The organism is Halomonas sp. AOP30-A1-24, from assembly GCF_052378165.1.
Taxonomy (GTDB): domain Bacteria; phylum Pseudomonadota; class Gammaproteobacteria; order Pseudomonadales; family Halomonadaceae; genus Vreelandella; species Vreelandella citrativorans.
The window spans coordinates 1-55524 of the sequence record NZ_JBQSXL010000021.1; the positions used below are offsets into that span (position 1 = coordinate 1).

Genomic DNA, 55524 nt, shown 5'->3' on the forward strand with positions numbered 1-55524 from the left:
ATAGTAAGTTTGTTGATAAAGTGCGATACATTTTAACAGCGATTAATCTTTATGGTAATAAACCAAAGTTGCAAGCGATAAGCGATGCGGTAAGACGAACGATGAGTGCCATACTCTGTTTGCCATTATTGCCCGTCGGTGCTGCCTATGCATCGAATTCGGGCTGTCTTGATCGGGCTACTCCGTTGAGGCACAGCGTTCCTGCTCGGCGTATTACATGCTAATGTTAGCGGCGCTAGGCGGGGCACTGTGCACGACCTGGCCCGCTGGCGTTTATTATTCTTTCAGCGCGACAAAAAAATCAGGCCGTTGAGGTCGCTGGATACCAGGAATTGACACATGCTCCCCTTTATACGCTCTGCTTTATGCACGCCCTTACTCGTAGCCACCACGCTTTCACTTAGCCTGGCTGCCCAAGCGGAAACCCGCGTTACCTATAAGTCGGCAACGGCGGGAACGGCTTATTATCAGATGGGCGTCGAGTTATCAGAAGCCATTCGCCAAGGCACGGATGACGCTATTATTCTTACCCTGGAGGAGAGCCAAGGCTCGGTGCAAAACGTGATGGAAGTCATGGCGCGCCAGGGTAACTATGTTTTTACCACGCCGCCTGCATTGGTTGACCAGGCCATGGCGGGTGAAGGGCCTTTTGCTGAACGTCAGAACCCACGTTTTCAGGAGATCCGCGGCCTGTTTCCCATTCCAGCGATTACCATGCACTTCATCCTAAGTGAGGATAAAGGTGTCGTGGGTATTGAGGAACTTGAAGATAAGCATATCCTGATTGGCCGGGGCACGTTCGGCGCACGTGAAGCCGCGCGTTACCTGGCGCTGTTTGGATTGGAAGAGAGTGTACAGGTCGCCGATGCTGCCTTGGGTAGCGGCCCCGACGCGTTGAAAAATGGGCAGATTGACGGCTTTGTAACCGCCAGCTCTTACCCAACGCCCAATATTATCGAAGTGGCTGCGGGCATGCCGATTTCGATGGTGAGTCTCACTGACGAGCAGATCGACATGACCGGCGCACCGCGTCAGATAATTCCTGGCGGCACCTACCCAGGTATTGATGAGGACGTACAAACCACGTCGCTGCCGGTCATGGCGTATACCACGTCACAAATGGATGACGAAACCGCGTATACGTTGACCAAAACCTTCTGGGAACGCCGTGACGCCATGGCTGAAGAGACCGCGTGGTGGGGCGGTATTACTCCGGACCAGCTCGACAATATGGCAGGTATGCTGCACCCCGGTGCTCTGCGCTATTACGAGGAAGCCGGCATCGACGTTCCCGAATCGCTGCGTTAATTCTCTCCCAGGCAGTGCCGACGCCACGAGGTCCGCTTCGTGGCGTCGCTATTTGTTGTTGACTCGTTTCTGATAGGCATAGGGCATGACACTTTTTTCAACTTCGACGCTAGACGACGAGGCGCCCGCTGCGCGTGGCTGGGTAGCGCTAGGCACCTTAAGCGTGGTTTTCCACATGGGACTTATCTTTTACGGGTTAACGCCTGCGTTAATTAGTCGACCGCTGCATATGGCATTACTGCTGCCCTGGGTGCTGATATTTATGGCCAAAACGCCTTGGCAGCAGGCGAGCGGCTGGGTGCTGACACTACTGGGTGTGGCGGCCTGTGGCTATATCGCCCTTAACGAAGCATCACTGGCCAACCAGTACGGTTTTATCGATAGCCATCTGCAGATGGGAATTGGGCTTTTTTTGATCGCTCTGGCGCTTGAGGCGGCGCGCCGTGCTATTGGCTGGCCCTTACCGTTGGTTGCGTTGCTCGCTTTGCTGTATGGCGCTTTTGGACAGTATGTTCCTGGCACGTTTGGTCACCCAGGTATTCCCCTGCCAAGCATGGTGGGCTCGCTGACCATTGCCGAAGGCGGGCTGTGGGGATCGCTTACCGGTGTCAGTGTGGGCGTCGTCGCGATTTTCGTTATTTTTGGCGCGGTGCTTAACGCGGGCGAGGCAGGCCAAGGGTTTATGAATCTGGCAAGTGCTGTGGCGGGCCGATTAACCGGTGGCGCGGCGAAAGTCTCGGTGATCTCTTCGGCGCTGATGGGGTCCATTTCCGGGTCGGCCTCCGCCAATGTGGCGTCTACCGGGGCCATTACCATTCCTTCCATGGTGCGTTTGCGTTATCCGAAATCCCTGGCAGGGGCGGTGGAAGCCGTGGCCTCCTCGGGTGGGCAAATCATGCCGCCCTTGATGGGAGCGGGGGCTTTCGTCATGGTGGAGCTCACTGGAACCCCCTACACACAGATTATGGCGGCGGCTGTTTTACCGGCGTTTCTTTACTTTCTAACGGTCTGGATGGGGATTAATGCTTACGCGACTCGGCATGATTTGCAGCCTTTGGATAAAAGCGATCAGCCCAGCCGTAAAGAGGTGCTGATTACCTCGCTATTTTTTGCGGTCCCGTTTGTGTTGCTGCTGGCGTGTATTTTTATCAGCGGATACACCCCTCAGTATGCGGCGAGCATTGCCATTTTCGCCAGTTTGGCCCTGCTGTTTTTTAACGTCACACTGCGTTTTTCTCTTTCCGGTTTTATAACCCGATTTATGCTTGCCATGGTGACCGCTGGGCGGCAGATTGCGATGATTGGCGCGATTATTATTTGCGCCTCGCTGGTGATAGGCGTGCTGTCGCTGACTGGGCTTGGGGTAAAAATTACCTCCGGTATCCTGTCGCTTTCCAACGATATGCTGTGGCCGGCGCTGTTGTTGACGGCACTGGCGTGTTTGATTCTGGGCATGGAAGTCCCCACCACGGCCGCCTATGTCATTTGTGTCTCGGTGGCGGGGCCTGCATTGACATCGCTGGGGCTTGAGCCGTTACTCGCGCACTTGTTTGTCTTCTGGTATGCGCTACTGTCGACGATTACACCGCCGGTGTGTGGTGGTGTCTTTATCGCGGCGGGCATGGTGGGAGAGAACTGGCTTAAGGTAGCGTTGAAGGCCATGGCGCTGGGCATTGGGCTTTATATCATTCCGTTAGCAATGGTCGCTAATCCTGACATGATTCGGCTTGCCTTTGACCCCGCTGGTGCGCTGTTCGATACCGCCAAGGTGGCCATAGGCTTGGGGGCGATCTCCTTTGGCATCATTGCCCATAAAGCGCTCTGGCTGCGCCTGGCGCTTGTGGTGGTGGGCGCGCTGATTATCTTCGCACTCTAGCTTGCCGGGTTCGCCGCTGCCAATACACGCTATAAATGCAGCGGCGAATCCTCATTCAGCGCTTCGGTGGCGTAGATAACCCAGCTATCAATGGCCGGTCCTAGCGAGCGTACCAAGGTTAGCGTATCAGGTGCCTGGGCCAGTGCTTCTTCTGCACAAATACCGGCCTGATAACGACCTTCAATCAATCCATTGGCAACGTCGACGGTTGTCGGTGCCTCAATGATCGTCTTGAACGCGCTTAAATCAGTGTAGTAACGCGTGGCAGGCTGAAGCGCGATATGTTCTGGTTCGGAAGCATCACGACGGGCGAGCAGCGCCAGCGGCTTACTGCCCGCAATAAACGTATCGACTGGAAAGGCGCGATGCATATAGCGACCTACGCAGTCGGCATGGCTGAAGTGGGCCGTACATTGCAGTACATGGGTTAGTTCTCCGGCCAGCAGTGCCTCGAAAGCCGCCTCAAACGTGTCGAAGAAAATGCATTGGCCGCCTTGCGGTGCCCGACGCTTGAGATAGTGCCCAGCAATCAACGCATGATTGTTGCCTTCAGGCCCCAGAGTACCAAGGATCATTGTGCTTCCTTATGCCTTTAATGCCGTTATAGTCGAGCGCAAGCCGTTGTCGTAAAAAGCCTAACTAATCACCGTAAAACTGGCCGCTAAATACGCTATATATCCTACCAGGAGCAATAACCCCTCACCACGTGATAAACGTAGGCCGGTATAGAGGAAAGCAATCAGCAGCGCAGAGGCGCCCAGCATTACCCACTGGTCAAAGGATGCCATGCGCTCAACAAGCGGTAGCGGCTGAAGAGAGGCGGAGATGCCCAGTATGCCGAGTAAATTAAAGATATTGCTGCCCAGAATGTTGCCCACTGCCACATCAGCATGACGCCGCAGCGCCGCGATCACTGATACCGCGAGTTCAGGTAGTGAGGTGCCGATAGCCACGATGGTAAGCCCGATAACCGCTTCTGAAATCCCCAGCGCCTGAGCAATGCCGACGGCGCCATAAAGCAGCAATTGGGAGCCGCCGATCAGTAGAGCCAACCCGCCGATTAAAGCCACCACGATAAACATCGTGCTGCTGGGCAGTTGGGTCACTTCTTCTGCCTCGGCCGTGTGTAGCTCGGCAGAAGGGGAGTGCTGGCCGCTTTCGCTGCGGTAGGCCCATACCAGATAAGCCGCCAGGCTTGCGAGTAGCACCGCTGCATCGAAACGCCCCAGGCTGCCGTTAAACGCTAAAAGAATAAACAGCCCAGTGGCGAGCATCATTACCAACCCATCGCGCTTAAGCGCTTGGGGCTGGGTGGTCAGCGGGCAGATAAGTGCACAAAGGCCCAGAATCAACAGGATATTGCCGATATTGCTGCCGACCACATTGCCAATCGCAATGTCGGGCTGCTGGTTCATGGCGGCATGGATCGAGACCACCAGTTCAGGCGATGAGGTACCAAAGCCGACAATCACCAATCCGGTAAACAGCGGTGATACGCCCAGCCGTTTGGCCCCGGCGACGGCGCCGCGAATCAATCCTTCGCCACCTAGCGTTAAAAGCACAATACCGGCTAATAAACTCAGTCCATAAAGCAGCATAAAGGGCCTCCACCATGTAGCCTAAGCGCTTATTGTTAGTGACTATAAGCGTAAACTCGGTACGTGGCGAGACACATTATTTTTCAGCCATAGGGGGTTAAAATATTCGCTAAGGGTCAGCTAGTGAAGGGGCGTATCGGACGTTACTTGCTTGAGCCAACGCTGCTTTGCATGGTTTCTAAGGTTCTGAATTTTATCCGTTTCATCCACAATATCCTGACCCAAGATCGTTTCGATAACGTCTTCAAGGGTAATAATGCCAAGCCATGTCCCATGTTCATCATGGATCACACGCATATGGTGACGGCTGGTTAGCATGTCGGTAAATACCTGCTCAACGCTTGCGCTATCGGCGATGGTCCCCATTGGGTGCATCAACGTTTGCATGGTTTGGCCTGGCTCGGCGTGATAAACATCAAGCTTGTGTACATAGCCTAACGCCTGCTCGTTTGCATCCATCACAGGGTAGCGCGTAAAAGAGAGCTTGCCGAAGCGATCATCGAAAGCGCTCACCGTCATTTCTGGGGTGACCGTTTCACTGACGGCGCGTGGTGTCATCGCCTTGGTCACCGGAATCTCATGCAGATTAAGGATATTAGTGATCGTGCGTGTTTCATCATTATCCATCACTTTTTCCTCCAGGCCTGCGCGCGCTAATACTTTTATTTCACTGCGCACATCAATGCCTTCATCTGCCTCACCCAGCCGTTGAGTAATCATTTTTGATAGCCAGATAAAGGGCATTAACACCACCATTAAGGTATTCAAAATAGGAGGCAGAAAAGGAGCCAAACGGCGCCAGTAGTTGGCACCTAACGTTTTAGGGATAATTTCTGAAAATACCAGAATGAGAATGGTCATAACTGCCGAGGCGACAGCGACATACACATCCCCAAATACAGCGGCTACCTGAGCGCCTATCCCCGTCGCGCCCGCCGTATTAGCGATAGTGTTAAGCGTTAAAATGGCCGCAAGCGGGCGGTCGATGTTGGCTTTTAATGTATCAAGTGCTTTATGTAATTTAGGACGCTCTTCTTTAAGCTGAGCAATATAGCTTGGTGTAATCGACAGCAATGAGGCTTCAAGTATCGAACAAAGGAAAGAAGCGGAAATAGTTAAAATAACAATGATTGTTAAGAGCACCATATATAATGTCTCGCCAAATAAAGAGAGCGTTAAGCTCTTTATAGTTAAGCTGTTTTGACTGTCAATGAAATGGCGCCGACTTCTAATTTATGTTGTTTTAATAAAAGCTATATAACGCATAACTTCTTCGAAAATGATTTCTACTTCGACCAAGTTTGGCGACTGGTTGACTAGTGATAATTGCTCCGTTGTGCTTGCTGGACCTGGCATGGCCGGTACGATGATGGTCGACCCGCTTGCCGCCAAGAAGCGTTAGGTGCTTTAACGTTTCAGGCCAACATGCTTTGTTTGATTTATGTTATGTTATAGTGTATCTTTTGTGCTGATTTAAGAACCATTCATTCTCTGAAAAAGGAAGTCTGAAAAATGCCATTACTTTCATCAAAAGCACTCAGCGCCTTAGCCATCAGCTTGCTGGCATTGGCGGGTATTCAGCCGGTGGTTGCAGATGACAAGCATGAACACCACGACCATGATCATGGCCACTCTCATGATCATTCGCACGATCACTCTCATGACCACGACCACAACAGCGATATCTACTCCGGACATTTCAGTGATGACCAAGTGGCGGACCGCCCGCTATCCGACTGGGAAGGCGATTGGCAGTCCGTCTATCCCTATTTAGAAGATGGTACGCTGGATGAGGTATTTGCTCATAAAGCCGAGCATGGCGATAAAACGGCTGAAGAGTACAAGGAGTACTACGACACCGGTTACCAAACAGCGGTTGACCGTATCATTATTGAAGGCAATAACATTACCTTCTACGAAAACGGCGAAGAGAGCACGGGCGAGTATCAATACGACGGCTACGAGATTTTAACCTACGACGCAGGCAACCGTGGCGTGCGGTTTATTTTCGAGTTAGAGGGTGAGAGCGCTGAAAATCTTCCTCAGTACATTCAATTCAGCGACCACGCTATCTACCCAACCCACGCGCATCACTTTCACCTTTACTGGGGCAATGATCGCGAAGCACTGCTGGAAGAAGTCTCTCACTGGCCGACCTACTACCCGTCCGATTTAGACGGTAATGAAATCGCTGAAGAAATGACCGCTCATTAAGGTCGAGCCACCTTTTTTATAGCTAGTCGACGGGCGCCAGCAGAAATGCTGGCGTTTTGCCGTTATGGGCGCATGAAAAAGAGGCTAACCTGTAAGGCAGGTAGCGTTCTTGTTACCACGTTGGCTTTATCCACCAGAATAGGTAAGACGATGCGACTACTTTCACGATGGGCAGGCATGGGGATTTTGATCTTCAGCGGCTTGGTAAGTGCTAATGAGGAGTGTGTTAGCCCTGAAACCCAAGCGGAAATGACGCAGTGTTCAGCTAAAACGTATCAAGCGGCCGATAATGAGCTTAATGAGGCTTATCAGGTATTGATTGGAAGGCTTGATAGTAATGCTTTATCGCTTGAGAAGCTCAGAGTGGCCCAGCGCAAGTGGATTGATTTTCGTGACGCCGAATGTGCGTTCGAGAGTAGCGCGGTCGAAGGGGGAAGCGCCCAGCCCATGGTACGTAATGGCTGCCTTGAAGCGCTCACCAAAGCACGTACGCAAAGCCTGCAAGAGCATGCCAGCTGCGAAGAGGGCGACCTTAGCTGTGTAAGGTAGCTGATGCAAAGGCTGGCTGTAGAAACAAAAAAAGCACCGCTAGGTGCTTGATTTGTAGGGGTGTCTGGTGGAGGCGGCGTCCCGCTTAAAGTTAATTTAAGCTATTGTTTTTATTTTACATGTTGTTGGGGTGTTTTTAAATGTGCCCCCAATTATGCCCCCTTTTCTGGGGCGCTACCCCTATTAACCCGTGCTTTGAACTCAGGTAGAGGTGTGAGGGTAATTAAATTTGCAGCCTACTATCCAGCAAGTACCGTTTATTAAAACCCTGTTTGGCAATGAAAGGCGCGGTGGTGTTTGCGGCTGGGTGGTGGACGTCTGGCCAATCAGGCAAGGCGCTTATTCTGCATTGTCGTTACCGCTTCGCTGCATGGGGCTTCGCCCCATACCCCCATTGACCAGATGCCTACCTAGGCCCCTTTGCCTAACCCATAGCGTGACAAAATCATCTGAATACGCAGCGCCAGCCCGGCGCGCTCCAAGTCATGCCGCTGGGTTGTCTTGGGTTGTTGTATCGCGTGCCTTTGGGCGGGGTGATGGGGCGCCCGCTTTAACGGTTATCGCGTGGTGGTGAGGCAAAGCCTCATTGGTGTTAAAAGCCTTATAAAACATCTAAATAGCTCATAAGTGGCTTATATCGGCTCAAAAGTAGCGCGGTGGTCACGGTATGCCGGGCATAGGGCTTGGTGGGGTGATAACGAAACAACAACCAACCCCTGAAAATTTGCCGCATATAGGCAAATTCCGGGACTGCTTGCCCCCGTAATGCCGGGGATGGGTGGGGAGTACCTTTTGCTTTTGGGTAGCGAAGGGGCGCCAGCTCAGTGCTTCAAGCCTTGAAGGGGGTGGCCAAATTGACCACCCCCTGACAGGGTGCCAGGGATCCTCGCTTAGTATTCCAGCCGGTCGGGCGCTTCAACCGCGTAAAAGACAGGTAAGCTCAGCTCAATATGCGCACTTTGGTACCCGATGCCTTGGGGTGCGAAGCGGTCTGCGTCATTCCGTGCTGCATTGAGCGCAGATACTCGCTCCTGTAAGTCGGCTGCCTCGATCGCGCTCAAAAGCTCACGTTCGGCTTTTGCCATGGCGGCTTGTGCCACTTCATAGCCCACGCCCTGGTGCAGGTGTTCCAGCTCGGCAAGCTCGGCTTGCAGGTCGGCGCGCATCTTTTCCAGCCCGCGTCGGGCGCTCGCTTGCTTTTCGGCCTGCTCGGCGGCCTTTTCCGACGCCTTGCGGGCCTTAGCCAGCGTGGTGGCTGCTTGGCCCTTGGCTTCGTCGTCTACCTCGCCAAGCAGCGCGTTGGCTTCCAGGCGTTCTACTTCCTCGGCGGCGCGCTGGGCTTGGGCTTCCAGATCGGCGGCGATGCTGTCGCTATCCTTCATCGCTGCGATGGTGCCGTTGATTTTGTCGATGCGCTGACAGTGATTCGTGATCGCTTGGGTAACGGCTTCCAGCGCTTGCGGGGAGGCCTCGGGCCTTGCCTTGGCGGCAGCCGCTAATGACTTCTCGGCGCTGGCCTGTGCTTTAACCTGTTCGGCCAAAACGCCTTGGGCTTCTTCATGGTCAAGCCGTGCTTGCTTGAGGTCGGCTAGTTCACGCTGCACCTCCAAGCGCCGGGGGTCGTCGTGATGTGTAGCGCTTCGAGTGAGTGCAAGCGATAGGTAGTCCGTGACCTGTTGCACCTGCTCAGGCGTTGCAGGGTCGGCAATCACCAGCCCATCGGGGCGCCCCTGTCGAGTCATCAAGGTTAGGCGGCGTTCGGCATTGTCAGCTTGGGTGTGTGCATCTGACGCTTTGGCAGTGGCAGCGCTTGCCGCTTTTTGGGCTTGTTGGTGCTGTTTAAGCCATGTTTGCCAAGTGGTTAAATCGTCGTTCATTGGGATACCTCGCCTTTGGATTGTTTCATTTCAGATAACAGCAGTAGCCAGCCAGCGGCGTTAACGTCGCCAGCGTCGGCCATTTCATTGAGCATTCGCGCCAACTCGGCACGCCGCTGTTGAGATGGATAAATCTGGGAACCACGTTTCTTCATTTTCGTATCGCTTTTATTTGCCGTTAATTGGGCCTTATTGGGCCTTTTCTTTATCCTTTGGGCTATTGCATGGCGTCACCTCCCGGCGGCGCTAAGCGCTTGCCTTTGCTGGTAAGTGACGCGGCGCTGAGGTGTGCATTTCGTAGGGTGCCACCTGTACATGCTTTGCCTGAATAAGTGGGGGTGTTGCACAGGTTGCACAGGTGATGCGCCGCATGGCTACGCGGATGCTGCCCACCTGTGGCGGTACACGCTGGGATTCCGAAAATTTCACGAAATCCGGGGCTGCTTGCCCCCGTGGTTCAGGCGTTTGAGCGCTAGAAGAACCTAGCTTTTTATCGCAGGGAACTGGCGGGCTTATCTTTTTGTCCATACAATAAAACCTATGATCATCGACTATGACCCAAACAAAAGCACCCGGAACGAACAGGAGCGCGGCCTTCCTTTCACGGTGGTAGAGCGCTTTGACTGGGATGGGGCTGTATTTTCGGAAGATACCCGCTTTGACTACCCAGAACGGCGCTTCATTGGTTTGGGGAAGATAGGGGAAAGGGTGCACGTAGTGTGCTTGACGCCTATCACCGATGGCATACGGGTTATCAGTCTCAGGAAAGCCAACGCACGGGAGGTGCGACGCTATGAAAACGCGACTCACAAATAAAGACGGCGAAGTTAGAGAGCTAACAGAAGCGGACGTAAAGCAAATGCGCCCCATGGCCGACGTGCTACCTTCTGCTCTACAGCGCACTATTGGTAAACGTGGGCACCAGCACGCCCCCACTAAGGTTAAAACGTCAATACGCCTTTCTCCCGAAGTGGTAGACCATTTCAAGGCCGAGGGTGAAGGCTGGCAGCGCCGCATTGACCAGGCGCTTAAAACCTATATCCGTGAGCATAAACACGGTTAACCACGTTAGCGCGCTCATTGCTCAAGCTGCCGTTTTAGCCAACGGTTAGCCGCTTGGCGGCCTGCGTTGTTCTTCACGTGGGCGCGCTGTTCCTGCATAGCGGCGTGTTCCCAAGCGACGCTGTACCCTTCGGCTAACCGCATGGCTTCGGCGTGTTGCTGGGTGGCCAGCCTCAAGCGAATAAAGCGACGGTCTTCAGCCAGTAGGCCGCATCGTTTTTCTATCATCGCCAGCCATGGCTCAATGCGGGTGGTCACGGTTGCACGCCGTTGATGCTGTTTGGCTCGGGCACCTGGCTGGCCGTGCGGCCGGGCAGCGCCAGCGGTGGCTTGCATCTGGGCAATGCGGGCAAGTAGGGCTTCACCGTTCATGCAATGGCTCCCGGTGGAATATCAGCGGGCGACAGCTCCCCACGCGCCAGCATGGCTATCAGTAGTTCACGGCCTTCATCAAGGGAGGCCCGCAAGCGCTCGCGTTCTTCATGCTCAAGGCGCTGCTCCACGCACATGGCACGGTAAGCTGCCAGTGGCATAACGTTTTCTTGCCTGATGCGGTCTAGTTGTTCAGGCGCTGGGGTGGGGAACGTGCGCCTAAACCACTCGGTAGCGCTTCTTTCAAATAGAATTGATTTTTCCCAAGGCCATAGCGGGCGCTTAGGCTTTTGTCTGCCCATGTAACGAAAAGCAGTTAATGGCCCTTTTGCTGCCAGTTCCCTTGCCTCTCTCTCATGCTTCATGGCTCTGTGCGTACAGTTAATGACACGAGTCCAAGGCGCTGCGGCTTCGCCTACGCGCTTAAAATCAATCCCGGCGGCTTCACTCTTGCGCTCAAACGTCCAACGGTAGTACCTGGTCAGGTATTCCGTTTCACCTAGCTGACTGCTAACCACTAAGCCCCAAGTGCCCACCATCGGTTCGCCATAGCGCCCAAGCGTGTCGCTCGACCATTCCCCTGTCATCGGGTCGCAGTTCGCTATATCGGTGGTCTGGCGTACTACTCGCCATGGGCGAATGGGGGCAACGTCGCGTGGCTGCATAGGGCCGCCCATCAAATGAAGGTACTTATCCCAGGCGCCAGCATTGGCCGCTTGGCGTAACCCTTCTAAGATCGCGGCGGCTTCCGGCTCTGGCCGGGTGGCCGCTTCCCAATCGGCTAAGCGCTGTTCATCCTTGAGACGGCGCAACTCACGCCATACGGTGACAGACGGCAGCCCAACAAACTGAAACTGGCGAATACCCCAGCAGGCCGCCCACGCTTCAATGCGCGGGGCGCTGGTTTCTAGTGGCTGGCCATAATGGTCTAGGTTGTCACCCTCAACACCTTGGCGGGCGTGCTGCTTACCGTTGATGTTTTTAGCCACGTACTTGGCCACATACCCGGCAGCGCTTCCCTTGCTTCGGTCTATCGTTACTGGCTTGAATCTGATGTTGATGTTTCGCTTAACCTCACCTGGTGAGTCTTCCAGAGAGTAGCGGCGCAATATGCTGGTTACTTTGGGTTCATCTTCCGGACGCATCCATATCAGTAAATGCCAATGAGGCGTTCCGTCATGGTGAGGCTCAGCAACCCGGATGCCGTAAATACCGAGACCGTCGCGCTTTAGCTTGGCGCGGGCTTTGGCCCAGATGCTTTGCAAGTACGCCTGCGCTTCACGCGGGTTGGCGCCAGCATATTTATGGTTGATGCTGCCGTTTTGCCGTACCGGGTGAAAGCGGCTAGGGGTGGTGATGGTGTAGAACATTCCCCGGTGGCCTGCCCGGTCGGCTTCGCGCTCAGTGTCGGCAATGCGCAGCATTAGCTCTGCCCGCCGAAACTCAGGGTTAGCCAGGCCAAGCTCTGCCAGTTCTGCCAGCGTGTATTGGTCGCCGTCTTGGTTGGTGGCCGTGATCGCTTCAAGCAAGCGGGCGTTGCGCGTGGTTTGGTCAATGCGGCGGCGGTAGCCTTCATTGCTCACGTAGATGCCTGCCCGCTTCTGGGTGCGGCCTAACATTCGCTGACGCTGCTCACGGCGGCGGCTGGTTAGGCAGCGAAGCTGCCGACGCCACCATATCGGGCAAGCGAGCCGCCTTAGTTCTGCGGTACAGCTACTCCCCGTGGGCGGGGTTAGATGGTGCTGGGTTGCACGGCGGCGGGCGCGTTGTAAAGCGTAAACAGGATCGTTGAGCTGTGCAGCTTCCAGCTCAATGGCGCGGGCTTGGGCGGTGGCGTGGTCGATCAAGGCTTGGTCGTCGTTGCCACACTTCCACGGGCCACAGTTCAGCAGCGAATCAGCAAGGGCTTGTCGATCAATAAAGGCGGCGTGGCTGGTCATACAGCCACCTTGCCAATTACCGGGCGTGGCTTCTCAGCGCCAGCGCCAACCCCGGCGGGCTGGCCTTGATCGGTAAGGCATAGGCGCGCCCCATACCGTGTGCTATTCTCAGGTTTAGCGTTTGCTTTGGTCAGCGGCGCGGAGAAGGCCCAGCCATTGTGCTGGGCTTTTTCATGGGTGCTAGTCAGCATCGTGGCCCCCTTCCAGCTCTGCGCCAGCAGGGTCAATGCTTTCATCAAGCAAGGCATTGGCCAAGGTGGCGGCACGCTCCCCCATGCAGCGGAACGCCGTTGACCAGGCAAGCGCCTGCTGTTCTGTGACTCCCTCACTTAGATAAGCGACATCACCCAATACAGTTGCAAGCGTGGCGTTGGCTTCGGCAATGTCGCGCAGCTCTACCATTTGTTTTACAGATAGATCGTTTATATGACTCATGCGGCCACCGCCTTTGAAAGCAACGCTTCCAGATCGCGGGCAATGGCTTGAAGTTGTTTAAGGCTGTCATGTGTAGCGCGTTGGCTAGGCGGCAAGTACACGCTGTAAGTTTTGGAAACGGCGGCGGGGTTGTGCAGGTCAGCGCAGCGGCTAACGCTTACATTCAGTTGAAGCAGCACTCCGGAAAAATCGACGCTTACCCAATAGATGCCCTGGGTGCTGGTAGTCAGCGCCAGCGCTTGAATATTGGCGCTAGCGTCCCGGTGGGCTTGAGGTATTTGGTAGTGGCTCATTGCTGTACCTCACTACGCACAAGGCGTAAGGCCAGCTCAATGGTGGGCTTGGTGATGGGGTCGGTACGGTAAGGCGCAAGCAATTCAGTCAGGCGCTTTAATTGGCGGGCGGATAATTTCATTCCATGCCTCCAGCACTGCGCTTGGCAGTCTCTAGGGCTTGGGCTTCAAGTTGCTGTGCTTTTTCAATGTGGTGGTTGTAACGCTTAAGGCGGGTGCGCGTGCTGGAATCGGCAAATAAAGCGGCCTTGGCCATTGCTCTATGCGCGGCTGCACGGCTGGATAAACTGCGGGTAATCAGGTTGGACAGGCGTAGTGATGCCATGGGTGTGACTCCTTTCTGTTTGGAGTCGTCCCCGGATGCGGCCAAGCATCGGATGGGGGCGACTGTACGCGGGTTGGCCGACCGGTCAGAAAGGACACCGGCACGCTCGAAAGCGTCCCACGCACAGCCGCCATAATTGACGGGCATAAAAAAAGCGCCGTCATTTGGGGCGCTGTTGCGCCTTTCTGATTGAGACCGGCCAAGGTCTGTTGCTAGCGATTTTGCGCCAGCAATCGAAGCATAGCGGGTAGGCAGGTGCGCGGTCAACATTAGGCGGCCCCTTCTTGGCGGCTCGCTTCAATGCGCTGTTCGATCCAGGCGTCAACCTCATTTTCTACCCAAGCCACTGAACGTGGGCTCAGGCGTACAGGTTTGGGGAAGTCGCCGCGCTCAACGCCACGGTAGATGGTGCTGGTGCTAAGGGAGGTTTTAGCTTTGACGGCGGGGAGTTTGATTAGGTTTGCCATGTCGTTGTAGCTCCTGATTGCTTTGGACATGGCTGGAAGGATGGCTAGAAACTTTATTGCTGTAATGGGTAAGTTTTTGGAGAAACTTACCCCCTGCTTTTAAACGGTGGTGCAGGGAAGCCGGACTTCCATGCAGCCTTAAGATGCGGATTTGCGTTTTTAACGGCTGTCCTGATTTTATCTTGCGTGCTGTTCAGTGCTTGTTCTGCGGCTAAATATCCATTATCGCTGATTGGGTACTGTTTTGGGTCGTCTTGATGTAGCGCGTAAAAAGCGCTAGCAAGCTCCCCACCTTGTTGCTTTGTGCGAGCTTTCTGCCTTTTTCTGCGGGCCTGCTCGGTCTTCTTCATACCTCCATGCTCGCCAAGATAGGCGTCATCATTTTGCTTTACCCTCATGAAGGCATAGTTGAGTGTATTCATGGCCAGTTGCGGCGGGGGAAAGTGGTTGCAGGCGGCTAAGCTAATTTCATCAAGGCTAAGGCGTAGTGGCTCTGTGCGAGCTAGTTGGTAATTTTCCTGTAACCAACTCAGTTCTTCACGATGCTGATCTAGGTGCTTAGCTGCCGTATCAAAATCGCAGCCAATACGTAGCACGTGGAAAAGTAGAGCCATGCCTGCTCGACCTTTTTCTAAACCCGGATATACGTTTTCCACTTCCGTAATGCCGGGATACAGTTCTTCAAGGCGCTGCTCTATAGCGGTCAATGATTCAACAGCATTACGGAGTAGTTCATCATCCATGATTGGCTACTCCCTTATAGATCGGCACCACATTACTTGCACCATCGCGCAGGGCGTCAAGATAGTCGGCCCAGCTTTGCAGCATTTCCCGGCGCTGTTCCAAGTGGGTGGTGCGGTTATAGGCACGCCCGTTGCTGTCGCGCACCTTGTGGGCTAGCTGCTGTTCGATGTACTGCTCTGGGTAACCAAGACGTTCAGCCAATATGGTGCGGGCCATGGCGCGGAAGCCGTGGGCGGTCATTTCCCCTTTGAAGCCCATGCGGTCAAGCGCGGCCTTGATCGTGGCGTTACTCATGGGGCGTTTACTGCTGCGGGCACCGGGGAACACGTATTCACCCCGGCCCGTTAGGCGGTGAAGCTCGGCCAGCATGGCGACCGCTTGGCGGGGCAGGGGCACTATCAGCGGGTCGGCGTTTTTGCTGGGCTGAAAGGCCCATTCACCACGGTCTAGGTCGAAGTCTGCCCAGCGGGCTTGGCGCAGCTCGCCGGGGCGCACAAATACCAGCGGCGATAGCTTGAGCGCGGTAATGGTGACAGGCATACCGCCATAACCTTCAATGGCACGCAGCAGCGGGGGCAGCGCTGCCGGATCGGTGATCGCTGCATGGTGGTTTGTCTTCGGGGTGCGCAGTGCGCCTTTCAGGTCAGGGGTCAAATCGCGTTCAGCACGGCCCGTGGATATGGCGTAACGGAAGACTTGCCCGCATAGCGTTTTGACCCGGTGGGCCGTTTCCAAGTGGCCGCGCTTCTCAATCCTGCGCAGGCATTCCAGCAGTTCAGGGGGCGTTATATCGTTAATAGGGCGATGGCCCAGCGCTGGAAAGGCGTCACGGGTAAGGCGTGACTTATTACGGGCGTAGTGATCGGGTACCACTTCATGGCGGTGGATATGCTCAAGCCATTCTGTGGCCACCGCCTTAAAAGTGTTTCCCGCCGATGTTTTGCCAAGCTCTTTGGTGACGCGCTTGGTGGTGCTGGGGTCTAGCCCTTGCGCCAGCAGCTTACGGGCCTGGTCGCGGGCTTCTCTGGCATTTGAAAGGCTCACTTCCGGATATACACCAATGGCCAGGCGTTTCTCTTTACCGTGGAAGCGGTACTTCATGCGCCAGTAGGTGCCCCCAGTTGGGGTAACTTCCAAATACATGCCCCCACCATCGGTAAGGCGGTAGGTTTTATCTTGGGGTTTGGCGCTGCGCACGGCGGTAGCCGACAGCTTATTGCTAACGTGGGCCATTTGGGGGCACCTCATCGGTGTAGGCTCTTGGTGCCCCCAGATATGCCCCCTTTAATGGGGGCATGTCAAGGTATTGGGTGAATACTCCTGACAACAAAAAAGCGCCCTGAGGCGCTTGATTGCTGGTTTCGTGAGAAGTTCTGATAACTCCTGAAACCTTAAGGTGGTGGAGGCGGCGGGAATTGAACCCGCGTCCGCCAGCACGCGCCTATTGGCTCTACATGCTTAGATTCCGTCATTTGTTTTAACGCCACTGACTCCGACGATCAGGATTCAGCAACGCGAGCCTTCTAAAGTTTAACGCTTGGCGAGAAGACACCACCAAACGCGGTCCTATCAGCTTTAGCTCGTATCCCCTCAATGATGAATAGGCACATCACCTTGGGGCCAGACAAGAAGCTAACAGTTTAAGCTGCTAGCGCGCCTTGAGCGTAGTTTTCGTCATTTGCGACTATTTTTTCGTGATGTGGGATTTACGAGATACATCACGCTCTCGGCATGCACCGCAAGGGTTGTCACCGGCGTCGAAACCATGTCGCCCCCTTCTTTCAGATGAGCATTCTAACGTGCTCACACCTGATTGACCAGTTAAGCCTTGTTATGTTCCCGCATAATTCGTCCTTTTTGACGGCTCCAGTCACGATCCTTTTCTGTCGCCCGCTTGTCATGCAGCTGCTTACCGGTCACCAGCGCCAATTCACACTTCACCTTATTGCGCTTCCAGTAAAGCTTGAGCGGTACGCAGGTGTGGCCCTTGTCTTGGGTAATCGAAAAGATTTTGGCGATTTCTTTACGATGCAGCAGTAGTTTGCGCGTGCGGGTAGGGTCGGCAATTTCATGGGTGCTTGCTGTATTAAGCGGCATGATGTGGCTGCCAAGCAGGAAGGCCTCGCCGTTACGCACCAGAATGTAGGTGTCGGTAAGCTGAGCTTTACCCGCACGCAGGCTTTTGACTTCCCAGCCGGAGAGTGCCAACCCTGCTTCAAAGGTCTCATCGATATGGTATTCGAATCTTGCCTTCTTGTTCTGGGCAATAACGCTGCTGCCGGGGCCCTTGCTGTTACCTTTCTTAGTGGCCATGAAACCTCATCTATAATCTGTCGGTGGCACCCCCTTCGTTATATGGGGAGGCGTGATACCATTCAAGGTCTGAATAAATGTTTCCCATGATACGCTTTGGGCACTGTGAAGTCAGCGGAGAGGTCAATGCCAACCGTCAATCGTTCCGCCCTGGTGCGGCACACCCCCCAGCAAATGTTCGATCTGGTCAACGATTTCGAACACTACCCCGAGTTTTTACCAGGCTGTCGTCAGGCGCGTCTGGTAGAGCGTGACGCCACCCATTTAATTGGGGAAATGACGCTGGGCCGTGCGGGGATAGAGCAAACGATCACTACACGTAACGACCTGTTTGCTCCCGAGCAAATCGAGATGTCGCTGGTAAAAGGGCCATTTAAGCGCTTGAAAGGCCACTGGCGGTTCACTCCGATGGGAGATGATGCTTGCAAGGTGAGTCTGGAAATGGAGTTTGAGTTTGCCAGCCGCCTGCTCAGCATGGCCTTTGGTCGATTGTTCCAGCAAATCGCCGGTCAATTGGTCGATGCCTTCACTAAGCGTGCTGATGAGCTGTATGGGCGGTGATCGCCTTCAAGTAGAGGTTGCCTTTGCGTTGCCTGCCAAACAGCGCCTGGTGGCGCTGGAAGTGCCTGAGGGCACCACTGCCCGGCAGGCGGTAGCACTTGCCAACCTGCCTCAACTATTTCCGGAGTTGCCCGAAGACACGTTCAGCAAGGCGCCGCTGGGTATTTTTGGCAAAGCGCTACGCAACCCCGAGACGCACACATTGCGCACCGGGGATCGTGTCGAAGTCTATCGCCCGCTTGAGATAGACCCTAAAGCTGCCCGCCTGGAACGTGCCAAGCGCCAAGCAAGCGGCCAGTAACGCTGTTACTCAGCGCGCAATACGGGCTGAGGCGCGGGTGCTGTCTCCGGTGTTTGCGTGCTTACATTCTCCTGGGGAAGCGCATTCAGCGGGTCGGCGCCTTCAACGGCAGGCCCCAGGCTGGTGTCGGTGCTTAGCGGAAGATCGGTGGAAAAATCGCCCTGCTGCTGAACATTGGCTAAGCGGCCCATCGGGTCAAAGGTAAGTGTGACGCGTCGCTGTACAACGCCACCGTACGCTTCGTCCAATCGATAGACGTAATCCCACTGGTTTGAATCAAACGGGGCTTCCAACAAAGGGCGGCCCATAACGTAGGTGACCTGCTCCTGCGTCATGCCCGGCTGAAGCTGGCTAACCATTTCTTCGGTTACCAGGTTGCCTTGAGGGATGTCACGTTTGTAAACACCGACGTAACTACAGCCACTTACAACAGTAAGGGCAACGGAAAGCGTAATGATGCGAGTCAATTTTTGCATTTGGACCTGTTCTTCACTATCGTGGTTTCGGTCGATCATACCCGACCTAACCTGTTACTGCGAAGAGCAACCATGGCCGATCAGAACCATGAACTGCGCAAAGCCGGGCTGAAAGTGACCCTGCCGCGCGTCAAGATCCTTCAGATTCTCGAAAATGCTTCGGGTCAACACCACCTTAGCGCAGAAGAAGTGTATAAAACACTGATTGATGCGGGCGAGGATGTTGGCTTGGCAACCGTTTACCGCGTGCTGACGCAATTTGAATCAGCAGGTTTGGTAATTCGTCATAATTTTGACGGTGGCCACGCAGTCTTTGAGATGACGCAAGAAGACCATCACGACCATATGGTGTGTTTAGAAAGTGGTGAAATCATCGAGTTTCTTGATGACATCATTGAACGGCGCCAGCAAGAAATTGCAGAAGAGCACGGCTACGAGCTTGTCGATCACGCTCTGGTACTTTACGTACGCCCTCGCGGGTCGGACGTAACGCGCCAGGTTAACGTGCCGATCAATAAAAAATAGGGTTTCCCGCAAAACCTGTTTTGGCCGTGATGCAAACCCTCATGCCGCTCCTTGTTACTACAGGGAGCAGCATGGGGGTATTTTGCGTGGTAGCCGTTAATTAAACCGTGATTTGAGAAAGCTCTTAATGAGGCGGGCGCTGGCTGGCATGCAGCATTTCCTGGGCATGAGCCAGTGTTTGGTCAGAGAGCGTGACTCCGCCTAGCATGCGCGCAAGCTCGCTGATGCGGCCTCGCTCGTCCAGCAAGGCCATATAGGTACGCGTAGTATCCCGCTTGGCACGCTTTTCAATATGCAGGTGCTGATGCGCCTGCGCGGCCACCTGGGGCAGGTGCGTCACGGTCATTACCTGGCCGTTCTCACCTAGCTTGCGCAGTAACTGGCCGACAATTTCCGCCGTGGCACCTGAAATACCCACATCCACCTCGTCAAACACCAGGCTTGGAATCGTCGAGTGCGAGGCGGCCACCACCTGAATCGCCAAGCTGATACGTGAAAGCTCACCCCCAGAGGCAACTTTGGCGAGCGGGCGAGCAGGCTGGCCTGGGTTGGCGCTGATCAAAAACTGTACGCTATCCAGCCCTTCAGGCGTAGGCGTTTCACGCGAAGCAACGGCCACTTCAAAGCGGGCCTTACCCATGGCCAAAAAGGCCAGCTGCTGCTGAACTTCTTTACCCAGCCGCAGGGCAGCTTTTTGACGGGTATCGCTGATTTTCTTGGCTTCGCTGCGGTAGCGCTCACGATACTCAGCGACTTGCCCACTCAGCGCTTCAAGGTCCTCATCGCTGGCTTCCAACTGAGCCACTTCACGTTGAAGGGTGCTATGCAGGGCGTAAATTTCTTCAGGGGCGACGTGATGCTTGCGCGCAATGCGGTGTATATCCGTCAAACGCTCTTCCACCCACATCAGGCGCTCTGGGTCGAGCTCGGTGCTGCTGGCAAAGCGCTGCAACTCGCTTGAGGCCTCTTCCACCTGAATGCGCGCATCGCTGAGCATGGCGAGCGTATTGGCAAGTGTGCCCTTATCGCTGCCCGGTAGGGCGCTTAAGTGTGCATAAGCTTGATTAAGAAGCGACAGCGCGCCGCCGTCATCGCTGGCGCAGCAGTCGGCAGCCAACTGGGTTTCACGCAGCGTCTCTTCGGCATGCGCAAGGGTCAGTTGCTCCTCTTCAAGCGTCTGTAGTTCGCCTTCGCCCAGGTCCAACTGGTCCAGCTCTTCAACCTGGTAGCGCAGCAGTTGGCGCTTGGCTTCTACTTCACTGCCTTCTTCACTGAGCTTTTTAAGCCGTCGGCGCGCATTGCGCCATTCGTGGAAGGTTTCTGCCAGTTGCTGGCGAGCCTCCCGTAGCCCGGCATAGTCATCCAGCAGGGCCAGGTGCACCTCTTCACGCATTAACGCTTGATGGGCATGCTGGCCATGAATTTGAATGAGCTGCTCGCCAAGCGATTTTAAGTCCGAAATGGTCGCTGGCTGGCCGTTAATCCACGCTTTTGAACGTCCACTGGCGGTCACTACACGGCGCAGTAGGCATTCGTCGGTGGGGAGCTCGCGGACCGTTAGCCACTCGGCGGCGGCGGGCAGGTGTTGAATGTCGAAACGCGCCGATAGGTCGGTGCGCTCGCAGCCGTGGCGCACGCTGCCAGCATCGGCACGCTCACCAAGGCACAGGCCCAGTGCGCCTAGAAGAATGGATTTGCCTGCACCTGTTTCCCCCGTGATGGCCGTCATGCCGTGGGTCAGGTCAAGCTCAAGGCGGTCGACAATGGCGTAATCTTGAATCGCTAGCTGAGTAAGCATGATGCCTCCTGAGGCGGTGCGACACAGAAGCTGGATACTTATCCAATAAATGTTGTTTTATACAGTAGTCGATAACTGACTTCAATGCTCCTCTTGAGATGGCTTTTATGGCCCCCATATAGCCTCTATACGTGTTTAAGGCTGTTTTAAAACTGATTTATTGATTACTTTTTATGAGCAGTGTTGGGCAGAAAAAGCCCGAACCCTTTTGAGGAGCATGGCATGGCAAAAGAACCGCAAACTCCATTAGATGACGAACTCGCTCGCCAACAGCGTGAGGCCGACATGGACCAAGAGTCTGAAGAGCGCTTGATTGATGGGGAACTGGAAGGCCTGATTAACGACGAGGCGCCGCTTGAAGGCAGCTTCGCCGACCCGGAGGCCGACGTACTCGCCGCTCAGGTAAATGAGCTGGAGCAAAACCTGGCGGAAGCCAAGGACCAGGCGTTGCGCGCCGCCGCTGAAGCGCAGAATGTTCGCCGCCGTGCCGAACAGGAAGCAGACAAGGCGCGCAAGTTTGCCTTGGAAAAATTTGTAAAAGAGCTGCTGCCTGTGGTTGATAGCTTGGAAAAAGCGCTTGAATCCATGCAGGACGACGCCTCTGAGGCGCACCGCGAGGGCGTTTCCATGACGCTCAACATGCAGCTAGGGGTGCTCAATAAGTTTGGTGTTGAAAGCGTTGAGCCCCAGGGCGAGCCCTTTGACCCCCAGGTGCACGAAGCCATGGCGATGGTGCCGAACCCCGAACTTGAGCCCAACACCGTAATGGAAGTGATGCAGAAAGGTTACTTGCTCAATGGTCGTTTGGTTCGCCCAGCGATGGTCGTGGTCAGTCAGAAGGCAAATTAAGCCGATTTAGTGACGTAAAGCGTAAAAAAGCCCTTGAAAAGTCACTGGCGGCCCCCAGATAAAGGTCAACCCCGCGGGGAAATCCCGCACACGTTTTAAGTATTGAGACAACTGAATTCGAGGTTTTTGCTATGGGACGCATTATTGGTATTGACCTGGGTACTACCAACTCTTGTGTGGCAGTACTTGATGGCGACAGTGCTAAAGTTATCGAGAATGCTGAAGGTGGCCGTACCACGCCTTCGATCATCGCTTACACCGATGACGGCGAAACTCTGGTAGGCCAGGCCGCCAAGCGCCAAGCCGTTACCAACCCGGAAAACACGCTTTACGCCATCAAGCGTCTGATCGGCCGTCGCTTTAAAGACGACGTTGTTCAGAAAGACATCAAGATGGTGCCCTACAAAATCGCTGAAGCAGACAATGGCGATGCATGGGTAGAAGTAAAAGGTAAAAAAATGGCGCCGCCGCAAGTAAGTGCGGAAGTGCTGAAGAAAATGAAGAAAACCGCCGAAGATTACCTCGGCGAAGCGGTAACGGAAGCGGTTATCACCGTACCGGCTTACTTCAACGACAGCCAGCGTCAGGCCACTAAAGATGCAGGCCGCATCGCGGGTCTGGACGTTAAGCGTATTATTAACGAGCCGACCGCAGCCGCACTCGCCTACGGTATGGACAAGTCACGCGGTGATAAAACCATCGCCGTTTATGACTTGGGTGGCGGTACGTTCGATATCTCGATCATCGAAATTGCCGACGTTGAAGGCGAAACCCAGTTTGAAGTACTCGCCACCAATGGCGACACCTTCCTGGGCGGTGAAGATTTCGACTTGGCGCTGATCAACTACCTGGTCGACCAGTTCAAGTCTGACAGCGGTATTGATCTGTCGGGTGACAACCTGGCCATGCAGCGTCTGAAAGAAGCCGCTGAAAAAGCTAAAATTGAACTTTCAAGCGCCCAGCAGACCGACGTTAACCTGCCCTACATCACGGCTGACAACACTGGCCCGAAACACCTTAACGTTAAGGTCACTCGTGCCAAGCTGGAATCGCTGGTAGAAGAGCTGGTTCAGCGTTCACTTGAGCCCTGCAAAATGGCGCTGAAAGATGCGGGTCTGTCTGCGTCTGAAATCGACGAAGTGATCCTGGTCGGTGGCCAGACACGTATGCCGATGGTGCAGCAGAAAGCCGCTGATTTCTTCGGTAAAGAAGCGCGTAAAGACGTTAACCCTGACGAAGCGGTTGCCGTAGGTGCAGCGATTCAAGGTGGCGTTCTGGGCGGCGACGTAAAAGACGTACTGCTGCTGGACGTTACCCCGCTGACTCTGGGCATCGAAACGATGGGTGGCGTGATGACGCCGTTGATCGACAAGAACACCACCATCCCGACGAAGAAGACGCAAACCTTCTCCACGGCGGATGACAACCAGACGGCCGTGACCATTCACGTCGTTCAGGGTGAGCGTAAGCAAGTGACGCAGAACAAGTCGCTCGGTCGTTTCGACTTGTCTGATATTCCGCCTGCGCCGCGCGGTGTTCCGCAGATCGAAGTGGCGTTTGACCTGGATGCCAACGGTATTCTGAACGTTTCTGCCAAAGACAAAGCGACCGGTAAAGAGCAGTCGATTGTCATTAAAGCGTCCAGCGGCCTGACGGATGAAGAGATCGATCAAATGGTGCGCGATGCTGAAGCCCACGCTGACGAAGATAAAAAATTCGAAGCGTTGGTACAGCTGCGTAACCAGGCCGACGGCATGATCCACGCAACGCGCAAAACCGTGCAAGAAGCGGGCGACAAAGCGACGGATGATGAGAAACAGGCCATCGAAACCGCCATCAGCGAGCTGGAAGAAGCCGTCAAGACTGACGACACGGACAACATCCAGAAGAAACTGGATGCACTGACCGAAGCGTCTGGTCAGTTGGCGCAGAAGATGTACGCCGAACAGGCGGAAGCTGCTCAGCAGGCGGATGAAGGTGCTGAGGATGCCAGCACCAAGCAGGAAGATGACGTGGTTGACGCCGAGTACGAAGAAGTCAACGACGACAAAAAACAGTCGTAACATCCTCTTTCTACCAAGGAAGAAGGTAACGCGGGAGGAGACTCCCGCGTTGCTGTTTCCGCGGTCAAGACGCCTAATCAAGAGCATAGTTAACCAGGAGGCGTAGGGCCCATGTCCAAACGCGATTATTACGAAGTCCTGGGTGTCGATAAAGGGGCCGATCAGAAAGAGATCAAAAAGGCCTACCGCCGCCTGGCGCAAAAATTCCACCCTGATCGAAACCCGGACGATGATACTGCCTCGGAAAAATTCCGTGAAGTGTCAGAAGCTTACGAAGTGCTTAGCGATGGCGAAAAACGTGCGGCGTACGACCAGTTTGGTCATGCCGGTGTTGATGGCCAGGGCGGTGGCTTTGGCGGCGGCGGTTTCGGTGGTGGTGGCGCGGGTGACTTTAGCGACATCTTCGGCGATGTGTTTGGTGATATTTTCGGTGGCGCGGGCGGCGGCCGCCGCCGTGGTCCTAATGCGCCCGCACGTGGCTCCGACCTTCGCTACAACCTGGAGTTGGACCTTGAGAGTGCGGTAGCCGGTACCACTGTCGACATCCGTGTGCCACGCCACATTGAGTGTGACCGCTGTGATGGCGACGGCGCTGAGCCAGGCTCTTCCAAGGAAACCTGCCCCACGTGTCATGGCCACGGCCAAGTGCGTATGCAGCAGGGCTTTTTCGCAGTACAGCAAACCTGCCCGACCTGTCACGGTAGCGGCCAGCACATCAAAGTGCCGTGCCACAAATGTAACGGCGAAGGCCGTGTGCGTGAAACGCGTACGCTCTCTGTGAAGATTCCACCGGGTGTTGATACCGGTGATCGCATTCGTCTGAACGGCGAAGGCGAAAGCGGCGTTAATGGTGGCCCAGCGGGCGACCTTTACGTTCAGGTTTCTATCAAAGCGCACCATATCTTCCAGCGCGATGGTAAAAACCTGCACTGCGACGTACCGATCAACTTTGTTGATGCAGCCCTGGGTGGCGAGCTTGAAGTGCCTACGCTGGATGGCCGTGTGAAGCTGAAGATTCCACCGGAGACGCAAACCGGCAAACTCTTCCGTCTACGCGGCAAAGGTGTCAAACCAGTGCGCGGTGGTGCGCCGGGCGACCTGCTCTGCAAAGTCGTTATCGAAACCCCGGTCAACCTGGGTGAAGAGCAGCGCGATTTGCTGCGTAAATTCCAGGAAAGCCTGGAAGGCAGCAATAGCCACTCACCCAAGAAAACTGGCTTCTTCGACAGCGTGAAGAAGTTCTTTGAAGAGATGAAGTCCTGATATTAGTGTGACTGCCCTAACGTAATTGTACAATGTTAGGTTCCGTAGACCCTCGGCCCAGGCCGGTGGTTTTTGACGTTTAAGGAACATAAAGCGTAATGGATAGCTTGCAGGACAAACCCACGTTGGGCATTTGGCTCAGAATTCTTTCCGGTCTGCTGTTTACCGGCATGTTGGTGTGTATTAAAGCGGTGAGTGATGACGTGCCGGTGGGGCAGTCGGTGTTTTTCCGCTCGTTGTTTGCGCTGTTGCCGATTATGGTTTTTCTGATGATTCGCCGGGAATTCCCGGGAGGACTGGCGACGCGTCGTCCGTTGGGCCATGCGCTGCGTTCGGGGTTGGGGGCGGCGGCGATGTTTGCCTCGTTTGCGGCGGTCGCACTGCTGCCCGTTGCCGAGGCAACGCTGTTGGCTCAGCTAACGCCGGTGTTTATGGCAGTGGGCGGGGTGCTATTGCTGGGTGAGCGGTTCTCGTTTTATCGCGCTGGGGCTATTTTGTTGGCGCTTGCCGGTATGGCGGTGCTGGTGTTGCCAGGCCTTAATGCCAGCTCTGAAAGTGGCCTGATGACCGGCTATGTGTTGGGCGCGCTAAGCGCACTTTTAACGGCAGGGGCGCTGCTTACCGTTAGGCGCATTTCACGCACTGAAACAGCAGCTTCTATCGCTTTTTACTTTATTTTGGTGTCTGCGCTTGCGGGGCTGGCCACGCTGCCGTTGGGGTGGGCGGCGCTGGATACAAAGGCCCTTTGGCTGTTGGTGCTCTCGGGGCTGTTTGGTGGTGCGGCGCATATTGCCATGACGCTGGCACTGCGCTATGCCGAGGCATCGCGGCTTGCACCGTTTGAATACATTGCACTGATTTGGCCAGTAGCCGCCGACTGGGTGCTGTTCGGTATTCCGGTATCAAGTAATTTCTTGCTGGCGCTTCCCTTGATGCTCAGTGGGGTGGCGCTCGCCGCCCTGGAAGGGCGGCGGTTTAGACAGCTTCTTCGACGATAAGCTGGGGGCGGCCTTTCGAGCACGGCTCGATACGCGCCGCCACCTTGTACACCTGGCGCAAAAGCTCAGGGGTAATGACATCTTTGGTCTGGCCGCATGCGATCAGGCGGCCGTTTTCAAGCACCATGGAGGCATCGGTAAAGCGCAGCGCATGGCCTAAATCGTGGAGTGCCACCAGAATCAGCATCTGGCGCTCATCTGCCAAGCGGCGCAACACCGTTAGCAGGTTGATCTGGCGGTTAAGGTCCAGCGCCGACGTGGGTTCATCCAGCATCAGAATCTCGGGCTCTTGTACCAGTGCCTGCGCCGCGCTGACCAACTGGCGTTGGCCGCCGCTTAAATCGCCAATGTCACGCTCGCCAAGTGGCGTGATATTAAGCTCTTCAAGTGCCCGGTCCACCTGGGCCAGATCCTCTGGCTGCACTTTCAGGCTGCGTCCTTGCATGCGTGCGAGCAGCACCGACTCATAAACCGTCAATACCGCTTTGGCGCCGGTGTCCTGGGGCATATAGGCCACCGGGCGCCCGGCGCTTGTATGGCGAATAGCGACGTCACCTTCGCCTTTCAGCAGGCCTAGAATACGCCTGAAAAGCGTCGATTTCCCGGCAGCGTTAGGGCCCAGCAGGGCAACGACTTGACCGCCTTGAAAGCAGGGCGTCGTGATATCTTCCAGAATTGAGCGGCGTCCGTAGCGGGCCGAGACGCGGGTTAGCTGTAGGGTTACCATGAAGCCTTCTTGTGGTTGAGCACCAGAAACAGGAAGAAGGGAATGCCCACCAGCGACGTGATAATACCGATGGGAATAATCGTGCCTGGAATAATAATCTTGGAGATCACCGAGCCCACCGAAAGAATCAGTGCACCGCAAAGTGCTGAACCCGGCAGGAAGAAGCGTTGATCTTCACCCAGCAGGATGCGTGCAATATGCGGTCCTACCAGGCCGATAAAACCGATAGTGCCCACAAACGCCACGGCCACTGCGGCAAGCAGCGATACCAGCACCAGCACTTCCAACCGCAGCGCACGTGGGTTAACGCCCATGCTTTCGGCCTTGGCATCGCCCAGGCGCATGGCGGTAAGCGCCCAGCCGTGACGGGCAAGCAGCGGCATAACGGCGGCAAGAATGCCCAGCGCAATCCAGAATTTGGGCCATGTCGCTTTGGTTAAGCTGCCCATGGTCCAGAACACCACTGCCGAGACGGCTTCCTGGCTTGCAAAAAACTGGATCAGCGCCATTAGTGAGTTGAAGATGAACACCATGGCGATGCCGAGCAGTACGATGGTTTCCACCGTCACGCCGCGTTTAAGGCTCAGCGCGTGGATGAGAAACGCGGTGAACATGGCCATGATAAAGGCGTTAAGCGGCACCACGAACTCAATGGCAGTGGGCACAATCGCCACGCCGAAGGCTAGCCCAAGGGCGGCGCCAAAGCTTGCCCCAGCGGAAATGCCCAACGTAAAGGGGCTGGCCAGCGGGTTGCTTAGAATGGTTTGCATCTGCGCGCCGGCTACCGAAAGGCTGGCGCCCACCACCAGGGCCATCAGCGCCACCGGCATGCGGATTTCCCAGAGAATGACACGTGCCTGCTGGCTGACGCTTTGGGGTGTCAGCAGAGCGGCGACCACTTCGCCCAAGCTATAGCGGGCTGGCCCCAGTGCCAAATCAACGCAGAGACTAAATAACAGCGCCACCACCAGCACCAAGAGAATCATCTGGCGGCGGAATACCTGAGTGCGGTAGAAGGCGCGCCCCTGTGAGTAGCTGTCGGCGGCAATAGTCTCAGTCGTCATGGAGCGATACCCAGTAACCCGGCTCGTAATCAATAGGCAAGAAGCGGTCGTGAAGCTCTTGCAGGGTGGCTTCAGGGTCTAAATCTTCAAACAGCGCTGGGTGCAGCCATTTGGCGAGCTGCTGAATGGCTACGAAGTAGTAGGGGCTGTTGTAAAACTGGTGCCAAATAGCGTGGAAGTTACCATCTTCCACCGCCTGGATACCGGTCATGGCGGTACGCGAGGTCAGCGCTTCAAGCTTGGCGTGAGCGGCTTGCATATCAGAGCCGGGCCCTACGCCTACCCAGGCACCGCCGGGTACGTAGGCGTCCCAATTACCGCCGGTCACAACAACGTGATCAGGGTTTGCAGCAATGATCTGCTCAGGATTTAGCGTGCCGAAACTGCCGGGAATGATGCCGTCGGCAATATTGGTGCCGCCTGCCAGTGTCACATACTCGCCGAAGTTACCGGGCCCAAAGCTCATGCAGCACTCATCCGAGTAGCCGCCCGCGCGGTCGATAAAGACGCTGGGGCGCTCGGGGTTCGCTTCGTTAATGACATCGGTCACCCGCGCCAGCTGCGCCTCAGCGAAGTCAATAAACTCCTCAGCCGCCGCTTCGTCGTTCATGACCTGGCCCATGATGCGCATGGAGGGGATGGTGTGCTCGATGGGGTCTTCACGAAAATCGACGTAGATGATCGGAATGCCCAATTGAGCAAGTTTGTCATCATAGGCGGCATCTTCGGTGGCGGCTTTGGCCTCAAGGTTCATAAAGACCACGTCAGGGTTAAGCGAGGCGGCCTGCTCAACGTCGAAGGTGCCGTCTTTAAAGCCGCCAAACGTTGGCAGAGCTTCAATTTCAGGAAAGCGTTCCGCGTAGCGGGCGTAGTTATCAGGGTCTGCTTGGAAAAAATCTTCGCGCCAGCCGACGATATGCGCAAACGGGGCTTCAGGCTCCAGTAGGCCGAGCATGTAGATCTGACGACCCTCACCCAGGATAACACGCTCAGCGGGCGCCTCCAGTGTGACTTCACGGCCGGTAACATCGGTAACGGTAACAGGGTCTGCCGCTGCCGTAGTGCAGCTCACAACCGCTGCCGTACCTATCAGCGTTTTTAAAAGAGAGGACGTCATAAGCGTATTGATCACTTGTGGGTGGGTCGGTTGTCAGTGCGCCAAGCTGGAGCTGGTGTCAGCGCATAGCATCGAATATGAAGTTTTTGGGTATAATTCGCATTCTCATAGTGATGCATTATCATGGAATCCGATGTAGCTGTCGAGATGACATCTGTTACGGTAAGAACATTTTTCAGACGGTGCTGAACACGCTGTTGCGCTATCAAGGCATTTAACTGTTTGGCGGCTATCCCTGTTACCCATAAGCTAGAGGTAACACCCTTTATCCAGTGGAGAATACTATGCCTTTATCACGTGCTGAAATTGCGACTGCATCAGGCGAGCGCATCATTAACCGGCTTTGCAAGCACTGGGCGCATAAGTTGGAGGTTGAGCACAGCCAGCAGGAGGGCAGGATTGTATTTCCTGACAAAGGCACCTGCTTGTTGCACGCAGAAGCTGACAAGTTGCTGGTGTCTATCGAAGCCCTGGAAGAGGAGCATCTGGATCAGTTGGAAGGCGTGGTGGAAAATCACCTTGTGCGCATGGCGAAAGACGAGGAACTGATTGTCGTTTGGCAAAACTGACGCTTTTAGAAGACATGCCTTTAGATGCTAGAGCGTTGAAAACCAGCGGCAAGGAAAGTCAGGCCGCCTGAAACACAAGCACAGCACTGCTTGAAGCGTCTGTTATAATCACCGCTTGGTTACTATTCAGTTTGATTCGACGTAATTGATCGCAAAATGCAGGAGTTCGCATGACCCGAGTTGCCATTGTAGGCGTGGCTGGCCGAATGGGCCGTACGCTGGTAAGCGCTATTGAACAGGATGCTGGCGCGACGCTCGCCGGTGGAATTGTCGAGCCAGGCAGCTCGTTGGCAGGTGCGGATATTGGTGAGTTAGCGGGCGTGGGCAAGTGCGGTGTTAGCGCAGTCGACTCCCTTGACGCAATCGTTAACGACTTCGATGTGCTGATCGACTTTACCGCGCCCCAGGTAACGCTGGCGAATCTGGCATTTTGTGCCAAGCACGATAAGTGCATGGTGATCGGCACCACGGGCATGAGCGATGATGAGCTTGCCCAGCTGGATAGCTACCGCGATAAAGTGGCGATGGTGTTCGCACCTAATATGAGCGTTGGGGTTAATCTCACGCTCAAGCTTCTGGAAACCGCCGCTAAAGCGCTGGGCGATGAAGGCTACGATATCGAGATTATCGAGTCGCATCACCGCCACAAGGTGGATGCGCCCTCCGGCACTGCGATTAAAATGGGCGAAGTGGTGGCCGATAGCCTCGGTCGTACCTTAAAAGAGCACGGCGTGTTTGAGCGAGTAGGCCAGTGTGGTCCGCGTACCGATAAAGAGATTGGCTTTGCCACTGTACGTGCGGGCGATATCGTCGGCGAGCACACGGTGATGTTCGCCACCGAAGGCGAGCGCATCGAAATTACCCACAAGGCTTCCAGCCGCATGACGTTTGCCAAAGGCGCTGTACGTGCGGCGCGCTGGGTCGCAGGCCAAAAGCATGGCCGTTACGACATGCAGGATGTGTTAGGGCTTTAGTGAGAAGCATCGCATCGATCTTGGCCCGCTTTAGAAGCGCACCACGCGTTGCGGGTTTTTATGGGTAGTCAAAGGCCAGAATATGCTGTAACATTCCATAAATTTTGGCCGGGTGGCCCATGAAAAACAGACGGCGCGCTTGTTGCGTTGGTCAGCCCACTGCCTGCTCAGGTTCGTTAGTGCGAATTTAGTGACAGCGAAATTAGCTACAGCGTCTGTATTGCCTTTGGCATATAGGCCTGATCACAGACCTGAGATGCCCAGAACAACAAGCGGGATGAAACCGATTTTTTCTTTATCGGCTTCGTCCCGCTTTTTTACGACCCGAGTTTTAAGCATTTGATACTGAAGTTTTGGTAGCTGGGTTTCAACGCCGGGTTTAAAAAAACCAGACTTCAAACATTAATCTCGATTCTGGTGAGGGCATCCTGCGGATGTTTTCAACCAGCATCGCTGAGCCTGCGCCCACAGGCTCCCACCAGCATGGGAGGACCTTGACTTGAATAACCCCGCATTGAGCAAACCTGCGATTTTGGCCCTGGAAGACGGCAGCGTGTTTCATGGAATCGCCATTGGCGCGGACGGATTAACAAGCGGTGAGGTAGTGTTCAATACAGCCATGACCGGCTATCAAGAAATCCTGACTGACCCCTCCTATACCCGCCAAATCGTAACGCTCACTTACCCCCATATCGGCAATACCGGCATTAACGCTGAAGACATTGAGTCAGCTTCTATTGCCGCCGCCGGTTTGGTTATCCGCGACTTGCCCCTGATGGCCAGCAGTTTCCGCTCTGAGCAAACGCTGTCTGACTACCTGGCAAGCCAAAACGTTGTGGGTATCGCTGATATTGATACCCGCCGCCTGACGCGTATTTTGCGCGATAAAGGTGCCCAAAACGGGGCGATTTTGGCAGGCGAAGACGCACAGGGTGATGACGCCGTTGAGCGCGCGTTGGCGGCCGCCAACGCCTTTCCTGGTTTGAAAGGTATGGACCTGGCCAAAGAAGTCTCCTGCAAAGAGGCTTATGAGTGGACAGAAGGTGAGTGGACGCTGGGCGAAGGCTATGCGGATGCAACGAAAGGCGAGCGCCCTTACCATGTTGTGGCGTTTGATTACGGCGTGAAATTCAACATTCTGCGCATGCTGGCTGCCCGCGGCTGCCGCCTGACGGTGGTGCCCGCGCAAACGCCCGCCGCTGATGTGCTGGCGATGAATCCGGACGGCGTTTTCCTGGCCAACGGCCCAGGTGACCCCGAACCCTGCGATTACGCCATCAAAGCCATTCAGGACGTACTCGAAACGGACACGCCGGTGTTCGGTATTTGCCTGGGCCACCAGTTGCTCGCGCTCGCCTCGGGTGCCAAAACCGTCAAAATGAACCATGGCCACCACGGTGCTAACCATCCGGTTCAGGATTTGGACACGGGCGCTGTGATGATCACCAGCCAGAACCATGGTTTTGCCGCCGATGAAACGAGCCTGCCGGCCAATTTGCGCGCCACCCATCGTTCGCTGTTCGACGGCACGCTGCAGGGTATTGAGCGCACCGACCGACCCGCATTTAGTTTTCAGGGTCACCCGGAAGCCAGCCCCGGCCCGCGTGATGTAGCGCCGCTGTTTGATCGCTTCATCACGATGATGCAGGCACGCCGCTAACGCAGGCTCTGCTTCATCACTGTATGCCGCTTTTGTCGCTCTTCGTCACCATTTTTTGCGGGAACCGTTATGCCTAAGCGTACCGACTTAAACAGTATTTTGATCATTGGCGCTGGCCCGATTGTTATCGGCCAGGCCTGCGAATTCGACTACTCCGGCGCCCAGGCGTGTAAGGCGCTGCGCGAGGAGGGGTTCCGGGTTATTTTGGTGAACTCCAACCCGGCCACCATCATGACCGACCCGGCCATGGCGGATGCTACCTACATTGAGCCGATTACCTGGCAGGCCGTTGAGAAGATCATCGAGGCTGAAAAGCCCGATGCTATTCTGCCCACCATGGGTGGTCAGACCGCGCTTAACTGTGCGCTGGATCTGGAAAAACATGGCGTGTTGGAAAAGCACGGCGTGGAGATGATCGGCGCCAACGCCGACGCCATCAACATGGCCGAAGACCGTGACTTGTTTGACCAGGCCATGAAGCGTATTGGCCTTGAGTGCCCGAAAGCGAAAGTCGCGCACACCATGGACGAAGCGTGGGAAATTCAAGCCGAGCTTGGCTTTCCGACCATTATTCGGCCTTCCTACACCATGGGCGGCTCCGGCGGCGGCGTGGCGTACAACAAGGAAGAGTTTGAAGAGATTTGTACGCGTGGTTTCGAGCTTTCCAACAACCACGAGCTGCTGATTGATGAGTCGCTGCTGGGTTGGAAAGAGTACGAAATGGAGGTCGTTCGCGACAAAAAAGATAATTGCATCATTGTCTGTGCGATTGAAAACTTTGACCCGATGGGTGTGCATACCGGCGACTCGATTACTGTCGCACCGGCGCAAACGCTGACGGACAAAGAGTACCAGATCATGCGCGACGCAAGCCTTGCGGTGCTGCGCGAGATTGGCGTAGAAACCGGTGGCTCCAACGTGCAGTTCGGTATGGACCCGAAAACCGGCCGCCTGGTCGTGATCGAGATGAACCCGCGGGTGTCACGCTCTTCCGCACTGGCATCCAAGGCCACCGGCTTCCCGATTGCCAAAATTGCCGCCAAGCTGGCGATTGGCTACACCCTGGATGAGCTGCAAAACGATATTACCGGTGGACGCACGCCAGCGTCGTTCGAGCCGTCTATCGACTACGTGGTCACCAAGATCCCGCGCTTCACATTTGAGAAGTTTCCGCAGGCCAATGATCGCCTGACGACTCAGATGAAGTCGGTGGGCGAGGTCATGGCCATTGGCCGTACCTTCCAAGAGTCGCTGCAAAAAGCGCTGCGCGGTACGGAAACCGGTAACGACGGTCTCGACCCGATTATTACCGATTTCAACCCGGAAAATATGGCCCTGATCAAGGGAGAACTTCAGGCGGCAGGCGCTGAGCGTATCTTCTATGTGGCCGATGCCATGCGTTCAGGTATGAGCGTGGATGACGTCTTCGCACTGACCAATATCGACCCCTGGTTCCTGGTCCAGATGGAAGACCTGGTATTGACCGAAGCCGCCGTTGCCAAGCGCTCACTAAGCGATTTCTCTGCGCGCGAACTCTATCAGCTCAAGCGCAAAGGCTTTGGCGATGCGCGCCTGGCCACGCTGCTGAACGTGAGCGAAAAAGAGTTCCGCCAAACGCGTCAGGCCGCTGGTGTTCGTCCGGTCTACAAGCGCGTGGATACCTGCGCCGCTGAGTTCGCTTCTGATACCGCCTACATGTACTCCACCTATGAAGAGGAGTGTGAAGCGGACGTATCTGATCGCCAGAAGATCATGGTGCTGGGTGGCGGGCCGAACCGTATTGGTCAAGGCATCGAGTTTGACTACTGCTGTGTGCACGCCGCCTTCGCCATGCGCGATGACGGCTATGAAACCATCATGGTCAACTGCAACCCGGAAACCGTGTCGACGGATTATGACACCTCTGATCGCCTCTACTTCGAGCCGGTGACGCTTGAAGACGTGCTTGAAATTGCTGACAAAGAGAAGCCGGTTGGCGTGATTGTTCAGTTCGGTGGTCAAACGCCGCTGAAACTGGCTCGTGAGCTGGAAGCGGCTGGTGTGCCAATTATCGGCACCACACCGGATGCGATTGACCGTGCTGAAGACCGCGAGCGCTTCCAGGTGATGATCGACAAGCTCGGCCTGAAACAGCCGCCTAACGCTACCGCACGCAGCTTTGAAGAAGCCTTCGCCAAGGCGGAAACCATTGGTTACCCGCTGGTCGTGCGCCCGAGCTACGTGTTGGGCGGTCGGGCCATGGAGATCGTCTACGACGCCTCTGAGCTTGAGAACTACATGACCAATGCGGTCAAGGTTTCCAACGACTCACCGGTGCTGCTGGACCACTTCCTGAGTGCTGCCATTGAGATCGACATTGATGCGGTTTCAGACGGCCAGCAGGTAGTCATTGGCGGCATTATGCAGCACGTCGAGCAAGCGGGCGTTCACTCCGGTGACTCCGCCTGTGCGCTGCCGCCTTACTCGCTACCCGCCGATGTACAGGATGAGATGCGCGAGCAGATCAAGCAGATGGCCGTGGAGCTGGGCGTAAAGGGCTTAATGAACGTGCAGCTGGCCTGGCAGGATGGCGAGATCTACGTGATTGAAGTTAACCCGCGTGCGTCGCGTACCGTACCGTTTGTCTCCAAGTGCATTGGTACCTCGCTGGCCCAGATTGCGGCACGCTGCATGGCGGGCACGACACTTGCCGAGCAGGGCTTTGAGCGCGAAATCATTCCGCACTTCTATAGCGTGAAAGAGGCGGTTTTCCCGTTCAATAAGTTCCAGGGCGTTGACCCGATTCTGTCGCCAGAAATGAAGTCCACCGGTGAAGTAATGGGTTCAGGCGAGACCTTTGCCGAAGCATTCTTTAAGGCGCAGTTGGGTGCTGGCGAAGCAATCCCGGCGCTTGAGGGTGACCGCAAGGCGTTCCTTTCCGTGCGTGAGCCGGACAAGGCGGGGATTATCGAAGTCGCTCGTTCTCTGCTAACATTAGGCTTCACACTATGCGCGACACGCGGCACAGCCGAAGCACTGGAAGCCGCTGGGCTTGCGGTCGAGCACGTCAATAAAGTCTATGAAGGTCGTCCCCATATCGTCGATCTGCTTAAGAACGACGAAATCGCCTACATCGTGAACACTACCGAAGGTCGTCAGGCTATTAATGACTCTTCGGTCATTCGCCGTACTGCTCTTGCGCGCAAGGTGCCCTATGCAACCACCTTGGCGGGCGCTAATGCCGTTTGTATGGCACTTGAGTACGGTAGGGAGATTACGGTGCGTCGCCTTCAGGATCTGCATGCAGGAGCAAGTCAATGAACAAGGTCCCGATGACGGTTGCGGGTGAAAAAAGTCTTCGCGAAGAACTCAATCATTTGAAGGGCGAAGCGCGCCCGCGAGTGATTGCGTCGATTGCCGAAGCGCGTGAGCACGGCGACCTTAAGGAGAACGCCGAATACCACGCTGCCCGTGAACAACAGGGGTTTATCGAAGGCCGTATTCAGGAAATCGAGAGCAAGCTTTCGGTAGCGCAGGTGATTGATGTCACCAAGCTGCCGAATACAGGGAAAGTGATCTTTGGTGTCACGGTCGCTCTGCTCAACCTGGATACGGATGCCAGCGTGACCTACCGCATTGTGGGCGAAGATGAGGCAGATATTAAGTCTGGCCGCATTTCTGTCACGTCCCCTATTGCACGTGCGTTGATCGGTAAAGAAGAGGGCGACGTTGCCGTGGTGAAAACACCCGGTGGCGACGTTGAGTATGAGATCGAAAGCGTTGAATATGCCTAAGCGCTAGGTCTATAGAGCTAGTGGGTGCCCAACTTAATGGGCGCCCATAAAAAAAGCCCGCTTATCAGGTTGATATCAACCGAATCGCGGGCTTTTTATCGCTCTTTGTAACAGCCAGACAGTAACGCGTTAGTGGCGGCCGTGGTGACCCTCGAAGCGTGAAACGTTAGAGAGCTTCGGATTGGCTTTAGGGTTTTTGCGATAAAGCAGTGCCATTTTGCCAATCGTTTGCACGACGTCGGCGCGGCTGCCGGTGACCAGTTCGTTTAGCATGGCCGCACGGTCGTCACGCTCAGGCAGGGCAAGTTTCACCTTGATAAGCTCGTGATCGTTGAGCGCGCGGTTGAGTTCTGTGAGCAAATTTTCGGAGACGCCGTTTTCAGAAACGGTGACCACTGGGTTCAAATGGTGGCCAATGCTGCGAAATGCTTTCTTTTGTGCCTGTGACAAGCTCATGGTATCTTGCGGTATCCCGGTTAGCGCTTAACGTTCCATCTTACGGTGAAATGCCACCAAGTGAAAGCTATCGCGTTAACGCGCCCATCTCTATATTGCAGTGTTAGATTCTGATATGCAGCAAAAGCCCCCGAGTCGTAAACATTCAGTGAGCAAAACCAGCAACAACTGGAAGAAAGAGCACTTTGACGACCAGTACGTGAAACAGAGTTGGCAGGATGGTTATCGCTCTCGCGCAAGCTATAAACTGCTGGAGCTGGATGAAAAAGATAAGCTGCTTCGCCCGGGCATGACGATCATTGATCTAGGCGCGGCGCCTGGCGGTTGGAGTCAGATCGCCGCTGAAAAAGTCGGTATGGACGGTGTGGTGATCGCCTCTGACATACTGGAGATGGACGCGCTGGCAGGGGTGGACTTTATTCAAGGCGATTTTACGGAAGAGTCGGTGCTTAATGCGATTCTTGAACGGCTGGGAAATCGTCAGGTAGACCTTGTGATGTCCGACATGGCCCCCAATATGAGTGGTATGGCTGCGATTGACCAGCCTCAGGCTATGTACCTTGTAGAGCTGGCACTAGAGCTCGCCCGTGAGACACTGCCCCCCAAAGGCCGCTTTCTGGCCAAGGTGTTTCAGGGGGAAGGATTTGACGCCTACCTTAAAGAATTGCGCGGCAGTTTTGATCGTGTCGTGATCCGTAAGCCAGATGCCTCGCGGGCTCGTTCGCGGGAAGTCTACTTTTTAGCGGAGGGGTTTCGCGGCTAAACTGACAGGTCGTGCATAGCAAAGATTTATCATCGCGATTGCCAGACAGGCAGGCGCAAGGTGTGTCACATTATACGCATGAGATAAGCGTGATACAGATGGCCCAAAGTTAATAGTGCTTTGGCAATGGTTGAACGCCAGGTACTGGTGTAAGGTCTCAGTATTGGCGTTTAACTGACGGATTCTTGTAATGAGGGTAGCCCCTTGAACGATATGGCGAAGAACCTGATTTTGTGGCTGGTCATCGCGGCTGTGCTACTGACAGTGTTCAACAATTTTAGTACCGAAAGTGCTCCCCAAAGCACCAATTACTCCCAGTTTGTGGAGCAGGTGCAAAATCAGCAGGTGCGTAGCGTTACCATTGATGGCTATACCATTAACGGTGAGCGTACGGACGGTTCGCAGTTCCAGACGATTCGTCCGGCGGCTGAAGACCCCAAGCTGATGGATGACCTGCTAAGCAATAATGTAACGGTGGTGGGTAAAGCGCCAGAGCAGCAAAGCATCTGGATGCGCCTGCTGATCGCAAGCTTCCCGATTCTGTTGATCCTGGCCATCTTTATGTTCTTTATGCGCCAGATGCAGGGCGGCGCTGGTGGCGGTAAAGGCGGCCCGATGAGCTTTGGCAAGTCCAAGGCCAAGCTGCTTTCTCAGGACCAGATCAAAACCACGTTTGCCGATGTAGCCGGTTGTGATGAAGCGAAAGAGGAAGTGGAGGAGCTTGTCGACTTCCTGCGCGATCCAACCAAGTTCCAGCGCCTGGGCGGTACGATCCCTCGCGGTGTATTGATGGTGGGCCCGCCGGGTACCGGTAAAACGCTGCTGGCAAAATCGATTGCCGGTGAAGCCAAGGTGCCGTTCTTCTCGATTTCCGGTTCCGACTTCGTTGAAATGTTTGTGGGTGTCGGTGCATCGCGTGTACGTGACATGTTCGAACAGGCCAAGAAGCAGTCGCCCTGTATTATCTTTATCGATGAGATTGACGCGGTAGGTCGTTCACGCGGTGCCGGTATGGGCGGCGGTAATGATGAGCGTGAGCAGACGCTTAACCAGTTGCTGGTTGAGATGGACGGCTTTGAAGCCAACGAAGGCGTTATCGTGATTGCCGCGACCAACCGTCCGGACGTACTTGACCCAGCGCTGCTGCGTCCAGGCCGTTTTGACCGTCAGGTGACCGTTGGCTTACCAGATATCCGTGGCCGTGAGCATATTCTGGGCGTTCACCTGCGTAAGGTGCCGCTGGCAGAAGACGTTAAACCGTCGATTATTGCGCGTGGAACGCCAGGTTTCTCAGGTGCCGATTTGGCTAACCTGGTGAATGAGTCAGCACTGTTCGCCGCGCGCCGTAACAAGCGCTTGGTCAGCATGGAAGAGCTAGAGCTTGCCAAAGACAAGATCATGATGGGTGCTGAGCGCAAATCGATGGTCATGACCGATAAAGAGAAGCTGAATACGGCTTATCACGAATCGGGCCATGCGATTATCGGCCTGGTGATGCCTGAGCACGACCCGGTCTACAAGGTAACGATTATTCCGCGCGGTCGGGCATTGGGTGTCACCATGTTCCTGCCCGAGGAAGACCGTTATAGCCTGTCGCGTCAGCAGATTCTTAGCCAGATTTGTTCGCTGTTCGGTGGCCGTATCGCCGAAGAGATGACGCTGGGGGCCAACGGTGTCACCACCGGCGCTTCTAATGACATCAAGCGCGCTACCGAACTGGCTCATAACATGGTCGCGAAATGGGGGCTGTCAGACGAGATGGGCCCGATCATGTACGACGAAGATGAGTCACATCAGTTTCTCGGTGGCCCGGGCCAGGGCGGCAGCAAGATGAAGTCGGGTGACACAACGACGCGTCTTGATAAAGAAGTACGTAAGATTATTGACGATTGTTATGAGCAGGCGCGTCAGATCCTGACCGATAATCGCGATAAGCTGGAAGCCATGACCGAAGCGTTGATGAAGTACGAAACCATCGATGCCGACCAGTTGAAAGATATCATGGAGGGCCGTGACCCGCGTCCGCCGGAAGGTTGGAACGACGGTGATTCACCTGGTGGTGGCACGCCCGTTAGCGATGACGCACCGACGACGCAGAACGATTCACCGAACGCCACTGATCATGCGTCTGGTGGTGGTGCTTCAGGGGATGAGGGTGACGAGGATGATGACAAGCCTCGCCGACGCCCCTCTGACCCGCTAGGTGGTTCAACGGGCTCCTGATACGCTCCGGCCACTGCAAAGGCGCCCCAATATGGGGCGCCTTTTTGTTATGCTGTTATTCAGGCAGTAGCAGTGCTTCTTTTTAATAGGCAGCCGCATGAAATCAATAATTGACCCCTCTTTATCACCCGCAATGAATGAGAATGTGCACATGCGTTGCGGGCGCCATGTACTGGATCTCTCTTTTCCTCGCGTTATGGGGATTTTAAATGTTACGCCCGACTCTTTTTCTGATGGTGGTCGGCACGTAGCGCTGGATGACGCGCTGCGTCATGCCGAGCGTATGCTTGCCGAAGGTGCCGCGATTATTGATGTGGGCGGTGAGTCGACGCGCCCCGGGGCTGAGCCGCTAAGTGCTCAAGAGGAGCTTGATCGGGTCGGGCCGGTTGTTGAAGCGCTGGTTCGTGAGCTGGATGCGTTGGTATCAGTCGATACCAGCTGCTCGCTGGTGATGCGCGAATCAAGCGCGCTGGGCGCTGGAATGATTAACGACGTGCGTGCGCTTGAGCGTGAAGATGCCTTAATGGCGGCCATTGGCAGCGGGCTTCCTGTCTGTTTAATGCACCGCCAGGGTGAGCCGCAGGATATGCAGCAGTCACCTTCTTATGACCAGCCGGTGGAAGCGGCTGTCGCTGATTATCTAGCGCAGCGTGTCGCGGAGTGCGAGGCTGCTGGCCTGCGTCGCAGCCGTTTGCTGCTCGACCCGGGCTTTGGGTTTGGTAAAACGGTTGAACACAATTTGCGCCTGCTAAAATATATGGATGCCCTGCAGGCGCTTGGTTTGCCGCTGTTGGTGGGAATGTCGCGTAAAAGCATGATTGGCAAAGTGCTGGGGCGTCCGGTTGAAGAGCGTTTGGCGGGTGGTCTTGCGCTGTCTGCCATGGCCGTTGAGCGTGGCGCTAAAATTCTACGTGTGCACGATGTGGGGCCGACGGTCGATGCCGTTAATATGGCCTGGGCGGTACTCCAGGAGGGGTGCGACATGCCGCTAAACGAGGAAAAATATTCATGACACGACGCTATTTTGGTACCGACGGGATTCGGGGCACGGTCGGACAGGCACCAATCACTGCCGATTTTATGCTCAAGCTTGGTTGGGCAGCGGGCCAGGTATTGCGCCGCGAAAAGGGGCGGACGCGGGTGTTGATTGGTAAAGACACGCGTATTTCAGGTTACATGTTTGAGTCGGCGTTAGAAGCCGGGCTTTCAGCAGCAGGCGTTGATGTGTCGCTTTTGGGGCCCATGCCGACACCAGGTATTGCGTATCTCACCCGCACGTTTCGTGCCGATGCAGGGATCGTGATTTCAGCATCACATAATCCGTTTGATGATAACGGCATCAAGTTTTTCTCGGCAGAGGGTAAAAAGCTCCCCGATGAGACAGAAGACCGTATCGAAGCCATGCTGGAGGCGCCGTTAACGACCGCTGAAGCGGCCCAGCTAGGCAAGGCAACTCGGATCGGTGATGCCGCTGGTCGCTATATTGAATTTTGCAAATCGACACTGCCAGACCGCTTAAGCCTGCATGGGCTAAACGTTGTGCTGGATTGCTCCCACGGTGCGACCTATCACATTGCGCCAAACGTGTTTCGCGAGCTAGGCGCAGAGGTCAGCGTTATCGGCGCGTCACCTGATGGCTTGAATATTAACCATCAAGTAGGCTCTACACATCCTGCGGCGCTACGTGCTGCGGTCATCCACCGGGGGGCCGATTTAGGCATCGCATTTGATGGTGATGGGGACCGAGTGTTGATGGTGGATAGTGATGGCCGCGAAATTGATGGCGATGATATTCTCTATTTGATTGCTCGTGACCGTCATGAGCGAGGCCTGTTAGCAGGCGGCGTGGTCGGCACCTTAATGAGTAACTTTGGCCTTGCTGTCGCGCTTGAAAAGCTGGGTATCCCCTTTAAACGGGCCAAGGTGGGCGATCGCTTTGTCATGGAGATGATGGCGGCTAACGAGTGGGAGCTGGGTGGCGAAGCGTCGGGGCATATTGTATGCGGTCATGTGCAAACCACTGGAGACGGCATTGTCGCTGCTCTACAGGTGTTGGCATTGATGATCCGTGAGCAAGCATCGCTGCCGGAATTGCTGAAAGGGTTTGAGAAAGTCCCGCAGGCCTTGGTGAATGTGCGCTTGCCCGCTGGGACCTTGGCGCATGATGTCATGGCATTAAGCGCCCTGCAGGACGCTGTTGCTGACGTTGAAAAACAGCTGGGTGATCAAGGGCGGGTGCTGTTGCGGCCCTCCGGCACCGAGCCATTGATTCGCGTGATGGTAGAAGGCTGCGGTCACTTGAATGTTGATCAGTTGACTCAGGGGCTGGCTGATCGTGTTCAAGCCTTGCTCAAATAAGGCAGCTGTGCTTGTCAGCGGTTGTCTTGTCAAGGCCGCTCCTATACCATTTCGCTCCACCTTGAGTGAGGAGAGTTCATGCGTACGCCATTAATTGCCGGTAATTGGAAAATGAACGGGTCCGCTGCACTGATAAATGATTTTGGCAGCGCGTTTGCTGATGTCTCGTTACCTGCAGCCTTGGACGTTGTGCTTATTCCCCCCTTTCCTTATCTGGACGCGGCGCGTCAGGCGTTTCGCAATACACCGCTAGCGTTAGGCGCCCAGACGCTCAATCCTATCGAGTCTGGTGCACACACGGGTGAAGTGAGCGGATGTATGCTCAAAGAGTTCGAAGTGGCGTATGTGCTGGTGGGTCACTCCGAGCGTCGCGAGCTGTACTGTGAAAGCGATGAGCAGGTGTTTGATCGCTTATTGGCGGCGCTGGATAATGGCCTGACACCCATTCTGTGTGTGGGTGAGTCACTTGCCGAACGCGATGCCGAGAAGACCATGGATGTGGTATTGCGCCAGGTAGGCTATGCGATGACGCGTTTAGCGCCCGAGCAGCGCCAAGCGGTCGTGATTGCCTATGAACCCGTATGGGCGATTGGTACCGGGCGGACAGCAACGCCCGAGCAGGCGCAGGACGTAATGGCCGGAATCCGCGCCTACCTCGCAGAGTTTAGTGCAGCGCTCGCTGAGCAGATGCGGTTGCTCTACGGCGGCAGTATGAACGCAAAAAATGCGGCTGAGCTACTTGCCCAGCCGGATATCGACGGCGGTTTAGTGGGCGGTGCTTCGCTCAAAACCGATGATTTTTACGCCATTTGTCAGTCAGCAGGATAACGCCATGCAAGTTGCAATTCTTATGGTCCACGTGGTGATTGCGGTCGCCCTGGTTGTATTGATCCTGCTTCAGCAGGGTAAAGGTGCCGAAGCGGGTGCCGCGTTTGGAGGCGGTGCCTCGCAAACGGTATTTGGCTCGCGCGGTAGCGGTAGCTTTTTGTCGCGTACCACCGCGGTTCTGGCAGCAGGTTTTTTCGTAACCTCTATGGCGCTGGCGTACTTTGCAACGCAAGCAGGCCAGGCGCCGGAAGCGGGTATTCCTGATTCACGCCTGATCGAGCAACAGCAAAGCGTTCCAACGCTTGACGATAGCCCTGCAAGTGTGGATAATACCGCGCCAGTGCTAGAGGAAAGCAGCGAGTAAATGCTTGATGTCGCTTTCTTTAGCCTCCCCTGATGCCGAAGTGGTGGAATTGGTAGACACGCTATCTTGAGGGGGTAGTGACCGTATGGTCGTGCGGGTTCAAGTCCCGCCTTCGGCACCATCTGTTTTGCTGGCTCGCCAGCTTCCCAGACTCTTTATCAAACAACGTTCGTCAAAAAACGTTTTGATAAAGAAACCCAGGTTTAGCGCCTGAGACGAAAAGAGTTCTTGACGTAAGTGGTTCAAGTGTCTATTATCGTCGACCTAGATTGATGCGGGGTGGAGCAGTCTGGTAGCTCGTCGGGCTCATAACCCGAAGGTCATCGGTTCAAATCCGGTCCCCGCTACCATTTCCTGGTAGCACGTTAGATAGGCGACTAGCCTGACAGATCATGGTAATGAGATGTCGATAAGGGTTAATTGCCAAGTAGGTAAATCCTGCGCTGTGTTTCCTGGTTGGTATTACAGGTTTCTTATGAAAAGCCCCTTCCTGTGAAGGGGCTTTTTGTTAGCAAGCTTTTTGTTAACAAGCGTGTCTCAAGAGCGGATATCGTCCGAGTTGCCGGAGACACATTCCGGGTAACGCCAATCAGCCTCCTGGCTTCTCTAATAACTCCTGGCCAGGTGCCTGATGCAACGGCTATAGGAGCTTTGTCTGTGGCCACTAAACACGCAGCGCTACATGCGCTAATTGAACCTGTCGTCGCCGCCATGGGCTTTGAGCTATGGGGCATCGATCATGTTTCCCAAGGCAAGCATTCGCGGTTGGTGGTTTACATCGAAAGCGAAAGCGGTGTCAGTGTGGAAAATTGCGCTGATATTAGTCGCCAAGTCAGTGCTGTGATGGACGTGGAAGATCCCATTCCCGGTGAGTACCGGCTGGAAGTCTCTTCGCCCGGTATGGCACGCCCTTTATATACCCTGGATCAATTTACCCGCTATCAAGGCCACCATGTCGCACTTAAGCTGCGCGTGGCGTTTGATGGACGGCGCAAATACCAGGGGCTCTTGGCAGGTGTCGAGGGTGATGAAGTACTGCTACAACTGGATGGCGAGGAGTTCTGCTTTCCGATTGAAAGCATTGATTCAGCGCACATCGTACCGCAGTTCGACGATTAACCGGGTGGCGGCGCTGCCGGCAGGCTGCCGGGGTGATGCACAAAAGGACAGGTTTTCTGGCGAGGCAAACGCATGAGTAAAGAAATTTTAATGGTCGTTGACGCGATCTCCAACGAAAAAGGCGTCCCCCGGGATGTCATCTTCGAGGCGGTAGAAGCGGCTCTTGCGAGCGCGTCACGCAAGCGTTTTGAAAATGAAGAAGCCAATGTACGGGTGCGTATCGACCGCCGTACAGGGGAATACGACACCTTCCGCTACTGGACAGTGGTTGAAGATGACGAATTCGAAACGCCAGATTACGAAATCAAAGAGACCATCGCCGAGCAGCGCGACCCGCCTTTGAAGCTTGGCGACGTTGTTGAACAGCAGATCGAAAACGCGATGTTTGGACGTATTGCCGCCCAAACTGCCAAGCAGGTCATCGTACAAAAAGTGCGTGAAGCTGAGCGCGCTGAAGTGGTTCGCCAATATGCGGACCGTGAAGGCGAGCTGGTGGCCGGTATTGTCAAAAAGACCACTCGCGACGGCCTGATTATCGATTTGGGCGAGAATGCTGAAGCCTTCTTGCCGCGCAATGAGGTGATCCACGGCGAGCGTTACCGCATGAACGAGCGGGTTCGCGCACTGCTGGTTAAAGTTGACCCGGATGCACGGGGTGCCCAGCTGCAGCTGTCGCGTACCAACCCGGCGTTGATTATCGAGCTGTTTAAAATTGAAGTACCTGAAATCGCTGAACAGCTGATTGAGATTAAAGGGGCTGCGCGCGACCCTGGCTCACGTGCCAAAATTGCCGTTAAGACCAATGATCGCCGCATCGACCCGGTAGGGGCGTGTGTGGGGATGCGTGGTTCACGCGTTCAGGCTGTTTCGTCTGAGCTGCAAAATGAGCGTGTCGATATCGTGCTGTGGGACGACAATCCCGCCCAGCTGGTCATTAATGCCATGGCGCCCGCTGATGTTGGGTCTATCCTTGTCGACGAGGATGCCCACGCAATGGACGTGGCGGTTGCTCAGGATAACCTGGCACAGGCAATTGGGCGTAGTGGTCAAAACGTACGCTTGGCGTCAGAGCTTACCGGCTGGCGTATCAACGTGATGACCGAAGAAGAAGCTGACTCCAAGCGCGAGCAGGAGATTGATAGCCTGGTGGACACGTTCGTTCAGCACCTTGAAGTGGACGAAGACGTGGCCCGCCTGCTGGTAGAAGAAGGGTTTACTACCCTGGAAGAAGTTGCCTACGTGCCGCTTGAAGAAATGCTCGAGATCGAAGAGTTCGATGAAGATCTGGTTGAAGAGCTGCGTGCACGTGCGAAAGACGAGCTGCTGACGATGGCGATTGCCTCGGAAGAAGCGCTAGACGGTGCCCAGCCAGCAACTGATCTGCTGGAAATGGACGGCATGGAGCGCCATCTGGCCTTCATTCTGGCTAGCCGTGGCATTGTCACTATGGAAGATCTCGCCGAGCAGTCTGTCGACGATCTGGTCGATATCGAGGAGTTGGACGAAGCGCGCGCAGCGGCACTGATCATGACTGCCCGTGCGCCCTGGTTTGAAGACGATAACGCATCGGATTCGAACACACAGTAAACAGGTCACGGGCTGAGGAGGGTCACTATGTCAGATATGACAGTTAAAGATTTTGCAGTAAAGGTGGGCCGTGATGTGCCCCGCCTACTAGAACAGATGAAAGAAGCTGGCTTGAAGCACGCCTCTGAAGGCGATGCCGTGTCTGAAGAAGACAAGCAGAAACTGCTGACTTTTCTGAAGAAAAGCCATGGCGGCGACAGCGACACTGATACAAGCAAAAACCGTATCACGCTGACCCGTAAAACGCGCAGCCGTATTAAAACCGGCGAACGCGGTAAAACGATTGAAGTGCAAGTACGTAAGAAAAAAACGTACGTCAAAAGCGCCGAAGAGGATAAGCCGAAAGTCGCTGAGCCTAAGCATTCAGGTCCGCGTCAGTTGGTAGGCGATATGGCCGAAGCCGAAGCCGAGCGTAAAGCGCGCGAAGCACGTGAAGCTGCCGAGAAAGCAGCCGCCGCTAAAGCCAAGGCAGCGGAAGACGCCGCGCGTAAAGAAGCCGAAGCGAAAGCAGCGGCTGAGCCTAAACTTGAAGTGCCCGAACTTCAGATCGAAGCTGCGCCAGCGACAGAGGAAATGCCGCCAGCACCGCCGAAAGAAGGCCGTACCGACCGTCGTACTGCACCGCCCAAGAAAGCTGTCGCGAAGAAAAAAGGTCGTGATGACGAAGATGACCGTGGTGATCGCGAAGAGCGTAAGCGCGGCGGCGGGGCGAAGAAAGTAAAACGTGCCGAGCGTCGTGGCGGCCGCCGTGGCCCAAGTCAGAGCGGCAATGGCAAGCACGGCTTCCAAAAGCCGACTCAGCCGATTGTACGTGAAGTATCGATCCCTGAGTCAATCAGCGTGGCTGAGCTTGCCGACAAAATGTCGATCAAGGCCAACGAAGTCATCAAGGCCATGTTTAACATGGGCGCGGCCGTGACCATCAACCAAACGATTGACCAGGATACAGCGGCCATCGTAGTGGAAGAGATGGGCCACAAGGTCAAGCTGGTGAAAGATGATGCGCTGGAAACGGAAATGCTTGAAGGCATCTCCTATGAAGGCGAAGAGATCACCCGCTCTCCCGTCGTGACCGTTATGGGTCACGTTGACCACGGTAAGACCTCACTGCTGGACTACATTCGCCGTGCCAAAGTGGCCACCGGTGAAGCGGGTGGTATCACCCAGCATATCGGTGCCTACCACGTTGAAGACAGCCATGGTGGCGTGACCTTCCTGGATACCCCTGGCCACGCGGCGTTTACCGCCATGCGTGCTCGTGGTGCCAAGGCAACCGACGTGGTTATCCTGGTGGTCGCTGCTGACGACGGCGTGATGCCCCAGACCATTGAGGCGATCGAGCACTCCAAAGCGGCTGAAGTACCCATGGTCGTTGCGGTGAACAAGGTCGATAAGATTGGTGTTGATTTTGACCGCATTCGTAACGAACTCTCGCAGCACGGCGTGATTTCCGAAGAGTGGGGCGGTGATACGCAGTTTGTACACGTTTCCGCCAAGACCGGTGACGGTATTGAAGAGCTGCTGGAGGCGATTCAGCTGGTTTCTGAAGTGCTTGAGCTGAAAGCAGTGCCGTCGGCACCTGCTAAAGGCGTTGTCGTTGAGTCGCGCCTTGACCGAGGTCGTGGCCCCGTTGCCACCGTACTGGTTCAAAACGGTACGCTGCAGAAAGGCGACATCGTTCTGGCTGGCCTGCACTACGGCCGTGTACGTGCGCTGACCAACGAACTTGGCCTGCAGGTTGAGAGCGTCGGCCCGGCCATGCCCGTTGAGATTCAGGGCCTGGACGGTACGCCGGATGCGGGTGATGACTTCATGGTCGTGGCCGATGAGAAGAAAGCCCGTGAAGTGGCTAACTTCCGTCAAGGCAAGTACCGCGAAGTACGTCTGGCGCGTCAGCAGAAAGCCAAGCTTGAGAACATGTTTAGCCAGATGGGTCAGGATGAAGTGGCCAAGGTTAATATCGTTCTTAAAGCCGACGTACAAGGCTCTCTGGAGGCGATTAAAGGTGCCCTGGAAGAACTCTCCACTGATGAAGTACAAGTGGCTGTGGTCTCTTCAGGTGTTGGTGGTATCACCGGTACTGACGCCAACCTGGCGCTGGCCTCTGAGGCAATCGTGGTCGGCTTCAACGTCCGTGCCGACGCCGCTGCCCGCGAGATTATCGAGCGTGAAGGCCTGGATCTGCGTTACTACAGCGTCATCTACCACTTGATCGATGAGGTCAAGCAGGCGATGAGCGGTATGCTCGCCCCCGACTGGAAAGAAGAGATCGTCGGTGTTGCCGAAGTGCGCGATGTGTTCCGTGCGCCGAAGATCGGTGCAGTGGCGGGTTGTATGGTCGTCGAAGGTTCCGTGTCTCGCAGCAAACGCATCCGCGTACTGCGTGACAACGTGGTCATCTACGAAGGCGAGCTCGAATCGCTGCGCCGCTTCAAGGACGACGTACAAGAAGTGCGTAACGGTATGGAGTGTGGCATCGGCGTGAAGAACTACAACGATGTCCAGGTCGGCGACAAGATCGAAGTCTTCGATCAAGTCAGAGTCGAGCGCAGCCTGTAAGGCCGCGAGGAGACAACCATGCGCGAATTTAAGCGTACCGACCGAGTAGCCGACCAGCTCCAAAAGGAGCTGGCGGTACTTATTCAACGCGAAGTGAAAGACCCGCGTTTGGGCATGATCACGGTGAGCGGCGTAACCGTTAGCCGTGATCTTGGCTACGCCGATATCCATGTCACCCTGTTGGGTGAGCAGGAGCCTGAGCGTATCAAGGAGAACCTGCAGGTGCTTAAGCGTGCCGCCGGTTTTCTAAGAAGCCAGATTGCCAAACGCATTCAGCTGCGCCATGTCCCTGAACTGCGTTTTCATTACGATGAGAGCGTGGTGCGTGGGCAGCACCTCTCTTCCCTGATTGAAGAGGCCGTGTCGACTGACCGGGCTCGTCAAGCAGGTGAAGAAGGTGATTCTGATCAAGGTGAGGAGACGCGCTAATGGCCCGTCGCCGTCGCGGTTTACCGGTCAATGGGGTGTTACTGCTGGATAAGCCCAAGGGCATTTCCAGCAACCATGCCTTGCAGCGTGTGCGTCGTTTGTTCGAGGCCCAAAAAGCCGGACATACCGGCACGCTGGACCCTATGGCAACCGGCTTATTGCCGATTTGCCTGGGCGAGGCCACCAAGTTCTCCGCGCACCTGCTGGAAGCCGACAAGATGTATCGCACCCGCGTTGAGCTGGGTGTGATCACCGACACCGGTGATGCAGAAGGCACGGTGATTGAACGCCGCGATGTGCCGTCGTTAACAGCGGATGACATTGAAGCTGCTATTGCGCGCTTTCGTGGTGAGATCGATCAGGTGCCGCCGATGTATTCAGCGCTCAAGCATCAGGGCAAAAAGCTCTATGAGCTGGCCCGCGAGGGTAAGCAGGTAGAGCGTGCAGCGCGGCGGGTAAGCGTGTATGATGCGCGCCAGCTTGCGTTTGACGGCGAAGCCTTCGAGCTTGAAGTCACCTGCAGTAAGGGGACTTACATCCGTACGCTGGCCGAAGATATCGGTTTGGCGCTTGGGTGTGGTGCCCACATCAGTCAGCTCCGCAGGCTCAAGACCGGGCCTTTTACGGGCGATGCGATGTGGACGCTGGAAGCGCTTGAAGCATTGGCGGATCAGGCCTCGCGTGAGGCTGAATTAATGCCCGCTGATGTGCTGGTGGATCACCTGCCGACGCTTGAGGTGGACGAAACGGCTTACGGGCGTCTAGCCCACGGTCAATCGGCCAACTTGAGTATTGGTGCGCTGGCCCCCGATGCATTGGCAAGACTTTATTATGCCGAGACGTTTATCGGCCTCGGTGTTGTAAAAGGTGCTCAGGAAGTAGCGCCCAAGCGGCTGTTAAGTACCGTCGCTATCTCGTAAGAGTCTGGGTAAAACGTTGCAAGGATGTGACGGTTTGCGCGAAAATAGTACTGGAAACAGTACGTCGAAAAGAGTCGCCTGAGACTGCAAATATGCGTGGTCTCACCCATTAAATTTTAGGCATATTGCTTACTGGAGAGACAGATGGCATTAACCGCTGAAACGAAAGCCGAAATCGTCAACGAATACGGCCGCGGCGATAACGATACCGGTTCCCCTGAAGTGCAGGTTGCACTGCTGAGCGCCAACATCAATGGCCTGCAGGACCACTTCAAAACCAACAAGCAGGATCACCACTCGCGTCGTGGTCTGATCCGCATGGTAAACCAGCGTCGTAAACTGCTGGACTACCTGAAGCGTAAAGATTTCGAACGCTATCAGTCTCTGATCCAGCGTTTAGGTCTGCGCCGCTAAGTTATTGTTGGCGAAGATTGAGAAACGGGCAGCTCCTTGTGAGCTGCCCGTTTTTTTATGCCTGTCAGTCACTGAGCAAGGTCTTTGCGCCCGGTGATTTTGGGTTTCTGGTAGCCCTATGGCGCTACAGCGCCTAGAATGGTGACGAGTCAAAACGACCCAAACGAATAGACAAGTAGATATTAATGTTAAAGGAAGTCGCCGTGAATCCGGTAAAAAAAACGTTTCAGTACGGTCGTAGCACCGTCACGCTAGAAACCGGGCGTATCGCTCGTCAAGCCACTGGTGCCGTTATGGTCACCATGGAAGATACTGTTGTGCTGTGTACCGTGGTGGCGCGCAAAGAAGCCAACCCCAGCCAACCCTTTTTCCCGCTCTCGGTTCATTACCAGGAAAAAACCTACGCGGTAGGTAAAATTCCCGGCGGCTTCTTTAAGCGCGAAGGACGCCCGACCGAGAAAGAAACCCTGACCTCGCGTCTGATCGATCGTCCGATCCGCCCGCTTTTCCCTAAAGGCTTTATGAACGAAGTGCAGGTTATCTGTACCGTTCTGTCCACTGATCGTAACCACGATCCGGATATTGCCGCGATGCTGGGCACCTCCGCTGCACTGAGCATTTCTGGCGTGCCGTTCAACGGCCCGATCGGTGCTGCGCGCGTTGGCTTCAACGAAGAGCAGGGTTATTTCCTTAACCCGACCGTTGAAGAGCTTGCGACTTCCGAGCTGGACATGGTCGTTGCCGGTACTGAAAACGCTGTGCTGATGGTCGAGTCCGAAGCCAAAGAACTTCTGGAAGACGAGATGCTGGGCGCCGTACTGTTTGGTCACCAGGAAATGCAGGTCGCGGTTAGCGCGATTAACGAGCTGGTTGCCGAGGCCGGCAAACCGCGTTGGGACTGGCAGCCAGCCCCTGAGAACGTAGCGCTGAAAACCGCCATTGCGGATGCGTTTGAAGCGCAGGTGGGCGATGCCTATCGCATCACCGATAAGATGCAGCGCCAGGATGCCCTGGCAGCCCTGAAAGATCAGGCGGTTGAACAGCTGGCAGCCATTGACGGTGAACCGGTGAACGACAAGTTCAGCAAAGACGAAGTAAAAGGTGCCTTTGCTGGCCTTGAGAAACGCGTTGTACGTTCACGCGTTGTAAAAGGTGAGCCGCGCATTGATGGCCGTGACAACTTCACCGTGCGCCCGCTGGCGATCGAAGTGGGCGCGCTGCCCAAGACTCACGGTTCGGCGGTGTTCACTCGTGGTGAGACCCAAGCGATTGCAGTGGCAACGCTGGGCACCCTGCGTGACTCTCAGTTGATCGAGTCGCTGGAAGGCGAGCGTAAAGACCGCTTTATGCTGCACTACAACTTCCCTCCCTACTCGGTCGGTGAAGCGGGCTTTATGGGTGGCCCGAAACGTCGTGAAATCGGCCATGGCCGTCTGGCACGCCGTGGTGTTCAGGCCATGCTGCCGTCTGAAGAAGCCTTCCCCTACACTATTCGTGTGGTATCGGAAATTACTGAATCCAACGGCTCAAGCTCGATGGCGTCTGTATGTGGCTCCTCACTTGCGCTGATGGATGCGGGTGTTCCGTTGAAAGCACCGGTGGCGGGTATCGCCATGGGCCTGGTGAAAGACGAAGATGGCTACGCGGTACTGACCGATATCCTGGGTGATGAAGATCACCTTGGCGATATGGACTTTAAAGTGGCCGGTTCAGAAGAGGGTGTTACTGCCCTGCAGATGGACATCAAGATTGAAGGCATCAACGAAGAGATCATGGAGACTGCGCTTCAGCAAGCCCACAAAGCGCGTCTGGGTATTCTTGAGCAGATGAATGTAGTCATCAGCCAGAGCCGTACCGACGTCTCCGATAATGCGCCTTCCATGGCCACCATCAAGATCGACCCGGACAAGATCCGTGACGTTATTGGTAAAGGCGGCGCCACCATTCGCAAAATTTGCGAAGATACTGGCGCGTCTATCGACCTTGATGACGACGGTACCGTGCGTATCTACGCTGAAGACAAGGCTGCGGCGAAAAAAGCCATCGATACCGTATTGGCGATTACGGCAGAAGCGGAAATTGGCAAACTGTATAACGGCAAGGTCGTACGTATTGCTGACTTCGGTGCCTTTGTGAACATCATGCCGGGTACGGATGGTCTTGTGCATATTTCGCAAATCGTGGCTGAGCGCGTTAACAACGTGCGCGATTTCCTGAACGAAGGCGACGACGTGATTGTGAAGGTGCTCGACATCGATAACCGCAACCGCGTGAAGCTCTCGATGAAAGAGATCACCGAAGAAGAGAAAGCAGCGTTTGCCGCTGAAAGTGAGAACACCGCGGACTAAGTCGCCGTAAGGTTGTCTCTTCCGCCCCCGTAGCCCCTGGTTGCGGGGGCGGAGTCGTTTGGTTGAAAGAAAGTGTGATTAAAAGAGCGTTTGGTTGGGTGGACGTTTAGTTAGAAGGAAGTAGGCATGGAGAAGGAACAGGCACCGCGTTGGTGGGCGGTGGTCGCCGTGATGATCGGCATTTTTCTATTGGTAACCGCTGAACAGCTGCCTATCGGGTTGTTGTCTCAGGTGGCTTCATCCATGGATGTAACGCCCGGTGTCGCTGGCTTGATGGTAATGGTACCGGGCGTGGTCGCCGCTTTTTCGGCGCCGCTACTGCCCGTGGCGGTAGGCCGGTTGGATCGGCGCATTATGCTCACGCTACTCATGGTCGTCATGGTGATTGGTAGCGTGCTTTCAGCGCTGGCCAGTAGCTTTATCCTATTGCTGGCCGCCCGCGTGCTGGTGGGTGTCAGTATCGGCGGTTATTGGGCCGTGGCCGGGAGTATTGCTCCGCGCTTGGTGCCCAGCGATAAAGTGCCCAAGGCTATGACGATTATTTTTGGCGGCGTAGCCGCTGCATCGGTGCTTGGCGTGCCACTGGGTACCTTACTGGGTGATCTAAGCAACTGGCGAATCGCGTTTGGGGCTTTGGGCGGTTTTAGCCTGTTAACCGCACTGGCATTGTGGTGCTGGCTGCCGCCACTTCCACCCAGGGAGCCAGTCCGTCTCAAAGTGCTGGCCCAGCAGTTCACTAGCCGTGGCGTTCGGGTCGCGGTTCTGGTCACGGGCTTTGTAGTTGTCGGACACTTTGCAGCGTACACTTTCATTAGCCCTATCCTTCAGGAGATAAGCGGTGTAGCTCAGCGCCATGTGGGCAGCTTGCTGCTACTGTATGGGGCGGCAGGAATTCTGGGCAATATCGCCGCAGGCATGTTCGCTGGGCGCCATCCTTACCGAGCGGTGCTGGCGATCCCAAGCTTGCTGCTATTGGTGGTGGCGTCTTTCCCGCTGCTCGGGGTCGAGCCTGTCAGCGGCGTGCTGCTACTCATGGTGTGGGGCGCGGCCTTTGGCAGCGTGTCGGTGAGCATACAGACGTGGATTTTACGCACCGCACCCAATACCGAAGCCGCGACCGCCTTGATGGCCTTTGTATTCAACCTCTCCATTGGGCTGGGCGCGATGGTCGGTGGCCGGGTTGTTGATGCTACTAGCCTGCCTATTACCATGTGGGCCGCATCGGGCCTATTCTTGCTGGGCGCGCTGTTGGTATGGCGAACACCCGCCACCATTGTGGGTGAAAAGCACCGCTAAGCGCCCCATGAGTGCTAGATGCGAAGCCTTGATGCATAAAAATGCCCCTGTCAGTGACAGGGGCATTTACATTTTAAGCGTTAATCGCTGAGATCAGGGGCGCTCAATCGCCAGTGCCACCCCTTGGCCGCCGCCGATACACAGCGTTGCCAGGCCTTTCTTGGCATCCCGGGCAATCATCTCATGAAGGAGCGATACCAGTACGCGACAGCCAGAAGCGCCAATCGGGTGGCCCAGGGCAATCGCGCCACCGTTGACGTTGACCTTGGATATATCCCATCCCAGCTCTTTCTGAACAGAAAGGGCCTGTGCCGCAAAAGCCTCGTTGGCTTCCGCCAGGTCCAGGTCCTCCAGGCTCCAGCCGGCTTTTTCCAGGCAGCGACGGGTAGCTGGCACGGGGCCAATACCCATAATGGCAGGGTCTACGCCCGCATTGGCATAAGCGGCAATACGTGCCAGCGGCTCAAGACCTAACGCCTTGGCTTTTTCTGCCGAGCAGATCATCACAACGGCCGCGCCATCGTTCAATGAGGAGGCGTTACCTGCGGTAACGGTGCCGTCCTTTTTGAACGCTGGGCGCATGCCCGCCAGCTTTTCAGCGGTAATTTCGCGCGGGTTCTCGTCGGTATCAAACACAACGGGATCGCCTTTGCGCTGGGGGATTTGCACCGGCACGATCTGGCTTTTAAATTTGCCCTCTTTAATGGCGTTGGCAGCGTTCTGTTGTGACTGAGCGGCAAACGCGTCCATTTCCTCGCGGGTGATGCCGTATTTTTCAGCCAGATTCTCTGCAGTGATGCCCATGTGATAGTCGTTGAAGGCGTCCCAAAGGCCGTCATGCACCATGGTATCAATGGCTTTCCAATCGCCCATGCGCTGACCAGTGCGCGAATGGGGCAATACATGGGGAGACGCCGACATGTTTTCCTGCCCACCCGCCAGAATCAGCTCAGCGTCGCCACAGCGAATCGCTTGTGTTGCAAGATGCACGGCTTTTAGGCCTGAGCCACATACCTTGTTGATTGTCATGGCCGGTACGGAAGCCGGCAGGCCCGCTTTAATTGCCGCCTGACGAGCAGGGTTTTGCCCTACGCCCGCCGTCAGTACTTGGCCGAGGAGTACTTCGTCCACCTGGTCGGGGGAAACGCCGGTTGATTCAAGGATATCCTTAATCACTAACGCGCCAAGCTCGCTTGCAGGAATGCCTGCCAGTGAGCCGCCAAAGGAACCGACCGCGGTGCGGCGAGCCGCAACAATGACCACTTCTTGCATGAGATGACTCCTAACGTGAGTAAGGTAGACCGTCTGTTTTGCTATTTTGTTTGTACGGGCCTGTTTTTACGGACCTGTTTTACTGTCTGTTCTTGCTATCTGTTCTTGCTATCTGCTCTTACTGCCTGATGTACTGAGCATAACCTGCGCTATCTGTTTTTTTATGTCAGGCTTGCTACTCAGCATAGGGGAAAGTTGTGCGTTGCGGCAATGCGCTTTTTTAAAGGCAAATAAAAACGGACCCTGAAGGCCCGCTCGATAGATGACTAGAATGCGTAGCCTACGCCAGCTGCACCGGGATAGCGTTGCTGGTATGGCTAACCTCGTTACCTTCCTGCAGGTAGACCAGAGCTGGCTGGTGCTGTTCAAGCTCGGCTTCCGAATAGTGGGCGTAGCTACAAATAATAATCCGGTGACCGGGGGCGGCTAAATGCGCCGCCGCGCCGTTAATCGAAATCAAACGAGAGCCTTCTTCGCCACGGATCGCGTAGGTGGTA

Annotated in this window: 57 protein-coding genes, 2 tRNA genes and 1 other RNA gene (1 of these 60 only partly in view); 35 read left to right on the top strand and 25 right to left on the bottom strand. The window is 55.3% G+C overall.

Annotation, left to right across the window (positions count from 1 at the left end; genetic code table 11):
* The 3 genes from ACT3TJ_RS12420 to ACT3TJ_RS12430 all read left to right on the top strand — a co-directional run.
* The coding region (locus ACT3TJ_RS12420) for a hypothetical protein (protein ID WP_444665785.1) at positions 1-224 on the top strand (224 nt) is incomplete at its 5' end.
* 115 nt (positions 225-339) lie between these two features.
* Entirely contained in the window at positions 340-1308 is a 969-nt protein-coding gene (locus ACT3TJ_RS12425; protein WP_444621355.1) for a TAXI family TRAP transporter solute-binding subunit, read from the top strand.
* Between the two features lie 85 nt (positions 1309-1393).
* Complete coding sequence (locus tag ACT3TJ_RS12430; protein WP_193053213.1) at positions 1394-3184, top strand: TRAP transporter permease; 1791 nt, start codon at positions 1394-1396, stop codon at positions 3182-3184.
* A 29-nt stretch (positions 3185-3213) separates the two neighbouring features.
* On the opposite strand, the gene ACT3TJ_RS12435 is transcribed toward ACT3TJ_RS12430, so the two are convergent.
* From ACT3TJ_RS12435 to ACT3TJ_RS12445, 3 genes are all read right to left on the bottom strand, one after another.
* Positions 3214-3759, bottom strand: a complete 546-nt coding sequence (locus ACT3TJ_RS12435; RefSeq protein ID WP_192537987.1) for a hypothetical protein — start codon at positions 3757-3759, stop codon at positions 3214-3216.
* Between the two features lie 60 nt (positions 3760-3819).
* Positions 3820-4779, bottom strand: a complete 960-nt coding sequence (locus tag ACT3TJ_RS12440; RefSeq protein WP_192537995.1) for a calcium/sodium antiporter — start codon at positions 4777-4779, stop codon at positions 3820-3822.
* Positions 4780-4902: 123 nt separating this feature from the next.
* Positions 4903-5928, bottom strand: a complete 1026-nt coding sequence (locus ACT3TJ_RS12445) for a CNNM domain-containing protein (protein WP_192537986.1) — start codon at positions 5926-5928, stop codon at positions 4903-4905.
* 366 nt (positions 5929-6294) lie between these two features.
* Between ACT3TJ_RS12445 and ACT3TJ_RS12450 the strand changes: the two genes are divergently transcribed.
* Positions 6295-6996 carry a metal-binding protein ZinT gene (locus ACT3TJ_RS12450; protein WP_444665787.1) on the top strand — a complete coding sequence of 234 codons (702 nt, stop codon included), beginning with the start codon at positions 6295-6297 and terminating at the stop codon, positions 6994-6996.
* 150 nt (positions 6997-7146) lie between these two features.
* Positions 7147-7545, top strand: coding sequence for a lysozyme inhibitor LprI family protein (locus ACT3TJ_RS12455; protein ID WP_444665789.1), 399 nt, complete (start codon positions 7147-7149; stop codon positions 7543-7545).
* Positions 7546-8435: 890 nt separating this feature from the next.
* On the opposite strand, the gene ACT3TJ_RS12460 is transcribed toward ACT3TJ_RS12455, so the two are convergent.
* A complete protein-coding gene (locus ACT3TJ_RS12460; RefSeq protein ID WP_444621356.1) occupies positions 8436-9422 on the bottom strand; it encodes a hypothetical protein in 987 nt (328 codons plus the stop codon).
* The gene (locus tag ACT3TJ_RS12465; protein ID WP_444621357.1) at positions 9419-9577 is read right to left on the bottom strand and encodes a hypothetical protein; all 159 of its coding nucleotides are present in this window, start codon (positions 9575-9577) and stop codon (positions 9419-9421) included. Before ACT3TJ_RS12465 ends, ACT3TJ_RS12460 begins: the two co-directional genes overlap by 4 nt.
* A 385-nt stretch (positions 9578-9962) precedes the next feature.
* Here ACT3TJ_RS12465 and ACT3TJ_RS12470 point away from each other — a divergent pair, with 385 nt between their 5' ends.
* Together ACT3TJ_RS12470 and ACT3TJ_RS12475 are read left to right on the top strand one after the other, a co-directional pair.
* On the top strand, positions 9963-10238 hold the full coding sequence (locus tag ACT3TJ_RS12470; protein ID WP_444621358.1) for a BrnT family toxin: 276 nt from the start codon (positions 9963-9965) through the stop codon (positions 10236-10238).
* Entirely contained in the window at positions 10216-10485 is a 270-nt protein-coding gene (locus ACT3TJ_RS12475; RefSeq protein WP_444621359.1) for a BrnA antitoxin family protein, read from the top strand. Before ACT3TJ_RS12470 ends, ACT3TJ_RS12475 begins: the two co-directional genes overlap by 23 nt.
* Positions 10486-10499: 14 nt before the next feature.
* Here ACT3TJ_RS12475 and ACT3TJ_RS12480 read toward each other — a convergent pair whose 3' ends face one another.
* The 12 genes from ACT3TJ_RS12480 to smpB all read right to left on the bottom strand — a co-directional run bounded on the left by ACT3TJ_RS12480 (position 10500) and on the right by smpB (position 17373).
* Positions 10500-10856, bottom strand: a complete 357-nt coding sequence (locus ACT3TJ_RS12480; protein ID WP_444621360.1) for a hypothetical protein — start codon at positions 10854-10856, stop codon at positions 10500-10502.
* Positions 10853-12796: a replication endonuclease gene (locus ACT3TJ_RS12485; protein WP_444621361.1), complete on the bottom strand. Its 1944-nt coding sequence runs from the start codon at positions 12794-12796 to the stop codon at positions 10853-10855. Before ACT3TJ_RS12485 ends, ACT3TJ_RS12480 begins: the two co-directional genes overlap by 4 nt.
* Positions 12793-12987 (bottom strand): hypothetical protein, encoded by a 195-nt coding sequence (locus ACT3TJ_RS12490; RefSeq protein ID WP_444621362.1) that lies wholly within the window; start codon positions 12985-12987, stop codon positions 12793-12795. The genes ACT3TJ_RS12485 and ACT3TJ_RS12490 overlap by 4 nt, the downstream gene beginning before the upstream one ends.
* Positions 12977-13231: a hypothetical protein gene (locus tag ACT3TJ_RS12495; protein ID WP_444621363.1), complete on the bottom strand. Its 255-nt coding sequence runs from the start codon at positions 13229-13231 to the stop codon at positions 12977-12979. The genes ACT3TJ_RS12490 and ACT3TJ_RS12495 overlap by 11 nt, the downstream gene beginning before the upstream one ends.
* Positions 13228-13524, bottom strand: coding sequence for a hypothetical protein (locus tag ACT3TJ_RS12500; RefSeq protein ID WP_444621364.1), 297 nt, complete (start codon positions 13522-13524; stop codon positions 13228-13230). The genes ACT3TJ_RS12495 and ACT3TJ_RS12500 overlap by 4 nt, the downstream gene beginning before the upstream one ends.
* Positions 13521-13646 carry a hypothetical protein gene (locus ACT3TJ_RS12505; RefSeq protein WP_444621365.1) on the bottom strand — a complete coding sequence of 42 codons (126 nt, stop codon included), beginning with the start codon at positions 13644-13646 and terminating at the stop codon, positions 13521-13523. The genes ACT3TJ_RS12500 and ACT3TJ_RS12505 overlap by 4 nt, the downstream gene beginning before the upstream one ends.
* The gene (locus ACT3TJ_RS12510) at positions 13643-13849 is read right to left on the bottom strand and encodes a hypothetical protein (RefSeq protein ID WP_444621366.1); all 207 of its coding nucleotides are present in this window, start codon (positions 13847-13849) and stop codon (positions 13643-13645) included. Before ACT3TJ_RS12510 ends, ACT3TJ_RS12505 begins: the two co-directional genes overlap by 4 nt.
* 269 nt (positions 13850-14118) lie before the next feature.
* Positions 14119-14316 (bottom strand): helix-turn-helix transcriptional regulator, encoded by a 198-nt coding sequence (locus ACT3TJ_RS12515; RefSeq protein ID WP_444621367.1) that lies wholly within the window; start codon positions 14314-14316, stop codon positions 14119-14121.
* Between the two features lie 86 nt (positions 14317-14402).
* Positions 14403-15059, bottom strand: coding sequence for a hypothetical protein (locus ACT3TJ_RS12520; protein ID WP_444621368.1), 657 nt, complete (start codon positions 15057-15059; stop codon positions 14403-14405).
* The gene (locus ACT3TJ_RS12525) at positions 15052-16293 is read right to left on the bottom strand and encodes a tyrosine-type recombinase/integrase (RefSeq protein WP_444621369.1); all 1242 of its coding nucleotides are present in this window, start codon (positions 16291-16293) and stop codon (positions 15052-15054) included. The genes ACT3TJ_RS12520 and ACT3TJ_RS12525 overlap by 8 nt, the downstream gene beginning before the upstream one ends.
* Before the next feature lie 164 nt (positions 16294-16457).
* Positions 16458-16836, bottom strand: a transfer-messenger RNA (tmRNA) gene (ssrA, locus tag ACT3TJ_RS12530).
* A 45-nt stretch (positions 16837-16881) separates the two neighbouring features.
* The gene (gene smpB, locus ACT3TJ_RS12535) at positions 16882-17373 is read right to left on the bottom strand and encodes an SsrA-binding protein SmpB (RefSeq protein ID WP_444621370.1); all 492 of its coding nucleotides are present in this window, start codon (positions 17371-17373) and stop codon (positions 16882-16884) included.
* A 126-nt stretch (positions 17374-17499) separates the two neighbouring features.
* Here smpB and ACT3TJ_RS12540 point away from each other — a divergent pair, with 126 nt between their 5' ends.
* Positions 17500-17934, top strand: coding sequence for a type II toxin-antitoxin system RatA family toxin (locus ACT3TJ_RS12540; protein ID WP_087108740.1), 435 nt, complete (start codon positions 17500-17502; stop codon positions 17932-17934).
* Positions 17924-18235, top strand: coding sequence for an RnfH family protein (locus tag ACT3TJ_RS12545; protein ID WP_172117612.1), 312 nt, complete (start codon positions 17924-17926; stop codon positions 18233-18235). Before ACT3TJ_RS12540 ends, ACT3TJ_RS12545 begins: the two co-directional genes overlap by 11 nt.
* A gap of 5 nt (positions 18236-18240) precedes the next feature.
* Here ACT3TJ_RS12545 and ACT3TJ_RS12550 read toward each other — a convergent pair whose 3' ends face one another.
* Positions 18241-18711 carry an outer membrane protein assembly factor BamE gene (locus ACT3TJ_RS12550; RefSeq protein ID WP_193053239.1) on the bottom strand — a complete coding sequence of 157 codons (471 nt, stop codon included), beginning with the start codon at positions 18709-18711 and terminating at the stop codon, positions 18241-18243.
* 72 nt (positions 18712-18783) lie between these two features.
* Between ACT3TJ_RS12550 and fur the strand changes: the two genes are divergently transcribed.
* The gene (gene fur / locus ACT3TJ_RS12555) at positions 18784-19236 is read left to right on the top strand and encodes a ferric iron uptake transcriptional regulator (protein ID WP_172117611.1); all 453 of its coding nucleotides are present in this window, start codon (positions 18784-18786) and stop codon (positions 19234-19236) included.
* Positions 19237-19360: 124 nt separating this feature from the next.
* Here the strand turns inward: fur and recN are convergent, their stop codons facing one another.
* Positions 19361-21034: a DNA repair protein RecN gene (gene recN, locus ACT3TJ_RS12560; RefSeq protein WP_444621371.1), complete on the bottom strand. Its 1674-nt coding sequence runs from the start codon at positions 21032-21034 to the stop codon at positions 19361-19363.
* A 222-nt stretch (positions 21035-21256) separates the two neighbouring features.
* Between recN and grpE the strand changes: the two genes are divergently transcribed.
* The 4 genes from grpE to ACT3TJ_RS12580 all read left to right on the top strand — a co-directional run bounded on the left by grpE (position 21257) and on the right by ACT3TJ_RS12580 (position 26207).
* The gene (gene grpE, locus ACT3TJ_RS12565; RefSeq protein ID WP_193053241.1) at positions 21257-21883 is read left to right on the top strand and encodes a nucleotide exchange factor GrpE; all 627 of its coding nucleotides are present in this window, start codon (positions 21257-21259) and stop codon (positions 21881-21883) included.
* A gap of 131 nt (positions 21884-22014) precedes the next feature.
* A complete protein-coding gene (gene dnaK / locus ACT3TJ_RS12570; RefSeq protein WP_172117608.1) occupies positions 22015-23946 on the top strand; it encodes a molecular chaperone DnaK in 1932 nt (643 codons plus the stop codon).
* A 111-nt stretch (positions 23947-24057) separates the two neighbouring features.
* Positions 24058-25209, top strand: a complete 1152-nt coding sequence (gene dnaJ, locus ACT3TJ_RS12575; RefSeq protein WP_172117607.1) for a molecular chaperone DnaJ — start codon at positions 24058-24060, stop codon at positions 25207-25209.
* Between the two features lie 98 nt (positions 25210-25307).
* Positions 25308-26207 carry a DMT family transporter gene (locus ACT3TJ_RS12580; protein WP_193053242.1) on the top strand — a complete coding sequence of 300 codons (900 nt, stop codon included), beginning with the start codon at positions 25308-25310 and terminating at the stop codon, positions 26205-26207.
* Here the strand turns inward: ACT3TJ_RS12580 and ACT3TJ_RS12585 are convergent.
* From ACT3TJ_RS12585 to ACT3TJ_RS12595, 3 genes are read right to left on the bottom strand one after another with little or no spacing between them, the layout of a single operon-like run.
* Complete coding sequence (locus ACT3TJ_RS12585; RefSeq protein WP_193053243.1) at positions 26185-26934, bottom strand: ABC transporter ATP-binding protein; 750 nt, start codon at positions 26932-26934, stop codon at positions 26185-26187. The genes ACT3TJ_RS12580 and ACT3TJ_RS12585 overlap by 23 nt on opposite strands.
* Complete coding sequence (locus ACT3TJ_RS12590) at positions 26928-27998, bottom strand: FecCD family ABC transporter permease (RefSeq protein ID WP_193053244.1); 1071 nt, start codon at positions 27996-27998, stop codon at positions 26928-26930. The genes ACT3TJ_RS12585 and ACT3TJ_RS12590 overlap by 7 nt, the downstream gene beginning before the upstream one ends.
* Positions 27988-29115, bottom strand: a complete 1128-nt coding sequence (locus ACT3TJ_RS12595) for an ABC transporter substrate-binding protein (protein WP_193053245.1) — start codon at positions 29113-29115, stop codon at positions 27988-27990. Before ACT3TJ_RS12595 ends, ACT3TJ_RS12590 begins: the two co-directional genes overlap by 11 nt.
* A gap of 284 nt (positions 29116-29399) precedes the next feature.
* On the opposite strand from ACT3TJ_RS12595, the gene ACT3TJ_RS12600 reads away from it, so the two are divergent.
* The 5 genes from ACT3TJ_RS12600 to greA all read left to right on the top strand — a co-directional run bounded on the left by ACT3TJ_RS12600 (position 29400) and on the right by greA (position 36091).
* Positions 29400-29684: a DUF2218 domain-containing protein gene (locus ACT3TJ_RS12600; protein ID WP_087108719.1), complete on the top strand. Its 285-nt coding sequence runs from the start codon at positions 29400-29402 to the stop codon at positions 29682-29684.
* Between the two features lie 170 nt (positions 29685-29854).
* On the top strand, positions 29855-30658 hold the full coding sequence (gene dapB, locus ACT3TJ_RS12605) for a 4-hydroxy-tetrahydrodipicolinate reductase (protein WP_193053246.1): 804 nt from the start codon (positions 29855-29857) through the stop codon (positions 30656-30658).
* Between the two features lie 514 nt (positions 30659-31172).
* Positions 31173-32318, top strand: a complete 1146-nt coding sequence (gene carA / locus ACT3TJ_RS12610; protein ID WP_172117790.1) for a glutamine-hydrolyzing carbamoyl-phosphate synthase small subunit — start codon at positions 31173-31175, stop codon at positions 32316-32318.
* A 69-nt stretch (positions 32319-32387) separates the two neighbouring features.
* On the top strand, positions 32388-35618 hold the full coding sequence (gene carB / locus ACT3TJ_RS12615; protein WP_193053247.1) for a carbamoyl-phosphate synthase large subunit: 3231 nt from the start codon (positions 32388-32390) through the stop codon (positions 35616-35618).
* Entirely contained in the window at positions 35615-36091 is a 477-nt protein-coding gene (gene greA, locus ACT3TJ_RS12620; RefSeq protein ID WP_172117601.1) for a transcription elongation factor GreA, read from the top strand. Before carB ends, greA begins: the two co-directional genes overlap by 4 nt.
* Before the next feature lie 129 nt (positions 36092-36220).
* Here greA and yhbY read toward each other — a convergent pair whose 3' ends face one another.
* Positions 36221-36547 carry a ribosome assembly RNA-binding protein YhbY gene (gene yhbY / locus ACT3TJ_RS12625; RefSeq protein ID WP_087108709.1) on the bottom strand — a complete coding sequence of 109 codons (327 nt, stop codon included), beginning with the start codon at positions 36545-36547 and terminating at the stop codon, positions 36221-36223.
* Between the two features lie 115 nt (positions 36548-36662).
* Here yhbY and rlmE point away from each other — a divergent pair, with 115 nt between their 5' ends.
* From rlmE to ACT3TJ_RS12705, 16 genes are all read left to right on the top strand, one after another.
* A complete protein-coding gene (gene rlmE / locus ACT3TJ_RS12630; RefSeq protein ID WP_172117600.1) occupies positions 36663-37310 on the top strand; it encodes a 23S rRNA (uridine(2552)-2'-O)-methyltransferase RlmE in 648 nt (215 codons plus the stop codon).
* Between the two features lie 204 nt (positions 37311-37514).
* Positions 37515-39533, top strand: a complete 2019-nt coding sequence (gene ftsH / locus ACT3TJ_RS12635; RefSeq protein ID WP_193053248.1) for an ATP-dependent zinc metalloprotease FtsH — start codon at positions 37515-37517, stop codon at positions 39531-39533.
* A 97-nt stretch (positions 39534-39630) separates the two neighbouring features.
* Positions 39631-40545 (top strand): dihydropteroate synthase, encoded by a 915-nt coding sequence (gene folP, locus ACT3TJ_RS12640; RefSeq protein WP_226912055.1) that lies wholly within the window; start codon positions 39631-39633, stop codon positions 40543-40545.
* Positions 40542-41891 (top strand): phosphoglucosamine mutase, encoded by a 1350-nt coding sequence (glmM, locus tag ACT3TJ_RS12645; protein WP_172117598.1) that lies wholly within the window; start codon positions 40542-40544, stop codon positions 41889-41891. The genes folP and glmM overlap by 4 nt, the downstream gene beginning before the upstream one ends.
* A gap of 78 nt (positions 41892-41969) precedes the next feature.
* Positions 41970-42719, top strand: coding sequence for a triose-phosphate isomerase (tpiA, locus tag ACT3TJ_RS12650; RefSeq protein ID WP_193053249.1), 750 nt, complete (start codon positions 41970-41972; stop codon positions 42717-42719).
* Positions 42720-42723: 4 nt separating this feature from the next.
* Positions 42724-43083, top strand: coding sequence for a preprotein translocase subunit SecG (gene secG, locus ACT3TJ_RS12655; RefSeq protein ID WP_172117596.1), 360 nt, complete (start codon positions 42724-42726; stop codon positions 43081-43083).
* 34 nt (positions 43084-43117) lie between these two features.
* A tRNA-Leu gene (locus ACT3TJ_RS12660) sits at positions 43118-43204 on the top strand.
* 152 nt (positions 43205-43356) lie between these two features.
* Positions 43357-43433 (top strand) — tRNA-Met (locus tag ACT3TJ_RS12665).
* A 307-nt stretch (positions 43434-43740) separates the two neighbouring features.
* Positions 43741-44202, top strand: a complete 462-nt coding sequence (gene rimP, locus ACT3TJ_RS12670) for a ribosome maturation factor RimP (protein ID WP_172117595.1) — start codon at positions 43741-43743, stop codon at positions 44200-44202.
* A gap of 72 nt (positions 44203-44274) precedes the next feature.
* A complete protein-coding gene (nusA, locus tag ACT3TJ_RS12675) occupies positions 44275-45789 on the top strand; it encodes a transcription termination factor NusA (protein WP_444621372.1) in 1515 nt (504 codons plus the stop codon).
* A gap of 27 nt (positions 45790-45816) precedes the next feature.
* Entirely contained in the window at positions 45817-48348 is a 2532-nt protein-coding gene (infB, locus tag ACT3TJ_RS12680; protein WP_172117593.1) for a translation initiation factor IF-2, read from the top strand.
* Positions 48349-48366: 18 nt separating this feature from the next.
* Entirely contained in the window at positions 48367-48777 is a 411-nt protein-coding gene (rbfA, locus tag ACT3TJ_RS12685; RefSeq protein WP_193053250.1) for a 30S ribosome-binding factor RbfA, read from the top strand.
* Positions 48777-49697, top strand: a complete 921-nt coding sequence (gene truB / locus ACT3TJ_RS12690; protein ID WP_193053251.1) for a tRNA pseudouridine(55) synthase TruB — start codon at positions 48777-48779, stop codon at positions 49695-49697. Before rbfA ends, truB begins: the two co-directional genes overlap by 1 nt.
* 144 nt (positions 49698-49841) lie before the next feature.
* Positions 49842-50111, top strand: a complete 270-nt coding sequence (rpsO, locus tag ACT3TJ_RS12695) for a 30S ribosomal protein S15 (RefSeq protein WP_018917553.1) — start codon at positions 49842-49844, stop codon at positions 50109-50111.
* 185 nt (positions 50112-50296) lie between these two features.
* On the top strand, positions 50297-52459 hold the full coding sequence (gene pnp, locus ACT3TJ_RS12700) for a polyribonucleotide nucleotidyltransferase (RefSeq protein WP_172117589.1): 2163 nt from the start codon (positions 50297-50299) through the stop codon (positions 52457-52459).
* Between the two features lie 126 nt (positions 52460-52585).
* Positions 52586-53755 (top strand): MFS transporter, encoded by a 1170-nt coding sequence (locus ACT3TJ_RS12705; protein WP_193053252.1) that lies wholly within the window; start codon positions 52586-52588, stop codon positions 53753-53755.
* A gap of 93 nt (positions 53756-53848) precedes the next feature.
* Here ACT3TJ_RS12705 and ACT3TJ_RS12710 read toward each other — a convergent pair whose 3' ends face one another.
* Together ACT3TJ_RS12710 and panD are read right to left on the bottom strand one after the other, a co-directional pair.
* Positions 53849-55027: an acetyl-CoA C-acetyltransferase gene (locus ACT3TJ_RS12710; protein ID WP_193053253.1), complete on the bottom strand. Its 1179-nt coding sequence runs from the start codon at positions 55025-55027 to the stop codon at positions 53849-53851.
* Between the two features lie 280 nt (positions 55028-55307).
* Positions 55308-55524, bottom strand: the 3' portion of a protein-coding gene (gene panD, locus ACT3TJ_RS12715) for an aspartate 1-decarboxylase (RefSeq protein ID WP_087108680.1). The gene runs 164 nt beyond the window's last position; only the last 217 of its 381 coding nucleotides appear in the window; the start codon falls outside the window, past its right edge; its stop codon occupies positions 55308-55310.

Coding starts and splice junctions, on each gene's coding strand:
- truB (WP_193053251.1), top strand. CDS start 48,777: ATGGCCCGTCGCCGTCGCGGTTTACCGGTCAATGGGGTGTTACTGCTG.
- folP (WP_226912055.1), top strand. CDS start 39,631: ATGAAATCAATAATTGACCCCTCTTTATCACCCGCAATGAATGAGAAT.
- recN (WP_444621371.1), bottom strand. CDS start 21,034: ATGCTTACTCAGCTAGCGATTCAAGATTACGCCATTGTCGACCGCCTT.
- ACT3TJ_RS12525 (WP_444621369.1), bottom strand. CDS start 16,293: ATGGCCCACGTTAGCAATAAGCTGTCGGCTACCGCCGTGCGCAGCGCC.
- ACT3TJ_RS12470 (WP_444621358.1), top strand. CDS start 9,963: ATGATCATCGACTATGACCCAAACAAAAGCACCCGGAACGAACAGGAG.
- ACT3TJ_RS12445 (WP_192537986.1), bottom strand. CDS start 5,928: ATGGTGCTCTTAACAATCATTGTTATTTTAACTATTTCCGCTTCTTTC.
- infB (WP_172117593.1), top strand. CDS start 45,817: ATGTCAGATATGACAGTTAAAGATTTTGCAGTAAAGGTGGGCCGTGAT.
- ACT3TJ_RS12580 (WP_193053242.1), top strand. CDS start 25,308: ATGGATAGCTTGCAGGACAAACCCACGTTGGGCATTTGGCTCAGAATT.
- rbfA (WP_193053250.1), top strand. CDS start 48,367: ATGCGCGAATTTAAGCGTACCGACCGAGTAGCCGACCAGCTCCAAAAG.
- ACT3TJ_RS12595 (WP_193053245.1), bottom strand. CDS start 29,115: ATGACGTCCTCTCTTTTAAAAACGCTGATAGGTACGGCAGCGGTTGTG.
- ACT3TJ_RS12490 (WP_444621362.1), bottom strand. CDS start 12,987: ATGCTGACTAGCACCCATGAAAAAGCCCAGCACAATGGCTGGGCCTTC.
- dnaK (WP_172117608.1), top strand. CDS start 22,015: ATGGGACGCATTATTGGTATTGACCTGGGTACTACCAACTCTTGTGTG.
- yhbY (WP_087108709.1), bottom strand. CDS start 36,547: ATGAGCTTGTCACAGGCACAAAAGAAAGCATTTCGCAGCATTGGCCAC.
- ACT3TJ_RS12450 (WP_444665787.1), top strand. CDS start 6,295: ATGCCATTACTTTCATCAAAAGCACTCAGCGCCTTAGCCATCAGCTTG.
- ACT3TJ_RS12435 (WP_192537987.1), bottom strand. CDS start 3,759: ATGATCCTTGGTACTCTGGGGCCTGAAGGCAACAATCATGCGTTGATT.
- ACT3TJ_RS12460 (WP_444621356.1), bottom strand. CDS start 9,422: ATGAACGACGATTTAACCACTTGGCAAACATGGCTTAAACAGCACCAA.
- ACT3TJ_RS12545 (WP_172117612.1), top strand. CDS start 17,924: ATGGGCGGTGATCGCCTTCAAGTAGAGGTTGCCTTTGCGTTGCCTGCC.
- secG (WP_172117596.1), top strand. CDS start 42,724: ATGCAAGTTGCAATTCTTATGGTCCACGTGGTGATTGCGGTCGCCCTG.
- ACT3TJ_RS12510 (WP_444621366.1), bottom strand. CDS start 13,849: ATGGCATCACTACGCCTGTCCAACCTGATTACCCGCAGTTTATCCAGC.
- ACT3TJ_RS12500 (WP_444621364.1), bottom strand. CDS start 13,524: ATGAGCCACTACCAAATACCTCAAGCCCACCGGGACGCTAGCGCCAAT.
- smpB (WP_444621370.1), bottom strand. CDS start 17,373: ATGGCCACTAAGAAAGGTAACAGCAAGGGCCCCGGCAGCAGCGTTATT.
- fur (WP_172117611.1), top strand. CDS start 18,784: ATGGCCGATCAGAACCATGAACTGCGCAAAGCCGGGCTGAAAGTGACC.
- ACT3TJ_RS12465 (WP_444621357.1), bottom strand. CDS start 9,577: ATGAAGAAACGTGGTTCCCAGATTTATCCATCTCAACAGCGGCGTGCC.
- dnaJ (WP_172117607.1), top strand. CDS start 24,058: ATGTCCAAACGCGATTATTACGAAGTCCTGGGTGTCGATAAAGGGGCC.
- glmM (WP_172117598.1), top strand. CDS start 40,542: ATGACACGACGCTATTTTGGTACCGACGGGATTCGGGGCACGGTCGGA.
- ACT3TJ_RS12455 (WP_444665789.1), top strand. CDS start 7,147: ATGCGACTACTTTCACGATGGGCAGGCATGGGGATTTTGATCTTCAGC.
- grpE (WP_193053241.1), top strand. CDS start 21,257: ATGGCAAAAGAACCGCAAACTCCATTAGATGACGAACTCGCTCGCCAA.
- ACT3TJ_RS12515 (WP_444621367.1), bottom strand. CDS start 14,316: ATGGCAAACCTAATCAAACTCCCCGCCGTCAAAGCTAAAACCTCCCTT.
- ACT3TJ_RS12480 (WP_444621360.1), bottom strand. CDS start 10,856: ATGAACGGTGAAGCCCTACTTGCCCGCATTGCCCAGATGCAAGCCACC.
- ACT3TJ_RS12705 (WP_193053252.1), top strand. CDS start 52,586: ATGGAGAAGGAACAGGCACCGCGTTGGTGGGCGGTGGTCGCCGTGATG.
- ACT3TJ_RS12505 (WP_444621365.1), bottom strand. CDS start 13,646: ATGAAATTATCCGCCCGCCAATTAAAGCGCCTGACTGAATTGCTTGCG.
- ACT3TJ_RS12585 (WP_193053243.1), bottom strand. CDS start 26,934: ATGGTAACCCTACAGCTAACCCGCGTCTCGGCCCGCTACGGACGCCGC.
- ACT3TJ_RS12430 (WP_193053213.1), top strand. CDS start 1,394: ATGACACTTTTTTCAACTTCGACGCTAGACGACGAGGCGCCCGCTGCG.
- ACT3TJ_RS12550 (WP_193053239.1), bottom strand. CDS start 18,711: ATGCAAAAATTGACTCGCATCATTACGCTTTCCGTTGCCCTTACTGTT.
- pnp (WP_172117589.1), top strand. CDS start 50,297: ATGTTAAAGGAAGTCGCCGTGAATCCGGTAAAAAAAACGTTTCAGTAC.
- rlmE (WP_172117600.1), top strand. CDS start 36,663: ATGCAGCAAAAGCCCCCGAGTCGTAAACATTCAGTGAGCAAAACCAGC.
- greA (WP_172117601.1), top strand. CDS start 35,615: ATGAACAAGGTCCCGATGACGGTTGCGGGTGAAAAAAGTCTTCGCGAA.
- ACT3TJ_RS12590 (WP_193053244.1), bottom strand. CDS start 27,998: ATGACGACTGAGACTATTGCCGCCGACAGCTACTCACAGGGGCGCGCC.
- dapB (WP_193053246.1), top strand. CDS start 29,855: ATGACCCGAGTTGCCATTGTAGGCGTGGCTGGCCGAATGGGCCGTACG.
- ACT3TJ_RS12485 (WP_444621361.1), bottom strand. CDS start 12,796: ATGACCAGCCACGCCGCCTTTATTGATCGACAAGCCCTTGCTGATTCG.
- rpsO (WP_018917553.1), top strand. CDS start 49,842: ATGGCATTAACCGCTGAAACGAAAGCCGAAATCGTCAACGAATACGGC.
- ACT3TJ_RS12710 (WP_193053253.1), bottom strand. CDS start 55,027: ATGCAAGAAGTGGTCATTGTTGCGGCTCGCCGCACCGCGGTCGGTTCC.
- carB (WP_193053247.1), top strand. CDS start 32,388: ATGCCTAAGCGTACCGACTTAAACAGTATTTTGATCATTGGCGCTGGC.
- ACT3TJ_RS12600 (WP_087108719.1), top strand. CDS start 29,400: ATGCCTTTATCACGTGCTGAAATTGCGACTGCATCAGGCGAGCGCATC.
- ACT3TJ_RS12520 (WP_444621368.1), bottom strand. CDS start 15,059: ATGGATGATGAACTACTCCGTAATGCTGTTGAATCATTGACCGCTATA.
- nusA (WP_444621372.1), top strand. CDS start 44,275: ATGAGTAAAGAAATTTTAATGGTCGTTGACGCGATCTCCAACGAAAAA.
- ACT3TJ_RS12540 (WP_087108740.1), top strand. CDS start 17,500: ATGCCAACCGTCAATCGTTCCGCCCTGGTGCGGCACACCCCCCAGCAA.
- tpiA (WP_193053249.1), top strand. CDS start 41,970: ATGCGTACGCCATTAATTGCCGGTAATTGGAAAATGAACGGGTCCGCT.
- ACT3TJ_RS12425 (WP_444621355.1), top strand. CDS start 340: ATGCTCCCCTTTATACGCTCTGCTTTATGCACGCCCTTACTCGTAGCC.
- ACT3TJ_RS12475 (WP_444621359.1), top strand. CDS start 10,216: ATGAAAACGCGACTCACAAATAAAGACGGCGAAGTTAGAGAGCTAACA.
- ACT3TJ_RS12495 (WP_444621363.1), bottom strand. CDS start 13,231: ATGAGTCATATAAACGATCTATCTGTAAAACAAATGGTAGAGCTGCGC.